Origin of the sequence: Arthrobacter sp. GCM10027362, assembly GCF_042679445.1 — a bacterium.
In the GTDB taxonomy this organism is placed as follows: Bacteria; Actinomycetota; Actinomycetes; order Actinomycetales; family Micrococcaceae; genus Crystallibacter.
This window is the reverse complement of record NZ_JBHTML010000011.1, coordinates 1-52,474: the sequence shown is the minus strand read 5'-3', so window position 1 is coordinate 52,474 and position 52,474 is coordinate 1. Positions and strand designations below refer to the sequence as shown.

The following is a 52,474-nucleotide window of genomic DNA, read 5'->3' as shown; positions in this document are numbered from 1 at the left end:
GGCCGCCGGCGGTAACCGGGCGGCGCGTCAGCGGGCCGGCGGCGCCGGTGCCCGGGCCTGCCGCTGGTCGCGCTGGAACAGGGCATAGAGCCACCACAGGGACGGAATGACGAGCAGGCCCGCAATCACGACCACGATCAGGTTCGCGGCGAGGACGCTCCGGGTGGCGGCGGCCTCCTGCAGGGTGAGTCCGGGCAGCAGCTGCGGGTACTGGGCCACGCCCCACCCCCACAGCAGCGCGGTCACGGCCAGGGCGGCCGACAGCCGTACGGCAAGGAACAGCCCGCGCAGCAGCAGGATCATCGACGCGACGCCGGCACCGACGGAGACGACCAGGAAGGGCAGGGCACTGCCGGCTACCAGTTCGCGGAACAATCCGGGTGCATCGGAGCTGAGGACTGCCAGTTCCGCCGCCGCCAGCAGGCCCATTACGGCGCCCGCCCACAGGGCGCGCCGGCGGAAGGCCGCGGCCAGCGCGGCGTCGTTGTGCCGGCGCGCGTCCTGCGTCAGGTAGACCGCGGCCAGGTAGGCGGTGGTTCCCACGGCCAGCAGGCCGCTGGCCAGGGAGGTGGGATTGAGCCAGCTGGTCAGGGGATTTCCGGCCGCAATGCCGGGCGGGACCCGGCCCGAAGCCAGGGCGCCGGCCACCGTCCCGAGGAAAAAGGGGGTGAGCACCGAGGACAGGGCGAATGCCGCCCCGAAGAGGCGCTGCTGCCACAGCTCCGTGCTGACCTTGCGGAAGGCGAAGGCCGATCCCCGGGCGATGATCCCCAGGGCCGCGAGGGTCAGGGGGATGTACAGGGTGGAGGAGACCGCGGCGAAGACCGGCGGGATGCCCGTCCAGGTGAGGATGATGACGAAGATCAGCCAGACATGGTTGGCTTCCCAGATGGGTCCGATGGAGTGCTCGATGAGGGCACGCTGCGGACGCCCTGCGGCGCTGCGTCCGGCTAGCAGGTCCCAGAATCCGCCGCCGAAGTCCGCACCGGCGAAGAGGGCGTAGGCCGTCAGGCAGATCCACATGGCGGCCAGCAGGATTTCGGCGAGAGGCATGGCTCCCCTAGATGATTTTGTAGCCGGTGACGTCCGATTCCTGCGGGGCCAGGGGCACCGGCTTGTCCCGGGCAAGCCGGTGCAGCACATAGGCCGTGGCGACGGTGAGGACGAGGTAGACCACGCAGACGGCAATGAACCCGAAGACGAGGCCGGGGGCCGGATTGACGGCATCGGCGGTGCGCAGGACGCCGAAAACAATCCACGGCTGGCGGCCCACCTCGGTCACCACCCAGCCCGCCTCCAGCGCCAGTACGGCCAGCGGGCCGGATAGCAGGGCGGCCCGCAGGAACCATGGGGTGTGCGGCAGTCCGCGGTGCCGCCACCAGGCCAACCCCAGCCAGGCCGCCAGGGCGAGCAGGGCGAAGCCGGAGCCGACCATCAGCTGGAAGGCGAGGTGCACGACGTTGACCGGCGGCCGGTCTGCGGCGGGCACCTCATCCAGGCCCATGATTTCCGCGTTTGGATCGAAGTGCGCCAGCAGGGACAACCCGTTGGGGATTTCCAGTGCATAGCGCATCTGGCCGCCCACGGCGATGCCGCCCAGATGCAGCGGAGCCCCGCGCTGGGTTTGGAAGATGCCTTCCATCGCCGCGAGCTTGACCGGCTGGTTGTCGGCCACGAAGTGCGCCGCCCAGTCCCCGACGCCGATCTGCACGGGCGTGATCACCGCCGCGACGGCGAACGGGACCAGGAAACCGAGCCGGTGGTACCTGTCCCGGCGCCCGCGCAGCATGGCGTAGGCGTAGATGCCGGCCATGCCGAAGCCGGAGACCATGAACGCGGCCAGGATCATGTGCACCGTCTGCGGGGGTGTGGCGGGGTTGAACATGGCGGCGACCGGGTCCACCGCCACGATCCGGCCGTTGGCCTCGTCGAATCCCGTGGGCTGCTGCATCCAGGCGTTGGCCGTGACGACGAAAAACGCGCTGGCGACCCCGGACACGAGCACCGGGATGGCCGTGAGCAGGTGAACCCGCGGCGGCAGCCGGTCCCAGGCATAGAGGTAGATGCCCAGGAAAATGGCCTCGATGAAGAACGCGATCCCCTCGAGGGTGAACGGCAGGCCGATGACCTGGCCGTAGACGCCCATCAGCCCCGGCCAGAGCAGCCCCATTTCGAAGGACAGGATGGTTCCCGACACCGCGCCGACGGCGAAGAGCACGCCCATCACCCGGGCCCACCGGCGGGCCAGCAGGCGGTAATTGGTGTCCCCGGTGCGGTGCCCGCGCCATTCGGCCAACACGGTGATGGCCGGCAACCCCACCCCGAAGCAGGCAATGATGATGTGCCAGCCGAGCGAGAGGGCCATCTGCAGGCGGGCGGCCGCCAGATCCACGGTGCTGATTTCCGCGGCTAGCTCAAGGGGCATCGGCGGGACCTTCCACTAAGCCTTCAGGCAACGGGAGGCAGCGGGGCTCGAGTGAACAGGCTGTGACTGTCACGGTACGCCGTTCGCGAGGTCTTTTGAAGGGCCCGATCCGCGGCGGCTCAGCCGGCATGGGTGAGCCGGATGGCCTCGGCCACTGCCTGGCTGAGGTTCCCGGTTCCGCCGGCGGCAGCGCGCTGCTGGGCGGCTCCGGTTCCCCGGGTACCGAGCCCGGCCAGCAGGGATTCGACGGCCGCTTCGTCCCCGTGGGCCTGCAGGGACCGGCGCACATGCTCCAGCAGCATGGCCACTGCCTCGGCGGCCGGGACGGGCCGGTTCGAGTCCGGACCGAGCAGGTTTCCCTCCAGCCCGGCCCGGCTGGCCTGCCACATTGCCAAGCGCAAGGTGGCGGTGGGCGTCGGGGCCGGCGGGAGGCCGGCCTGCCAGCGGCCGGCGGCGGTGTCGACCAGGGCCCTGGCGAGGGCGGCGATAAGCACCGCGTCGGAGGCGCACAGGCAGACGTCGCTGACGCGGATTTCCACGGTTGGGTGGTTCCGCGACAGCCGGGCGTCGAAGTAGAGCATGGCCTCGTCGAGCGGGACCTGCGTGTCCAGCAGTTGGGCCACCAGCCGGCGGTAGGCGTCGGCGGAGCCGAGCAGGTCCAGCGGCCCGGTGCAGGGCCACCTGCCCCACAGCTGCGTCCGGTAGCCGGCGTAGCCGGTGTCGGCGCCGTTCCAGAACGGCGAGTTGACGGCCAGGGCGGCCAGGACCGGCAGCCAGTTCCGGATCCGGTCCAGCACGCCCACGCCCTCGGCCGCGGAGGCAATTCCGACGTGGACGTGGAATCCGCACGTCAGCTGCTCGGCGGCGGTCAGCGCGAAGCGGGTCCGCAGGGCCTCGCAGCGCTCCGCGGGCACGATGCGGGACGTGCCGGCCAGCGGCGGGGTGCCGAGCAGGACGGCCATGCAGCCGATGTTCGTTGCCGCAGAGAATGCGCCGGTGGCCGCCGGGGCCTGCCGCCACGGCACGTCGCGGCTGATGATCACCGGCACCACTATGTTGCCCAGCGTTATCGCCGTGCCGATCAGCACCGTACCGGCCAGCACGACGGCAGTCGGTCCCACCGAGCGCAGGACCGTGCCGGCGAGCACGCCGGCCAGGCACAGGATCACGGTGGCCTCCGGGCCGAAGCGGCGGATGGTCCAGGTGGCCAGCGGAGTCGCCAGCGCAAAGAGCAGTACGGGGATCCCGGTGAGCAGGCCGACGCCGGCCGCGGACAGCCCGGTGCCGGCCTGGATGTCGCCGACCACCGCGGTGGGCGCGATGATCGGGGCGCGCAGGCTCAGGGCCAGGACCACGATCCCGGCGAACACCCACGGCAGCGCCGGGTACGGGGCAGGCGGGCGGTGCGTGGCAGCCTCCTTCATATCGGCGCGGCGGACGAGGCGCGAGCCCATCAGCCTAGGTCCTGCGGTTGCACCACGGTGCTGCCTCCCTGAATCCGGCTGGACGGAAATAAGGGGAGACGCCCTCGGCCGGTGGTAGCCGCTCCATGTTCCACCTGCGGAGGTGGCGAACTTCAGCCGTTCTCCGATTCCCGTGGGTACTCCGCTTCGAGCGGGCTGAAATTTCCCTGCGACACCAGCTCAGAATACGCCGACGAGAGGTTCGTGTTGTGTTTGCCCGGCTGGTCCATGGGATGGGCAAAGCCCTGCCGTCCAACCACTACCCATAGTGCAATGCAGTCTTCACTGTAGGGATTGCTGAGGCGGTGGGGGGTACTGGAATCGAAGTTTACGCTGTCACCGGGCTCTATTGTGCCGCCGTTGAATCCAACCTGGACGTCCAGCCGTCCCGATAGTACGTGCAGGTACTCCCAACCGGAGTGGCGCATCATCTGTTCCGGACTGCACGATTCGCTGCCCGACGTGTAGATGACTCGGAGGAATTCCACGAGCGGATCGTCTTGTACCGTAAGCCGTTCCCAGCGGACTCCGTGCATGTTGATTTCAGGCCGGTCCTCTGCGCGCTGCAGCCCGGGTATGTGTCCCTGCAGACGGGCCGGCTTCACGTCGCCGGCTGCTGGCATCGGAGGACGGGCCCCATCCTCGTTCATCAGGGAATCCATGGATAACCCCAGTTCGGAGACAATGGCATAGAGGGTGCCGATCGAGGGCGCCGCCCGGCCCAGTTCTACCTGGGAAATGAAACTTGCGGAAACACCAACCCGGCGTCCGAGTTCCCGAAGCGAAATCCTGCTCCTGCTTCGAGCGTCCCTGAGCTGTGCACCGAGGGCGGCGCGACCAAGTGCGTTGGCGATCGAGTTGCCTGCGACGCTCATCGTGTCACTCCTAATGTTGGCTCCCGCATGAGGCCGGCACCTTCTTCCCATACTTCGATCCTGTGACAGCTGTAAACCAGATTGCACAGTTCCAGCACCAGGTTCAGGGATAGTGTAAACCTTTACTGTATAGGAGGATCGGCCGGGTCTGCAAAAACGCATAGAACCGGCGGTGTTTAGAGAAGCCTTCGTCAGCGCTGTGAAGCTGTAAATCACGCTCTGTAATCTAACAATTGACAGTGTGGTAGACGTCACTTTACGCTTGTCGCATCATGCAGCGCCCGCGGTCGAACATTGCTCCGCGGCAGGACTTTTGAAAGGCACGAAATGGAACTGGGCCTCTCGGGAAGAACAGCACCCATGACCGGAGCCGGCACCGGCATTGGCCAGGCCATCGCGCTGCAGCTGGCAACTGATGGATGCACGGTTGCGGCGTCGGGGGCGTCGACGGCAGCGACCGCAGCCTGACGTGACCCAAGCTTCCCCACCAAGCCTGGAGGCTCCTTATGACCGATTACGCAACGACAACAGCCCATGAGCTTGAGGCCTTGGAAGACGAGCGTTACCAGGCCGTCCTGAACGAGGATTTCGATTCATTCGCGAAACTGTGCCACGAAAAACTCCTCTATTCGCATTCGAACGGTGACCGCGACACCCTGGCCTCATACCTGGCGAAGTGCGCGCAGGGAACCTACCGCTACCACCGGATCGACCACCCTGTCACCGAGATCATCGTGGTAGGGGACGTGGCTCTCGTCATCGGCGAAATGCACGCCGAACTGGATATCCGCGACCGCCCGGCCACCCTGGACAACACCTCCCTGGCCGTGTGGGTCCGCGAGGGAGAGAGCTGGAAATTTCTGGCCTACCAAGCCACACCCAAACAGCAGAAGTAGCAAGCACCCTTTACCGATCAGGAGCATTTCATGAACCAGGAACGCAAGGACGCATCCGCATTCAAGAAGTATGTCCGCATCTCCAGCACCGCCGGGCTGGCCGCTGCCGCCTTGTTTCTCTCCGCCTGTGGCAGCAGCGCAGGCGGAGATTCCGGCGAACCTACCGTCGGGTTCTCCGCCGGGGTGCTGGACAACCCCTTCACCGCCGGGCTCGTCAAGTCTGTTGTCGACCAGGCCAACGCCGGTGGCCTGAACATGCTGCCGGCATCCAACGCCGAAGGCGACCCTGCCAAGCAGGTCACCGACTTCAATACGCTCATCACCCAGGGCGTCAAAGGCCTCGTCACCATTCCGCGCGACAGCGACGCCATTGTTCCCGCCATTGAGGCGGCCAACCAGGCAAACATCCCGGTCGTGACCGTGGACACCGCTGCCAACGGCGGCAAGGTCTACATGAACATCCGCGCCGATAACGTGGCGATGGGAACCAGTGTCTGCGAGCAGATCGGAAAACTCATCGACGGCAAGGGGACCGTACTCGAACTGCACGGCGCCCTGTCGACCACCTCCGGTTTCGACCGCAACAAGGGCTTCAACGACTGCATGAAGTCCAAATACCCGGACGTCAAGATCATCGCCAAGGACACCAACTGGGAATCCGCCAAGGCCGTCGAACAGGCACAGACCGTGCTGAGCACCGCCGATGTGGACGCCGTGTTCCTGGCCAGCGATTCCGTCATGCTCTCCGGCGTCCAGACCGTTCTGCAGGACCAGGGCAAATGGGTCCCGGCCGGCAAGCCCGGACATCTGCCGCTGGTCACCATTGACGGCTCCTCCGGGGCGCTGCAGGGTATTCGCGACGGTTACGTCGACGCGGTCGTTTCCCAGCCGGTGGACCTTTACGGGAAGTACGGCGTGTCCTACCTGAAGGACGCCATCGCAGGCAAGGAATACAAGGTCGGACCGACGGACCACAACAGCAAGATCGTCGAGTACAAGGGCAACCTGGCGGATATGCTCCCCTCGCCTGTCGTCACCAAGAGCAACGTCGACGACAAGTCCCTGTGGGGCAACCAGAAGTAAACCGGGAAGGGTCCGCGTCCCCGTCCAAGTGCTGTCCCATCCAGAAAGGACGACCACGGTGGTCACCTCAGAGCCAACTCACGCAATTGAAATCCGCGGACTTATGAAGGCCTTCGGTTCCACGCAAGCCCTTGCCGGTGCCGATCTCGTAGTCCGTCCCGGGGAATCCCGGGCCCTGCTGGGCCGAAACGGCGCGGGCAAGTCCACACTGATTGCCATGCTCACCGGCCTGGTGAAACCGGACGCCGGCATTATCCGGATCCAGGGAACCGACGGTCAGGTCAATGACGGCGCAGGCGCCGATTCGATTGCCTGCGTCTACCAGAAAAGTACCCTGGTCAACGACCTGACGGTTGCCGAAAACATCAGCCTCGGGGCCTATCCGCGCAAGAGATGGGGTGCCGTTGACTGGCAGGCGATCCGGTCCGCGGCCGTCGACCAGCTCATGGAGTGGGGTTACGGTCACATTGCCGACCGGACGGTCGCCGACCTTGAACCGCTCGAAAAGAAGATCGTAGAAATTTGCCGGGCTCTCTCACGAGGCCCCAGGATCCTGCTGCTCGACGAGCCAACGGCCGGCTTGGACGAGGGCGGCTCGCACGAGCTGTTCGCCCAGATCAACAACCTGCGTGAGCGCGGCGTCACCGTCATATACGTTTCGCACCACCTGGAGGAAATCTTCAAGGTCTGCGATTCGGTCACGATCCTGCGCGACGGCAAGGACGTACTGACAACGCCGACATCGGCGCTGACGGTGGAGAAGATCGTCAATGTCATGGCCGGCGTCACCGACGAAGAGGCCTCCGCCAAAAGCCGGCTGAAGGACGAACAGGCACGCCTGGTGCAGCACCGGGAACCCGGGGACACGGTCCTCGAGGTGTCCGGGGCCACCGTCGGCCACCGGGTGCGCGGCGTCGACCTCGTCCTCCGCGCCGGCGAATGCGTCGGAATCACCGGACTGGACGGGGCGGGACACATCCAGCTGGCCCAGGCCATCGCCGGACAGCTGAGGCTTGACGGAGGCACCATGACCCACAAGGGCAAGTCCCTGGGCGCAGGCAACGAAATCGATGCGATCAACGCCGGCGTGGGTTTCGTGCCGGAGGACCGGCACGTCAATGGCTACGTGCCCGAAATGTCGGTAGAAGAAAATGCGACCCTTTCGATCGTGGACCGGCTGCGCAGCCCGAGCAGCCTCATCAACGCCAAGAAACGCCGCCGCCTGTTCAACGAGCTCTCCGGCACCTGGGCGATCAAATGCGACGGACCGACCCAGGCCGTCGAAGAACTCAGCGGCGGCAACCAGCAGAAGGTCGTCCTGGCCAGGGCCCTGGCCTCGAGGCCGGACACCCTCGTCCTGGTCCATCCGACAGCCGGTGTCGACATGACAGCCAAGGAGTCCATCTACGAATCGCTGCAATCCCTCAGGGACAGCGGCAAGTCCCTGCTGATCGTCTCGGCCGACGACGACGATCTGGCCATCTGCGACCGTGTGGTCGTGATGTACAAGGGCACCGTCCATGCCGAGCTGGCGGCCGGCTACCAGGAATGGGAACTCGTCGGCGCCGTCCAGGGAGCCGAAGAGGCAGTGGCATGACCATCACAGGCAGCCGTCGGCGACATACGCAGGAAACACAAGGAGAACTCACCATGACCACGCAGACCCCCACCCTTGCGGACGCTCCGCAGAAGGGGCGTGCCGCACGGGTCGGCAGCTTCATCCGCTCATCGAACTGGACCCGCGAGCTGGCACTGGTGCCCGCCATCGCACTCGCCATGATTGTCGGGGCCGTCCTGTCCCCGCAGTTCCTCACGGCTACCAACATCCTGAACAACATCCTCGTGACCTCGGCCGTTCTGGGTATCGTGGTCGTGGCCGAGAGCATCATTCTGATTTCCGGCTATTTCGACCTGTCCCTCGAATCGGTGGTCGGGCTGGCGCCGATGCTGGCCGTCTGGCTCGTGCTGCCGGCCGCCGCCGGGGGATCGGGCTGGGGCGTCCCCATCTGGGTCGCCATAGCCGCCATGTTCGCGCTGAGCATTGTCGTGGGCCTGATCAACGGCACCTTGGTGGCCAAGCTGAAGCTCAATGCCTTCATGGTTACCCTGGCCATGCTGATTCTGCTGCGCGGCCTGACCATGGGCCTGTCCGGCGGGCAGACCCTGTCCGGCCTGCCTAAGGAGTTCCTGGTTCTTGGCAGCGCCAAGTGGTTCGGGATCTCGATCCAGATCTGGCTGTTCGCCCTGATCCTGACCGCTGCCGCCATCTTCATGCGCAGCCATCCGGTGGGCCGCAAGCTGTACGCCATGGGCGGCAACAACGCCGCCGCCGCGGCGGCCGGCATCAAGACCAACCGGCTGACCATCGGGGTCTTCGTCGCCGGCGCCATCATTGCCGCCTTTGCCGGCCTCATGCTCACCGGCCGCATTGCCTCGGTCACGGCCAACCAGGGCGACGGCATGATCTTCACGGTCTTCGCCGCGGCAGTTATCGGCGGCATCAGCCTCAACGGGGGCAAGGGAAGCATGATCGGTGCGCTCTGCGGCGTCCTGCTGCTGGGCATCATCCAGAACATCCTTGTGCTCTCCCAGGTGCCCTCGTTCTGGATCAAAGCCATCTACGGCCTGATCATCCTCGGCGCGCTGATCTTCAACTACCTCGCCGGTTCCAAGCGCACGCGCCGGGTCGTATAGAAGGCGCCGGCACCAGCAACACCCCTGCGGAATAAACCAAGGAGCTCAACCATGAATTCAGGACAGCGGTTATACGGCAAGGTCGCCATCGTCACCGGCGCCGCCAGCGGCATCGGCTACGCCACCGCCACGCGTCTGGCGGCCGAGGGCGCGGCCGTCTACGGTGCGGACATCGCGAAACCGGAATCCGACAATGCCGGCGACATCCAGTGGCGCAACCTCGACGTCGCCGACGAAGACGGGTGGAAGGCGTTGGTGGACGAAATCCTGCAGGCCCACGACCGCATCGACATCCTCGTGGACAACGCGGGCCTGGTGGGCTCATACGAGTCCATCGCGGACATCGACATCGCGGACTGGCACCGGATCATCGGGGTCAACCAGACTGGGGTGTTCCTGGGAATGCGCTCCGTGGCGCCCGCAATGCTCAGGCAGGGAGGCGGCGCGATCGTGAACGTTTCATCAATCTGGGGCCTGGTCGGTGCCCCGGGCGTCGCCGCCTACCAGGCGTCCAAGGGCGCGGTCACACTGATGACCAAGAACGCCTCCGCGACCTGGGCGGCCCAGGGCATCAGGGTCAACTCGGTCCACCCCGGGTTGATCACCACCCCGCTGACCGACAGCCAGGACCAGGCCATTTCCGATGAACTGATTGCCAAGACCCCCATGGGACGGCCGGGCCGGGCCGAGGAGGTTGCCGACGCCATCGCCTACCTGGCCTCCGACGGCGCCTCGTACATCACCGGTGCCCAACTGGTGGTCGACGGCGGCTTCACCAACGTCTGACCACCGCACCACTTGGCGAATGCCACCGCAAGCTTCCGCTGGCAACGGCCCTGACCTGCGCCCGCGGAGCAGCACTCAGGTGCCTTAATGACGCCGGGCAGCTCCTCGCGCAGGAACAGGAACCGGCCGTCTAGAACACAGCCATCCACTCTGCGCCACCGGTGCCGGCCTGATGCCGGGTCGGCACCGGTCACGAACACCGCCCCATAGTCAGGTGCGGCGCTGATCTACCGCTGTTTGCCAATTCACAGTTAGACGCTGCCCAAATGCGGCGGATGAGGACGAAGGAGTCCCAGTTGTCACGAAACGAAACACCGAAAACACAGGTCATCCATCGGGTCCGGATCTCCGTTGCCGTGACGGCGATCGCTGTCGCCGGCCTGGCGCTGGCCGGCTGCGGCTCCGCCCCTGCGACCGGAGGCCAGGCCGCTGTCCAAACCATCGGGATGTCAGGGGCATTCCTGACGGATCCGTTCCAAGTAGTGCTGGTCAAGCAGGTGGAACAGAACGCCAAAGGCCAGGGGCTGAACTTCCTGCCGGCTACCAACGCCGAGGCAGACCCGGGAAAACAGGTCACGGATATTTCGACATTGCTGACGCAGAATATCTCGGGCCTGGTGGTGGCGCCTGTCGACAGCAGTGCCGTTGTACCGGGCCTGGACCAGGCCAAGGCCGCAGGCGTCCCGGTAGTGACCGTTGACGTTCCTCCTGCCGGCGGTGAGGCCTATATGGTGGTCCGTTCCGACAGCTATGGCATGGGGCAGAAGGCCTGTGAAAGCCTGGGCAGGGACATTGGAAGTACGGGCACCGTCCTGAACCTCCAAGGTGACCTGGCATCGGCGGCCGGCCTGGAACGATCCAACGGATTCACCGACTGCATGGCCAAGAACTATCCGGGCATCAAGGTCATTTCCCGGCCCACCGACTGGGTTGCCTCCAAAGCAGCGGACACAGCCCAGACAGTGGTCGGCACAACCAAACTCGACGGAATCTTTTTGGCCAGTGATTCCGTCATGGCTGACAGTGTCTCAAATGTCCTGAAGAACCAGGACAAGTGGGCAAAGACCGGCGAACCCGGGCATATCCATGTGGCCACCATCGATGGAACCCCCAAGGCCCTCGGCCTGGTAAAGGACGGCTACTTTGATACCGTCATTTCCCAGCCGGTGGACCTCTACGCAAAATATTCCGTTGCCTACCTCAAGGACGCCATCGCCGGCAAGAAGCACGCCCCCGGGCCTACCGATCACGGCAGCGAAATCATTGAGAAGGACGGCCAGCTCACCGATGTGCTGCCCTCGCCGGTCGTGACCAGCAAGAACGTCGGCGATCCGGCCCTCTGGGGCAACAACCTGTAAGGCCTTCCCAGCATCCGGCCGCAGCGTCAGGCCGCCCTCTGCAGCTGTGGCCGGATGCCCCGATCCCACCTCCAAAAGGAGCAGTTCAATGCCAAGCTGGCCCACGGGAACAATGCCCGCGCTCGTGTTCACCGGACCACAGGAAGCGCAGTGGCAATCAATCGACATCCCCCGCAGCGAAGCGGGGCGCGTCCTGATCCGTATCCAAAAACTCGGCATCTGCGGCACCGACGTCCACCTCTTCACCGGCCACAGTTCCTATATGCGCGTCGGACTGACCACCTTTCCCCTGGTGCCCGGCCATGAATGGTGCGGGGAGGTCGTGGCCGTGGGCGCCGGCGTCGAAGGGGTGCAGATCGGCGACAGGGTGGTGGGGGAGCCGTTCCTTCCCTGCGGGTCCTGCGGAGTGTGTCGTGCAGGCCGGCTGAACCTGTGTCCGAATCGGGCCGAACTCGGCGTCCGGGGCAATGTCCCCGGGGCCGCCGCCAAATATCTGAGCATTCCGGCAGCCAACATCGCCGTCGTACCGGAAAATGTTCCATCCGCACACGCGGTCCTGGCCGAGCCGTCGGTGACGGTTCTGCACTCCCTCTCGGTCACAAACCTCCAGGCCGGTGAACGGGTGGCCGTGATTGGCACCGGCACGCTCGGACTGATCGCGGTCCAAGTGGCCAGCAAGCAGGGCTGCGCCGTGGACGCCATCGGAATCGACAGCGAGGGCCTTCTGCTGGCCAAGCAGTGCGGCGCCGGCAACACCTTTGGGCCCGAGGAAGCTCCGAGCGACAACTACGACGTCGTCATCGAAGCCTCCGGCGCCGCCGCGGCCCTTTTGCTGTGCTCCCGGATCGCCGGCCTGGGCGGCCGCATCGCCCAAGCCGGCATCACGGCAGCGCCGAGCGTTGAAGTGAATTCGGAAGCGGTTGTCAGCAAGGGACTGTCCATCCACGGCGTGCTCGGCGGCATCCCGCACCTGCGGCGGGCGCTGCAGTTGATCTCGACCGGCACCATCGATCCCGCACTGCTCATCGATGCCGAACAGGGCTGGGGGCAGGCCGGCACTGCCATCGCCGCCCTGTTAGACGGGAACCGGCCCCGGCCCAAGCTGATCATCGACATGACCGGACTCGAGTAGGAACAGGAGCACTCCGATGCCCAATCAGCTATTGCAGGTCATTATTGCCAGCACCAGGCCCGGACGTTCCGGGCCAGCCGTGGCGGGGTGGATCACCCGCTGTGCACAGGACCATGCCGGGTTCGATGTGGAGGTCGTGGACCTGGCAGAGGTCGATCTGCCCATGCTCAACGAACCGAACCATCCCCGCCTGCAGCAGTATGTCCACACGCATACAAAGGACTGGAGCCGAACGGTCGCCCGGGCGGACGCGTACGTATTCGTGCATCCCGAGTACAACCACGGCATGAACGGTGCCCTGAAGAACGCCATCGACTACCTGTTCATCGAATGGCAGCACAAGCCGGTCAGCTTCATCAGTTACGGGGGTGTGTCCGGCGGGCTGCGCGCCGTGCAGATGCTCAAGCAGGTCGTCACGGCGCTAAAAATGGTCCCGGTCCAGGAAGCGGTCACCATTCCGTTCATTGCCCAGCACATAAACGACGGGTGTTTCATTCCGTCGCCCGCCCATGAGGCGTCGGCCAAGGCCATGCTGGATGAACTGGCACTGCTCGGCAACGCGCTGCGGCCGCTTCGAAAGAACGCCTCCAGTGACACCTAACCGGCACCCGGTGCCGGCCAGAGGGCAGCAGGACGGACGCGCCCGGAAGACCCTGATTGAGGGTGTGACGCTGGTTTCCATGGACCGAAATATCGGCGTTGTCCGCGGCGCTAGCGTGCTGGTCGAAGGTGACTTAATCGGTGCCGTTGGGCCATCGCCGCTACTACGTCCCGACGATACGGTGGACGAGGTCGTGGATGGCCGCGGATTCATTCTTTTTCCCGGCCTGGTCAATGCTCACATGCACACCTGGCAGACGGCGCTGCGCGGGATCGCCAGCAACTGGACACTGTTGGAATACTTCCGCCACACCCATGCCGGCCTCGCCACATTCTTCACGGCCGAGGACATTTACGTGGGCACATTTGCCGGAGCCCTGAACCAGTTGAACTGCGGCACCACCACGCTGGTGGACTGGTGCCACAACAACCCCACGCCGGAGCACACCGACGCCGCGGTAACGGCCCTCGAGCACAGCGGTATTCGCGCGGCCTTCCTCCATGGCAGCCCCAAGCCCGAGCCGCGGCCGGGACAGCGCCCATACTGGGAAGTTCCGCAGCCACGGCCCGAAATCGAACGTCTGGCCGCCCAGCCGCGCTTTGGCGCGAACCGGCTGCTGAGCCTCGGCTTGGCAGCCCTTGGACCCCACTATTCGACGCTGGAGGTCGCCCTGGCCGATTTCCGCCTGGCGCAGGACATGGGCTTGAGTATTTCGGTCCACCAGGGCGGCGGAGCCGCCCACGTGCCGGAAGGCTGGACCCACCTCGAAAAGGCCGGACTGCTAGGGCCTCACGCCAATATCGTGCACGGCAACGACCTGAGCGATGAGCAGTTGGCCGCATTTGTCGACTTGGGCGTGAGCTTCTCGCTGACACCCGAAAACGAGATGACCCAGGGCCATGGCCATCCCATCACCGGGCGGCTGCGCAACTTCGGAGCATCGCCCTCAATCGGCATCGACCTGGAATCGGGCCTGTCCGGCGAGCTGCTCTTCGCCGCCCGTATCGCCTTGGTGCACCAGCGCGCACTGGACAACGCAGCTTTCCGGGCCGCGGCGCTGTCCAAACCGCATATTCCTGAAACCTCGACCCTCACCACCCTGGATGCACTCCGATGGATCACCGTGGAAGGGGCCCGCATGCTGGGCCAGGAGGAACGCATCGGCTCCATCAGCCCCGGAAAACAAGCCGACCTGCTCCTGATTGACGCCCGACAGCCCAACATGCAGCCGGTCCATGACCCGGTCAACGCCATTCTCATGCAGGCGAGCCTGGCCAACATCCACTCGGTCATGGTCGCCGGAACATGGAGGAAGAGAGCCGGGGCACTGGTGGACGATGGCGGCCGGCCATTGGACACCACCGCCTGGCTGGATCCGCTGCGTAAATCAGGAGAGCGGCTGGCCGCAGCGGTCCAAAGGAGCTGAATCCGTCGGAAGGGACGGCCTCGCGAGGCGTTCCCGGCGGTGCCCTCCACGACACCACGATGACGGCACCGGTACCGGAGAGCCTCTGGGTCTCGTGCCGGGGCCTGCTATACACCCGGACCTCCAGGAGAGGGTCCCGGCCCCCAAGGGCTGCTCGTCGATGGCGAGCCGGGCGCGCGGATCTGCGCCGCCGCCCGTGCGCATGCCGGACTGCTCCTCTGGAGCAATGCCGGCTGGGCAACGGACCTTGGTGTGCTCCTCCACAGAGCTGTCAGTTCCGTTGTCAACTCTGGTTTCAATTTTCATGTTGACTTGAATCACATTCACTGATTTAGTAAGTATTAATTCACACTCGTGAATCAATACTGGACATAGATTGACTGTTCTGGTCTATCGTCCTCGACAAAATGTGCTTCACCATTCTTTGAAATCCGACGGCTCTCTACCCGAAGGCGGAAAAATGAAATTCAGAAGCTTTGTCCCCACAGCCATGGCTGTCGCGCTGCTGGCGCTGAGCGGTTGCGCGAGTGGATCAGAAACTGCCGCCGGTGATTCCGGTACCGCGGAGGTCTCTTTCGTCAAGAAGGATCCGTTGAAGATCGGGTACTCCGTGATGGACCTGCAAGACCCGTACTTCCAGTCCTATGTCGCGGGGATCAAGGCCGAGGCGGGCAAGCTCGGAGCCCAGGTCATTGTGGCTGACCAGAAGAGTTCGCAGCAGGAACAAGTTTCCGGAAGTGCCAGCCTCATCAGCCAGGGGATCTCGGCCCTGATCGTATCTCCCGTGCAGCCCTCGGCACTTCCCGCCACCATCAACGCCGCGCACAGTGCTCAGATTCCCGTAGTCATTGGAGATGTCGGAGCCGAAGGGAACTACGACGCGTACATCCTGTCCGATAACCAGGACGGAGGGAAGCAGGCCGCCGACTACTTCCGGAAGGCATTTGAAGGCAAATCCGGAAAGCACAAGATCGGCATTATCGAAACGGCACCCGGCGTCGTAGTCGGAGCTGAGCGTGCCCAAGGCTTCAAAGATGCACTCAGCGGGGATCCAAATATTGAGATCGTGGCCAGCCTGACGGGGCAGACGGTTGACACAGCGTACAAGGCTGCTCAGGATATGCTCTCGGCCCACCCGGATCTGGAGGGGATCTACGCGGCCAACAGCAACAACGCCCAGGGGGCCGCGCGGGCCGTGGAGACGGCCGGCAAGCAGGACGGGTTCGTGCTCATCGGGTTCAATGGTGACCCCATCGAGCTTGAGATGGTGAAGGCTGGCAAGGAGACTGCGACCGTTGCGCAGGACCCATACGGTCAGGGCCAACTCGCTGTAAAGACTGCGATGGAGCTTCTCGAGGGGAAAGCCCCGAAGTATACCGACAGCGAAAAGCGGATTCTTCGATTCCCCGTCCAGATCGTGGATTCCGTGAATTTGGAGAAGTATGCGGCCGGACTCGCGGCTCGGAAGTGACTCGTGGATCCGCTGAAGCAGGAACGAACCATGCGTATTTCCAAGCCGATCCTCACGGCCGAAGCGATTACGAAAAATTATCCCGGTGTGCAGGCCCTCAAAAGGGTCGACCTCACTTTGCGGGCGGGCGAGGTCACGGCCCTGATGGGTGAAAACGGTGCCGGCAAGAGTACATTGATCCGGATCATCGCCGGCCTCGAACAGCCGACCAGCGGCACGCTCCGCATCCACGGCCAGGAACAAGTCCTGAAGAATGCGACAGAATCACAGGCCGCCGGAGTCAGCGTCGTGAGCCAGGAGTTCAGACTGGTACCCCAAATGACCGTGGCCGAGAACATCTTTCTGGGAAATGAAATCACTAAGGGCGGCCTGATTTCCCGGCGCCGATCGACAAGGATGGCACGGAAGCTCTTCGAGGAACTCGAGCTCTCGCTGAACCCGAACCGGATTGTCGGTTCCCTCAGCGTCGGGGATCAGCAGATGGTCGAAATAACTCGGGCGCTGTCCAGGGATTTCGATGTATTGGTGATGGATGAACCGACCGCTGCGCTGAACGGCGAGGAGGTGGCGAGGCTTCTCGCGCTCGTTGAACGGCTCAAGGACCGGGGAAAGGCCATCCTGTATGTGTCCCACAGGCTCGACGAAGTTTTCGCCGTCTCGGAACGGATTGCGGTATTCCGTGACGGCGCCAGCGTCGCAGATCTGGTTACAGCCGAGACGACTGAATCCCAATTGGTGGAACTAATGCTCGGCCGTGAACTGAAGCAGTTCGAGGCCCAGCCGGCGAATTTGGCGGAGCATCTGGGCAAGGACGTGCGGCTCCGGGTCGACAACCTCTCCTGCCTTCGGATCCAGGAGCCGGTTTCATTTGACGTGCGCTCCGGGGAAATCCTTGGGGTCGCCGGCCTGGTCGGCTCTGGAAGAACAGAGATCATGCAGAGCTTGTTCGGAATGATCCCAAGCAACGGCAACGTGTCTGTCGACGGCCGTCACATCAAGCTGGCCTCCCCGGCGGCTGCCATCGGGGCGGGGCTCTTCATGCTCAGCGAAAACCGGAAGTCAGAGGGCATACTTCCGCATCTGAATGTGCTTGAGAACCTGGTCATCTCAGCCAAGCCTCAACAGGTGCGTCGGTCCGAGCGATGGGTGACAGGCAAGAAACAGGAAGTCCGGACGTATGAACGCCTAAAGCAGGAACTGCGCATCCGCGTTGACAGGGCACAACAGCTGATTGGGAACCTGAGCGGAGGCAACCAGCAGAAGGTCCTGTTCGGCCGTGCCGTCCTGGCGAACTGCGGGGTGCTCCTGCTGAACGAACCGACACGGGGTGTCGACGTCGGTGCCAAGATCGAGATCTATGAACTGATCCGCAAACTCGCCGAGTCCGGTGTTGCCATCGTGGTCAGTTCCTCCGATACCTCAGAACTGGTGACATTGGCCCACCGGTGCCTCGTCATTCAACACGGGCGTATCCGGGCAGATCTTAGAGACGACGAAATCAACGAGGACCAGATCCTGGCAGCCTCGGTGGGAACCGGGAACACGGAGGCGCGGCATGGTTGAGCAACTCACGGAGTCCGAAGTCGAAGTCGCCGGTGGGCGCGGATTGCCGAAACCGCCGTGGACCGCCCGACTACGGGACAGTCGTGCCTTCCTGGGGCGCAACGGGGTCTTCTTCCCCTTCGTCCTCGTAACATTGGCATGCATCGGGTTTGTGCCCAGCTTCGTGTCCGAGAGCAACCTGGTGAACGTCCTAATCAACGCGTCGATCATGGCGATCATCGGATACGGCATGACGATGGTCATCGCACTCCGCGGACTTGACCTGTCGGTAGGGTCCGTCCAAGGGCTGGTGGCTTGCGTAGCCGCTTCGCTCATCGGGGCAGGGGGCCTGGGCATGGGGGTCATTGGCGGGATCCTCGTTGGTGCCCTTATCGGGATCATCAACGGAGTGCTGATTGCCTATCTGAAGATCCCATCCTTCGTCGCAACGCTGGGGGCGATGGGTATCGTGCGCGGCATCGCGCTTCTGGTTGCCGGAGGAGGCGTGATCGACGGCAGCGACCCGATCTTGGGACAGCTGACCTCTGGGCGGATCCTGGGGATCCCTGTGCCGCTCCTCGTGGCACTCGTGCTGCTCGCGATCTCCCATACCGTCCTCCAGTACACAGCGTACGGGCGGCACGTCTGCGCAGTCGGTGGTAGTCCTGAGGCTGCTGGCGACAGCGGCATCAATGTCCGTCTAGTGACCCTAGTGACGTTTGCGGTCTCCGGACTCTACGCCGGCATCGGCGGCATTCTTCTGACCAGCCAGCTCGGAACCGTTAATGGCAGCTTGGGGACGGGCCTGGAACTGCAGATCATCGCAATTGCCGTCCTGGGAGGGACCAGCCTCGCAGGCGGCAGCGGAAACCTCGTCGGGACGTTTATCGCCAGCGCCCTGCTGGCCATGATCGCATCAGGGCTCAATCTAATGAACGTTCCCTCGTTCTATCAGTACCTGACTGTCGGACTCCTTCTCATTATGGCCCTGTCCCTAGACAGCGCAGGCCGGAGAATTCAAAAGAAGAGATTGCTGAAGGTTTCGAGCCAATGAGTCTAAATCAAGAAACTATGACCGCTTCGCACCCGCGTCTGGACCCACCAGCGAAAAAGAAGTCGGCGCATGTCGGCCCGCTCGGTGCAGCCTCGAGGTATTACCTGCAGATCATCGTCGTCGTGCTGGCCGGCATCTTGTCCCTGGTGATTCCTACGTTTTCCACGGGATACAACATCCAGAACATCCTGACCCAGGCTTCGTTCAGCGGCTTGATTGCATGCGGGATGACGCTGCTGATCGCGGGCGGACTTTTTGATCTGTCGGTCGCGGGCATGCTTGCCGTCGTCGCCGTGGTGACCGCGAACGTACTTCCGCACTCCACGATAGGTCTGGCCATCGTCACGGCCTTGGTGACGGGAACCGTCCTCGGCGTCATCAACGGCTTGGTAGTCACCAAGGCGGGCATATCGCCGTTCATCGCGACCCTGGGAATGTTCAACGTGTATCTGGCGCTGGCCTTCATACTCTCGGGTGGACAGGTCGTCCCTATTCCGTCGGTCCATTTTCAGCAGCTAGGCACCATGAAGGTAGCCGGCATTCCGCTGGTATTCCTGGTCTTTGCCTTTGTCTGCCTCGGTTCCCACTTCCTGCTGCACCTCACCCACTTCGGCCGCAGGTTGCGGGCCGTCGGCAGCAGCGAGACGGCTGCCCGCATGGCCGGCATCCGGGTGGATCGGGTGAAGATTACGGCCTTTGCGGTCACCGGCCTCTTCACGGCAGTTGCTGCCGTCGGTCTTTCGGGACTGCTCTCCTCGGCCAACGCCACCATGGCATCGGGCATGGAACTCAGCGCCATTGCCATCGCCGTCGTGGGCGGAACCGCTCTACGAGGAGGTCAGGGCACTCTCCTGGGAACGTTTACAGCTGCGCTGTTCATGACGATGATCAGCACCGCCCTGAACCTTCTGCAGGTCAGTTCCTACTGGCAGTACATCGCCACCGGCATCATCCTCATCGTTTCCCTGATTCTCGGAAGCCTGCGGCGCGGGGACGTCGTCCGCGGGGCGTCGTAATCCTGTATCGAAAGCACCAGAACCCCAGCGATTGAAAGTGAGATCACTTATGTCCATCAATAGGCACGCAGCGGGCAAGACGGCCGTAGTCACGGGGGCCTCGGGGGGCATCGGCATCGAGACCAGCCGCCGGTTGGCCCAGGAGGGATACCGGCTCGCTCTAATTGATTATTCCGACGAAGCCGTCGCCAAGGCGGTGGAAACGGTGCGCGAAGAATTCCCGGAAACCGACTTGCTCGGCATTCCCTGCGACGTCACCAGCGAGGAATCGGTTGCCCTCGCATCGGAACGGCTGCGCACCTGGACCGAGGAAGTCCAGGTGGCAGCATTGGTCGCCGGAGTCCTGCAGGAAGCAGCCCCCGTGGCCGAGCTGACGGCCAAGGAATTTGACCGAGTCATGGCCACTAATCTGCGCGGGGTGTTTCTGGCATCCCGCGCGCTCATCCCGTTCCTGCCCCAGAATTCCGGGGCCTCACTGGTCACCATCGCGTCGTGGTCCGGCCAGTTGGCCAGTGCTTTCTTTTCCGCCTACTGCGCTTCCAAGGCTGGAGTGATCGTTTTTACGCAAGCCTTGGCGGCCGAACTCGCCCCGAAAGGAATCCGGGCCAATTCGATCTCGCCCGGAAACATTGCCACGGGCATGCACACAACGGCTCTCCAGATCGAAGCGGAACAGCGGGGGATCAGCTTTGAAGAGATGAAGTCCATCGAATGGGCCAAGATTCCGCTCGGTTACGCCGGGTCGCCAAAGTGCATTGCCGACGCGGTGGCGTTCCTGGCCTCCAGCGACGCCTCGTACATCACGGGGACATCGCTCGATGTCAATGGCGGCGTCCATTTCAGATAAATATTCACAACCCTTTAGGAGCAGCATGGATATTCGCAGGAATGACGGCCCTCTGGTCGTCGAACACAACGGCACCGCCACAACGCGTTTCTTGGTGGAGAAGGAAGAGCTTCGCCAGGAGACGATGGGAGGATACCTCGAACTGGTCTCGCGTTTTACGCTGGCACCGGGCAGCAAACTGGAACCGCACTCGCATGATTCCGACGAGTTGTACTACCTGCTGGAAGGCCAGGCCAAGATGCGGGTTGACGACGAGATTTCCACACTCAACCCTGGCGATCTGGTGCGTATTCCCCCGAACGCCATCCATTCGATCTGGCCGGCCAACGATGGCGAACCGATCACCGCCCTGGCCATGGGATTCAGCTACATGCCGGCTGACAGGGTCGGCTACACGGCATACCCGGATAACGGCGAGCCCCGGTGGGTTCCCCACGGGGAGGACTAAGCCGGTGGAACAACGAGCAGAAGCCCCGCGCCGGGTCGCGGTCGTCACAGGCGGTGGCCAGGGTATCGGATTGGCCATCGGCGAGCAGTTGGCGGCTGAAGGGGCCCACGTCGTCGTCGCTGATCTCAATGCTGAGAACGGTATGCGGGCGGCGGACCATTTGGGCGGATCGTATGTCGCAATGGATGTCACCGACATTTCGAGCATCGCCCGTGCAGCTTCCGAGGTGTTCAGATCACTGGGGCGGGTGGACATCTTGGTGAACAACGCCGGCATTGCCCATGAGGATGCCTCCCTGGACCTGTCCATGGAGACATGGAACCGGGTCATGGCAATCAACCTGACGGGACCGTTCGCGGTCACTCGGGAATTCGGCCGGATCATGACGGAACAGGGATCGGGAGCCGTCGTCAATATCTCCTCCATTTCGGCGTTTGTCGGTACCAGCCCGGAATTTCACCTCGCGTATGACGTTTCGAAAGCGGGGGTATCCCAGATGGCCCGCACCCTTGCGGTCGAATGGGCACCATTGGGGGTACGTGTTAACGCCGTGGCCCCGGGCAGGACTCGGACACCGATTCTGGAAGGTGTGGGAGACAGCGATCCGGGGCGCATGGAACAGTGGCTGGCCCAAGTGCCGCAACGACGCATTTTCGAACCGGCCGAGGTAGCGGCGGCAGTGTGTTTTCTGGCTTCGGAGGCCGCCAGCGGGATAACAGGGCACACGATGGTGGTGGACGGAGGCCAGACGGTGTCGTAGACACACGAACCTTGAAATCCGAAGGATGAACAGCCACCATCGGGTCGCCGACCGGAGACCAGTTCCCTCATCCCGTCCAAGGAACGGGATGACGGAACTGGTTTTTGCCGCGCCCGAGCACATCGAAGAAGTGCTGGGCACGGCACTCGTTCGGACCCGAGCGCGGAACTTCCAATCCGAGCTCTGCCAGACCAAAAATCGGTGCCTCCTCCCGCATCCTCGGCGGGGTCTATGGGGTATATCGGCTGTGCCGCGATCCTGAACACCGGGTTTCTGGAAGAGGAATCCCTCGAATCCTGGCGGAAGACCTGGGAGGTTAACGTCCTAGGAAACGTTATGGCGCTCAAAACCCTGATGCCGGTATTCGCCAGCGCCGAGTCGGCCTCGGTCGTATCGGTGAGCAGCATCGACGCAGACTTCGGAGAACAGCAGTTCGCCTGGTACGCATCGTCGAGGGCTGCGCTTAGCGGGGCGATCCGTTCAATCGCGCTCGACTACGGCCGGTCCGGGGTGAACATCAACATCCTGGCGCCGGGACCGATGCGGCGGGGCTGTTCAACCGCCACCTGGCCTCGGCTGACGATCCGGAACGGTTCCTGGCCACCCGCGAGGCCCGCCAGCCGAAGGGCCGGACCACCGGCGCCGACGGGGTCGCCAACGTGGCGCTGTTTCTCGCGTCTAAGCAGGCATCAGCCGTGTTCGGGAGCACCGTCGTCGCCGATGGCGGACTGACCGCTGGATTTGATTTCCTCACTGGCGAAGAAGGCGCGGCGGTAACAGCAAAGAAGTAAAGAAGCCAGGACGAGGAACCCAGGTCTGATTGAGGCAGGCGCGAAGGCACCGCGGCAGAGTCGGCCGTTCAGCAGGAAAGCTGACTCATGGACAGGAGTCGGATACCCGAGTCATATGCTCCCAGTACGTGCGACCTCGCGGCGATGGAAGCTTCGAGAGCTGCCACTATAAGACCCAGCCGACATTCTTGCTGGATGGTGGACGGCTTCACGGTAGGCTCCCATTGATGGGAGGTGAGCGTTTCAACCCCTTGCAGGTGCCCGTACCCTCGGAATGCGGCCCCGTGAGCTGGGTTCCCTCGTTCTACGGCGGCACCATAGACGGGATCAGCGTTGATGTGCCGGGAGCCATCGGTACAGGGTCGGTACGGACACACCCAGGTTTGAAGCGACTTCCTTGGCCGGCATGCCTTGGGCCAGGAGTTTTCTGGCTGCAGTCACCTTGCTGGCATCCATCAGCCTTTTGCGGCCCCCGAAACGGCCCTGTTCTCGGGCTGCCACCAGCCCGGCCTGAGTGCGTTCGATCATGAGTTCGCGTTCCATTTGGGCGAGGGATGCCATGACGTGGAAGAAGAACCGCCCGGATGCGGTGGTAGTGTCGATAGATTCGGTTAGGCTGACGAATCCGATGCCTCTGCTGCTGAGTTCGCCGACGAAGCCGATAAGATCCTTGACACTGCGTCCGAGGCGGTCGAGCTTCCAGACGACGAGAGTGTCGCCTTCGCGCAGGTTATCGAGGGCCCGGGAGAGTTGTTCGCGCTGACTTTTGGCTCCACTCGCCGTGTCTTCAAAAATCCGATCGCATTCCGCATCCCGTAGCGCCCGGCGCTGCAGGTCCAGCTTCTGGTCCCGGCCAGAGACCCTGGCATAGCCGATACGGTGTGCGCGCATGGTGTTGACCGCCCCTTCTCAAAACCCGTAAAGATAGCCTCCACTAATCGTAGAGTTTCGAGAACATTTTTTGAGAAGGTGTCGAGGTGGTTTTCCGCTCATATTTTTCTCAGTTGCCCTGGTTCTCGATTTCCATCGTTTTCAAGAAGCGATGGCTCTGACAAGCCCAGAACCCTCGTCAGAGCCAGCATCGTGTTCGTCTGTCAACCACGCACCCCCTGTTCACCCGCGCGCACACGCCGTCAGTTGCCGGTATTCAACTTGCACCGGAGCGGCCACTTAGGGCGGCGACGCCTGTCCTGGCCCCTTACGGTCGGGCAGGGGGCATTACGCATAAGTTGGCATTAAAGTATCGACTGTGCGGATTGGACTGCGTCACACTGAAGTACATGGGTGTAGTTCACGATGACGGGGCGGCCCGGGACGTGTCTGCTCTGAACCTCCCTGACGTTGGAAAGGTTGTTCAGCCCAGCAACGGCATCCCGCCCTGGGACTTGGTGCTGCCGGATTCGGAAGCTACTTCCGCCTGTCGCTCGTTCCTAAGGGATGTCCACTCGCGCCTTGCGGATCTTACGGTTCGCTCCTACGCCCTCGACCTCCAGCGGTGGTTCCGTTTCCTGTTCGCTATTCGGGTGGAGTGGGATAAGGCTACTCCGCTCGAAGTGACCGATTTTTTCATCTGGATGAAGCATGCAAAGAAGAGCAACGGGAATCAGAATAAAAGGAAGCGGGATCCACGAATATCTCGAAATGCCATTACGGGCAAGCGCTACTTGGATGATTCATTTTCGCAATCGACGATAAGCCGTAATGAAACCGTCCTGTTCCTATTCTATGAATTCCAGCGTAGAAATGGGGCGGTCCTTAACAATCCGGTGAATCGGGGCCGTAGCGATGGCGGTCGGGCGAACGCTCATCGCAACCCGTTGCAAGGCCGTAAGCGCAAAAGCAGTAATCGACATGGCAACGGGACAAAGCGTCTGCCTCGTAGCATGCCTGATGATCTGTTTGACGAGTTCTTCCAGGCCCTTGGCAATGACCGCGACCGAGCTCTTGTGGCAATGTACGTGAGTAGCGGCGCCCGCCCCGCCGAGATTTTGGGCCTCGACGTGGGTGACATCGACCTGCCAAAGGGGATAGTAACCGTCACTCGCAAGGGCGGGAATGGGCAAGACCTCCCCATATCTTGGGATGCGGTCGCTTGGTACCGGATCTACCAAGGGTCGGCGAGCTCCTTCGCCCCGAGTGACCCGGCGTGGAAGACCGTTCGCGGTGAACCCCGTCGGCTGACATACGAAGCGCTCCGGGCGATGTTCCGAAGGGCCAACAAGAAAAACGGGACCAACTGGACCGCACACGATCTGAGGCATACCACTGCGACGCGCATGCTTGCTCAAGGTACTCCGGAGCGAACCGTCCAAGAGGTTCTTGGACACGCAACGCTGGAAACCCTGAAGGTTTACACAGTCCCTCATTTCGACGACATGGTCGCCGCAGTTCGGTCTACGCGAGGCGATGCCAGCGCGCCGATAGAACCCCCTAGCGCACTCCCATACGACCCAGATGACCTGGACATCCTCTTCGGTAGGTGATGCGTAGTGACTGAGACCTCTGTCGTTACCCGATACAGGACCCGGAGCGGCCCCGCCGCGACAGTTCGCAGGACCAGCAGTCAGATCAATTACGACGACCTGTTGCGAAGCCACCATTCTGATGAATCGTGGCCGGCCGCCACTGCGAGTATTGCTCAACTCGAAGAGCAGTCCCAGCAACTCTCGCTGGGACAGTACAACCAGTCATGGCGTAGTTTCAGTTTTCGCCGTCTGCTGGATCACCTCTCCGAGTTCCCCGGTGATACGTGGCAGGACCGTTGGGTCGCCGCCAATCACGAGGCCGACTACAAACAGTGGAAGGGCATTCCAGGTAATAAACAGAGAACTATGTACGGTCTGCACATGCTGCTAGTGACTGGGGCCGTTCGCCCGAGCTACGGATGGCTGAAAGCAAACCAATTCAAGACCTGGGGCCTCATATTGTCACTCCGAGACGCAGCCGGCTATGAACGGCTGGAGGCGGCGTTTGGGCAGATCGGCAAGAGCTTGTACGAAAACCGTGCTGCCGTGGTCGTCCTCGCGCACATAGCTTGTCGTACCGGGAAAGGTCCGCTCGACATCACCGGCGAAGATCTGTTGGTATATCAACGCGCGATGCATGTAATGCGAGAGTTGGGCACCAGGGTCAGCGTCAGTGGGGTCCACCACGCATGGGACTGCCTGCGTGTCATGGGTACTCTCAATCATCCCGCCGAAACCCTAAGACTTGCAAAGTTGCAAGGGCAATTCACCGTCACCGAATTGGTTGACCGCCACAACATTGCGTCCAGACAGGTTAAGGAATGCCTAATCCGTTATCTGCGGGCTCGAGAGGCCAAGATGGACCATTCTTCCTTGCGGGGCCTCTCCCATGTTTTGTGTGGCCTTTTCTGGAAGGATATTGAGCAGCACCACCCCGGCATCGAATCCCTGGCTCTCAGCGAGGAGGCCGCGGCGGCATGGAGGCAGCGCGTGGCCGTCAAAGCCGACGGCACTGAACGCCGGGGGCGGTTTAATGTCATGCTGCAGGTCCGCGCGATGTATCTAGACATTGCGAACTGGTCGCAGTCCGATACCTATTGGGTACGATGGGTTGCGCCCTCGCCCGTCACAGAGAACGACGTAGCCGGGTACGGGAAGCAACAACGGGAAAATAAGGCTCGTTCGCACCAGCGGACGCGCGAACGTGCGCCTGAAGTCGATCGCCTGCTGCTGGCAACAGAGGTACAACTCCGACAAGTCGAAGGATGGCTGGCCGAAATTGCGCCACTACCAGTCGGCAGTGTCGTGGAGTTCCAAGGAGTAAAGTGCAAGCGCATCGGCACGAGCAAGGTCATGCTTCGGCCGCTTCGCGCGACGAGCCAACGCGATGACATCAACCTCACGACGCGTGAAGAAGATGCCTTCTGGGCCTGGGCCATTGTTAACCTTCTCCATCAGACCGGCCTACGCATCGAGGAACTGCTCGAACTTGACCAGTTCTCGATCCAAAGGTTCAAGCATCCTAAGACGGGCGAGGTAATTCCGCTGCTGCATGTCTACCCGTCAAAGAACGGCACAGAGCGACTTCTGGTCGCGTCGCCCGAACTCGTCCACGTGTTAGCGCGTATCGTGCATCGACTCCGGCAGGCAGACGGGACAATACCGCTGACGGTCCGTTACGACACCCAGGAGAAGGAGGCCCTCCCACCCGCTCCGCTACTGTTTCAGCGCTACCGCAGCAGGTGGATCGCATTCTCATACCAATATGTCTACGCCCTCATGGACAAGGCAGGAGAATGGGCTGAAATCACACACGCCAACGGCAGGCCACTAAAATTCCGGCCGCATGATCTACGCCGTATTTTCGCCACGGAGGCGCAAAGCAGTGGGGTGCCCATTCACGTTATTGCAGCTCTTCTTGGGCATGAGTCCATTGAAACCACTTCAATATACGCGGCAGCCTATCCGGAGCAAATTATCAGTGCGCACAGTCATTTCATTGCTCAGCGGCGCGCCTTAAATCCGCAGGCCGACCAGCGTGATATTACCGAGAAAGAATGGGAGGAGTTTCAGCAGTATTTTGTTGAAAGGAAGCTCAGCCTCGGTTCCTGTGGGCGTGCCTGGGGCACATCGTGCGAACATGAGCACGCCTGCGTTCGTTGTGGCCTGCTCCGACCGGATCCGGAAGCGCTCGACCGGTTCATCGATATTCGGAACAACCTTCGGGACCGCATCATTGAGGCCAAGGAGAATGGCTGGTTTGGTGAGGTGGAAGGGCTGGAGGTCTCGCTGCTGGCAGCCGAGGATAAGATTCGACGACTGCGGGGACTTACGGACCGGCCTGATGAGCCCACCTTTCTAGGGCTCCCTTCTGTTCGTCCGACAGGGCCCCAGCCGTAGAGAAGGTCCGGAGAAGGCAAGGAACTGGCCGAGCGGCACATCGAGATCGCCAAGGGCCTGCCCCACAACAAGGGCATCGTGGACCGGGACCTGGCGGTGTTCCTGGCCGGCACCCCTCAGATGGACGCCTACCGGCGCGACCTGTGGTGGGCCCAGGACTTCGCCGCCCGGTCCCGGTCGGTCATGATGGCCCTGTTCAAGGAGCAAATTGCCCGGCACTTCGCCCCGGTGAAGGTCACGTTCGGCGAGGAGATCAACGTCTACCACAACTATGTGGCCGAAGAGGTCATCGACGGCGAGACCATGCTGGTCACCCGCAAGGGCGCGATCCGAGCGGGCAGGGGCGACCTGGCCCTGATCCCGGGCTCGATGGGCACCGGCTCCTACGTGGTCCGCGGCCGCGGCAGCGACGCCTCCTTCCAATCGGCCTCGCACGGGGCTGGACGGAAGATGTCCCGCAACGCGGCCAAGAAGGCGTTCACGGTCAACGACCTGGTCGCCCAGACCGCCGGTGTCGAGTCGCGCAAGGACCAGGCGATCGTGGATGAAATCCCGGGCGCGTACAAGGACCTGCATTCGGTCATCGACGCGCAGCAGGACCTGGTCGAGGTCGTCCAGCACCTGCGGACCGTTCTCTGCGTCAAGGGCTGAGCAGGCGCTTCGCCGGCAGGACCTCCAGCCGCCGCCCGGTCCACGGCCCGCAGCGTGCGCGGCACGGACCGGGCGGCATCGGCCGGAGCACCGACCGGACCCCCTCACGCTCCCAGATACGCGTCCCGCAGCAGCATCTCGTCCGCCAGCAGGTCGCCCGGGTCGCCCTGGAAGGTCACGGCGCCGTTGGCCACCACGAGCGCCTCGTCCGCGATCTCCAGGGCCAGGTGGGCGAACTGCTCCACGAGCACCACGCCCACGCCGCCGTCGGCAATCTGCCGGATGACCGGCAGCAGGCGGCGGAAGACCACCGGCGCCAGCCCCAGTGACATCTCATCGATCAGCAGGTACTTGGGTGCGGCCAGGATGGACCGCGCCAGTACCACCATCTGCTGTTCCCCGCCGGAGAGCAGCGCGGTGGGGGAGTCGAGGCGCTTGTGCAGCTCCGGGAAGAGCTCCACCGTGCGGTCAATGTCCGCGGCATCCCGGGAGACGAGCCGCAGGGTCTCGCGCACGGTCAGCGAGGGAAAAATCGTCCTGCCCTGCTCAACGTGCTGGATACCGTTCCGCGCCCTGGTCCGCGGCGAGGCCGACCGCAGGTCGGTCCCGTCGCAGATGATCAGGCCGTCGTAGGTGCCGAGCACGCCCGAAACGGCTTCCAGCAGGCTGGTCTTGCCGGCGCCGTTGGGGCCCACCAGGGTCAGGACCTGGCCGGGGCCCACCTCGAAGGAAATGTCATGGACAACCGGGCCGATGCCGCGGCGGACGGCCACGTTTTCCAGCTTGAGGGTCATTGGGTTTCCACCTCTCCCATGTATGCGGCCAGGACCTCCGGGTTGGTGAAGACCTCGTTGGAGGATCCGGCGGCGATGACCTCGCCGAAATTCAGGACGGTGATCTCCGTGCAAACGCTGCGGACCAGGTCCAGGTCGTGTTCGATCACCAGCAGGGTGACGCCGAACCGCCCGGGAATTTCGCGCAGCCGTTCGGCGAAGCGCAGGTGCTCTTCGTGGGAGAGCCCGGCGGCCGGCTCGTCCAGCAGCAGCAGCTTGGGCCGCGCGGCCAGGGCCGCCGCCACCTCGATCAGGCGCCGCGTTCCGACGTCGACCATCTGCAGGGGAGCGTCCGGCGCGGGGCAGCCGAGGAACTCCAGGGCCTCCGCGGCCTCCTGCTGCCCGGCCGAAGCGCCCCCGACGAACCGGACGTAGGTACCGACCGACATGGTCGGCGGGACGCGGTCCTGCTGGAAGGTCCGCCGCAGGCCCAGGTGCGCCCGCCGGTGCGGCGGCACGGCCTGGACCGGCTCGCCGGCCAGCAGGATCCGGCCCTCGTGCTGCGGCAGGAAGCCGGTGAGCGCGTCGATGGTGGTTGACTTCCCGGCGCCGTTTGGCCCGATCAGGCCCATGATGGAACCCTCGCGCACATGGAAGCTGACGTCGCTGAGCGCCTTCAGGGCGCCGAACTGTACGGTCAGGTTCCGCACGTCGAGCAGGACCTTGCCCGAGCCCTGGGGCAGTTCGCCCGGGAGCGGTTCGAGGCCGGCCAGCCGCGAGTCGGTGTGCAGCAGGCCGCGGCCGCGGCGCCGTTTCACCAGTTTGTTCCGCAGGTCGGCGCCCAGGCTGGAATTCATGGTCAGCGCCTGGACCCCGAGGAGGGCGAACGCGACGTTGGACCAGTCCAGCGGCACGCCGACGCGCTTGAGCAGTTCCGGGAGCAGGACGAACACCACCGCGCCCAGGAAGGCCATCTCCAGGAAGTGCGCCCCGACGACGATGCTCAGCACGTACAGCCCGAGGGAACCGATGGTCTGGAAGGTGGTGAAATTGACCTGGGCGATCTGCCCCACGGTCAGCCCGCCGGCGATGCCGCCCGCGAAGGCCGAGACGGCGAAGGCGGTGAGCTTGGCGCGGGTGACGCTTTGGCCGACGGCGGCGGCACCGCGCTCGGAGAACGCGACGGCGCGCCAGGCGGCACCCCAGCGGCCGCGCTGCAGCCGGCCCACGGCCAGCACCACCAGCAGGGCAACGACGGCGGTGAAGAGGAAGTACCCGCGGTCCCCGGCGTTGGAAAAGGCGATGCCGAAGGGCCGTTCGATCCGCTCCACCGAGGAGGCGTCCGGGAAGGCGGTCCGCTGGAAGGTCAGGTCCACGGCCGCGGCGATTCCCAGGGTGACGACGGCGAGGTTGACCCCGCGCAGCCGCAGCGCCGGCAGGCCGACGACGACGCCGACCAGCGCCGCGGCAACACCGGCGGCCAGCAGCGCCAGCGGGAAGGCGAACAGCCCGAGCGAGGCGGACAGCTTCTGCTCCAGGAGCAGGTATTCCAGCACCCAGGCCCCGATGGCGGCGAAGGACAGCTGGCACAGCGCCATCATGCCGGCGGTGCCGGTGACCACGCCCAGGCCGATAAGGGAGATCCAGGCGATGAGCACGGAGGTTCCCACGAAGACCCAGTAGGCCGGCAGCGTGACGCCGAGCGCCAACGCCAGGACCAGTGCGGCGCCGCACGCCGCGAGCGTTCCGCCCTTGCCGGAGAGCACCTGTTCAGCGCGCAGCATCCCACTTCTCCTTTCGCTGGTTCCAGAGCAGGAAAACGATGACCGCCAGGATCGGGACCCAGTCCTTGAGGTTCACCAGCTGCGGGAAGGCGGTGAAGAGCCCCTGGAGCCCGCCGATGAGCAGGCCGCCGGCAATGGCCAGTTCCGCGCTCCGGAAGGCGCCGACCAGCGCGGCCGCCGCGGCCGGCACCATCAGGTTCGCCATGGAGGAGGCGCTGGAGACCTGGGTGCTGCCCAGCATGAAGACTGCCAGTCCGGAGACGGCGCCTGAGAACGCCCAGACGGCGACCTGCCAGCCGGTCACGTTGACCTTCAGCAGGGCTGCGGCCCGGGGATGGTCGGAGATGGCCCGCAGCCGGATGCCCACCGAGGTGTAGCTGAGCAGCAGCCGCGCCGCACCGGCAATGGCCACCGCCAGCACGAGCATGGCCACCCCGGCCTTGGTGACGACGATCGGTCCGCTGCTGAAGGCCGGGCCGACGAACAGCGGTGCCAGCGGCTGCGGACGGGTGCCGAAGAGGATGGAGGACAGCGACAGCAGCCCCATCAGGACGGCGACCGTGACCGCGGACCGGGCGGTCGCGGAGGCCTGGGCCAGCCAGCGGCTGACCACCCAGCCGACGACGACGGAGATCGCCGCGGCGGCCGCGATGGACAGCGCAGCCCGCCCCAGCGGGGACCCGTGGGCCCCGACCAGGCTCAGGGACAGGTAGGCGGCAAAGACCCCGACGGCGACCTGGGCGAAGTTGATCACCCGGGTGAGCATGGCCATCAGGGTCAGCAGGACCCCGAAGGTGGCGTAGATGGCGCCGGCGCCCAGGCCGACGATGAAAGACGGGAAGACATCCACGGAAAGCTCAGTTCTTGACGGCCTTGGTGGCCACCCAGCCGCGCTTGCCGCCGTCGAGCACCGGCCCGAGCGGGGTCCACGCGGTCTGGCCGGCAGCGAGCTTGACCGGGTACACGGTCTCGTTCGGGTGGTGGGCGTCGGCCTTGCCGAAGATCCACTCGTCCTGGGCCATCGGCTCGTTCACGCTCTGCTTCATCGATTCGGCCGCCTTGGTGAACGCCTCGCGCGTCGGCTCGCCCTTGATGGACTCGAGGATGTTGATGAAGTACTTCGCGGCCAGGTAGCCGCCCTGGGCGAAGGAGGTCTTCTCCACCTTGTGCTCGTCCATCACCTTCGACCAGTCGGCGCTGGCGTCGTCGGAACCGCCGTAGGGGGCGAACTCGGCGGGCACGTAGATGTCGCCCTGGTAGTTGGCGGTGGCGGCGAACTGGTCCGAGTACACCGCGGTGGTGGCCAGCACCGGCAGGTTCATCCCCTGGTTCGCGGCTTCGCCGAGGAAGCCGACGACGGCGTCGGCGACGTCGTTGATGAACACGGCGTCGCAGTCCTGCGAGCGCAGCTTGGAGATGTTGGCCGCGTAGCTGGACTGGCCGCGGGTCAGGCTGTCATCCAGGTACGCCAGATCCTTGCCGGTGGCCTTTTTCCAGGCATCGATGGACTGCATGACCGCGGGCTTGGCCGAGGCCGGCTCGGTGGTGATGACGGCGCAGATCTTGTTGAACTTCAGGTCCTCGGAGCCGTAGCTGAGGCTCATGAAGGAATCCAGGAAGGGGCCGGCATTCACCGGCGAGAAGTTCGGCGTCGTGAAGCACTCGGGCGCGGAGCCGACGGCGGGGATGCTCACGATGCCGGCGTCCTCGTAGGCGCGGTGGTTGACCGCGCAGTCGACGAGCGAGGCCGAACCCACCATGGCGATCGCGCCGGCGCCGAGCGCTTCCTTGGCGGCGGTGGCCGCGGTGCCCGGGTCGGTCTTGTCGTCGATCACGTTGAACTGGACCGGGCGGCCGTTGAGGCCTCCGGCCGCGTTGTAGTCCTCGAAGACGGCCTGCGCGGCTTTGGACGCCTCCGGGAAGAAGGAGAGCCCGCTGAGTGCGGACACGACGATGGGTTCGCCGGTGGCCGCGTTTTCCGAGCCGGAGGACGAACCGGCCGAGCAGCCGGCAGTCAGGAGCAGGGTGGCGGCGGCCGTGGCGGCTGCCGCGGTCCGAAGTCGGCGTGAGGTCATGTTGTTGCCTTTCAGCGTGTGAGGTAGCGCCGCGGTCACAGGAGGAGATCCCCGGGCGGCGGAGCGGGCCAAGCCCTTTCGAGAAGCCTAAGGAGCGCAAATTGTGGCGTGGGGCACAACACTTACGATTCCGCGCACTAAGAAAACTGGTCGCTATCAGCGCTGCTTTTGGAAAATGTGGTCAACCGACAGCATCCCGGGACCCGTCAAAACGGGTCCCGGGATGCTGGTCCCGGCCGCTCAAGAGCGGCAGCCTGCGTGCGCCGAGGCAGGTGGGGATATGGTCAAAGCCGCTTGACGCCGATGGTGTGGGCGGTGGTGAACTCCTCGATGGCCCATTCGCCGTTGAAGCGGCCCAGGCCGGAGTTGCGTTCGCCGCCGAAGGCCACGTGGGCCTCGTCCTGGACGGTCATCTCGTTGATGAAGGTCATGCCGGCCTTGACCCGCTGGGCGAACCGCACACCCCGGTCCAGATCCTGGGTGAACACCGCGCTGGACAGTCCGTACACGTGGTCGTTGGCCAGGGCCAGGGCGTGCTCCTCGTCGTCGGCCTTCAGGATCGCGACCATCGGCCCGAAGATCTCCTCGCGGGCGATCTCCATGTCCGCGGTGACGTCGGCGAACACGTGCGGGGGCACCACGCGGCCCTCGACCTGCCCGTCAAGCACCGTGCGGGCACCGGCGGCCCGGGCGCCGTCGATCTTGGCTTTCAGGCCCGCCAGCTGGGAGTCGTTGACCACCGGGCCCACCAGGGTGCCTTCCGCCGAGGGATCGCCGAACGGCACGGCCCGGGCGGTGGCGGTGAACTTCTCCACGAACTCGTCGTAGACCGGGGCGGCGACGATGATCCGGTTGACGGACATGCAGATCTGGCCCGAGTGCAGGAAGGTGCCGGGCACGGCCTGCCCGACGGCGGCCTCCAGGTCGGCGTCGTCCAGCACCACGAGCGGGGCGTTGCCGCCGAGCTCCAGGGAGACCTTCTTCAGGTGCTCCCCGCCGCTGGCGACCCTGCCGACATTCCGGCCCACCGGCGTCGAACCGGTGAAGGAGATCAGCCGCGGCACCGGGTGCGCGACGAACTCATCGCCGATCTCCGAGCCGGCGCCGGCCACCACGGACAGCACGCCGGCCGGCAGGCCGGCCTCCTCGAAGATCCGGGCGATCAGCAGGCCGCCGGTCACCGGGGTGTCGCTGGCCGGCTTGAGGACGACGGCGTTGCCCAGGGCCAGCGCCGGGGCCACCGAGCGCTGGGACAGGTGCAGCGGGAAGTTCCACGGGCTGATCACCCCCACCACGCCGACCGGCTTGCGGTAGACCCGCAGTTCCCGGTCCGGGGTGTTCGAGGGGTGGATGGTGCCGTGCACGCGGGTCGGGAACGAGGCGGACTCCTGCGTGATGCCCACGGCCAGGGAGACCTCGATGTTGGCCTTGAGCACGGTGGAGCCGGACTCCTTCACCAGCCACGACACGATTTCTTCGCGGCGTTCCTCGAGGAGTTCCGCTGCGCGGCGGATAATGCGGGCCCGCTCGGACGGTGCGGTGGCGGCCCAGCCGGCCCGGGCAGCCTCGGCGGCGCGGTAGGCCTCGTCCAGGTCCTCGCTCGAAGCCTGGCGGATTTCGGCCACCACCGAGTCATCGAACGGGTTTCTGTCCGTGTTCACCTTCTCCGAACGGCCCGCGCGCCACTCGCCGGCGATGAACTGGATGTCCACAGGCCGCCCGGCGAACGTGGCGGTCATAGTCTCTGCAGTCACAGTCATGTCTTACTCCTTTATGGGGTTCGCTACCGCCCTGCCGATGGCTGGCGGCGGATCGTGTGGTGGTCGTACCGATTTGAGATGTCCGGGGTTGTAGTGGCGCCGCGGCGATGGCTGACCCGGTCCTATCGTGCAGGCCTCAGCGCTGCCCTCTGGACCGGCCAGTACCCACGTTGATGACGTCGAGGTCCTGACCGACGATGAGGCGACCGCTGAACCCCTTCTGGGCGTTCCGCCATTCGCGCTCGGGCCGGTGCGGGGGGACGAAGTGGTGCAGCACAAGTTTCTTCGCCCCCGCCCGCTCCGCTACGGGGCCCACGTCCTCGATGGAGGTGTGCGCGGACAGCAGGTGCTGGACCAGCCCTTCCTGCTGGGGAGTACGCGGTTTGGGAAAACCTTCCTCCACGGCGGCCACGGACATGACCTCGTGCAGCAGGACGTCTGCGCCGTCCGCGAGCCTGATCAGGTTGTCCGAAGGGCTGGTGTCACCCGAGAAGACGACGGAGCCGTCCTCCGTATCAAACCGGAACGCAAATGCCGGGAAGATCGGCGCATGCTGCACCAGGATGCCGGTGACCTTGACCCGGTCGTCCTCATAGACATCGATGGGATTCATGGCCGGATGCGGAGTGCCGTTGGGATCGGCCGCCAGCTCGGACGGCAGGACGATGTCGTGTGCCTCCACCAGATTGTGCGGAGAGGGCTTCCCATTGTCGCGGGACCTGTCGTTATAGTCGGTCGCGAAAGCCCTGATCAGGTGGTGCCACATAGCGGTGGTCCCGGGAGTCGGTTCCTCGGGCGCGACGATTGCAGGCTCTGGGACGCCCCCGAACACCGGAGGCAACACTCCTCTGTCGCCCGGGCCGATGAGCTGGACCGGAGGGTCCGCCCGGTCGAGGCCGGCGAACAGTCCCGAGGTGAAGAGGGTGGCCAGGTCGGAGACGTGATCGGAATGCAGGTGAGTCAGGAAGACCGCCCGCAGTCCGTCCAGCGGCTCGGCAGGAAGCTTGTTCCAGTTGCCCAGCCTTGCTTTCAGGAGCTGGTGGTAGATGCCGTGGCCGGCATCGACCAAGTAGTACCGGTCCCCCACGACGACTGCCGATGAGATGCCGTGACGGTCCGAGCCCTGCAGCAGGGACGGCCCTCCGGCTGTCCCGAGCAGCACCACGTGGGTATTCGATCGAGGGGTGCGATGGCCGGATGCGGCGGCCGGTGCCGCGGCTGTGGTGGCGAGGGCGGCAGTGGCCGCCCCGGCTCCGAGCAGGGCACGTCGCGTGACGGCACGTGCGGACGATTCGTTCATGAGTGGTGTCCTTTCAGGTGCTCCGGACGCGCCCCGTCGGGCCAGGCTCCGCGACGGAACCTGGCCCGAACAACAGGACGCTCGCCGGTGCCGGGATCAGGGGAAGACGACGACGGGCTTGAGGGTGGTGCCCTTGGCTGAGTCCTCGAATGCCTCGTTGATCTGCCCGAACGGGTAGGTCTTGACCAGCCGGTCGAAGGGGAACAGGCCGGCACGGTGCAGTTCCATCAGCCGCGGGATAAACACCGACGGGATCGACTCGCCCTCGACGATCATCTTGATCGTGAGGCCCATGGGCAGCGACGACCCAATGTCGAAGGTGGCGCTGGTCCCCAGTGCCGCCGCGCCGACCACACCGGCCGTCCCGCGCGGGGCGAGGGACTCGATCATCCCGGTGAAGACGGCCGGCACCCCGGTGGTCTCCAGCGCGTATTGCACGCCCTGCCCGGTGATCTTCCTGATCTCTTCGGCGGGGCTGCCGCCGTCCACCAGCACAGTGTGGGTCGCGCCGAGCTCCCGGGCCAGTTCGAGCCGCTCCGCGTTCCGGTCGACGGCGATGACCACGGAGCAGTGCGCCACCTTGGCGGCCATGACCGCCGACAACCCGACAGCTCCGGCGCCGAAGACGGCCACGGCGGAACCTGGCTCGGGGTCCAGTACGTTGAGGATTGCCCCGGCGCCCGTCTGGATGCCGCAGCCCAGCGGGGCGAGGATCTCCAGCGGTGCGTCGCGGTCGACCTTCACGGCGCAGCGGACGGGGACGTTCGCCAGGGCGGCGAAGGAGCTCTGGCCGAAGAAGTGGGAGGAGACCTGCTGTCCGTCCAGTGAGTAGGAGGTGCTGCCGTCGGTGCGGCGGCCGCCGAAGTTCCGGTCGAACATGTCCTCGCAGTAGGACAGTTCCCCGGACAGGCACCGCCGGCAGGTTCCGCAGGAGCTGAAGCTCAGCAGCACGCGGTCACCGGCCTCGAACCCGCTGACGCCCTGCCCGAACGCTTCGACGATGCCGGCTCCCTCGTGCCCCAGGACCGCGGGCAGGGGCGTCGGATACCACTGGTCGCGGACGATCGCGTCGGTGTGGCAGACCCCGCTGGCCACCATCCTCACCTGCAGCTCTCCCGGAGCCGGTCCGCCGACCTCCACCTCGGTGATGGTCAGCGGTGTCTCCGGGGCCGTGGCCACGGCTGCCATGGTCTTCATGCTGCTTCTCCTTCCATGGTGACGAGCACCTTGATGACATCCGACGCGCCCTGGGCGAGCCGTTCGTAGGTTGCGGGCACATCGCCCAGGGGGACGGTGTCGGTGAACATGGGTGTCGGGTCGAGCCTGCCCGCGGCCACCAGTTCCATCAGCGTGTCCATCTGCGTCAGGTCGCCCAGGCCCGTCCACACGGTGACGTTCTTCATGAGCAGGGATCCGAAGTCCATCGACAGCGGCTGGGCGGCGATGCCCAGCAGCGCGATCCGTCCGCCGACCGCGGCCAGGTCGCAGGCCATGTCCATGGTCGCCTGCACTCCGGCCGCGTCGACGATCGCCTCGGTCCCTCGCCCGCCGGTCAGCCCGGCGACGGCGTCGGCGGTATCCGGCCCGGGCCTCAGGACGACGTCGGCGCCCAGGCGCCGGGCCATCTCACCGCGCGACTCCACCGGGTCGATCGCGATCACGCGGGTGGCGGCGGTCAGCCGTCGTCCGGTGTGGACTGCCGAGAGGCCTACCGGTCCGCAGCCGATCACCACGAGGGTGTCGCCCGGGGCGGGGGCCGCCTGCAGCACGCCGGACCAGCCGGTGGTGAGCACGTCGCCCACGGCGATCGCGGCGGCGTCGCTGACGTTCCGGGGCACGTGGACCAGCGTCTGGTCGGCCCAGGGCACCCGCAGCACTTCGGACTGCGCGCCGCCCAGGCCGCCCATGGCCGGCCCGGAGCCGAGGATGCCGCCGCGCAGGCATCGCTGGTGCTGGCCCCGGGTGCACATCTCGCAGGAGCGGCAGTAGGGTGCCGCGGGTCCGGTGACGCGGTCGCCGATGCCGAAGCGCGTCACGGCCGGGCCGACGGCGACGATCTCACCGACGTACTCGTGGCCGAGCGGGAAGCCGGTCTCCGGGGTGATGTGCCCGGCCACGATGTGCAGGTCGGAACCGCAGATCGCCGCTGCGTGCACCCTGACGAGCGCGTCGGTGGGCTGCACCAGCTCGGGGGACGGCACGTCCGCCAGGCTCACCTGCCCCAACTCGGGGAAGAGGACCGACCTCACTGCCCGCTCACCACCTGGCGCGTGCAGGCCATCAGCGTCAGCGCCGCGTCGGAGCCGCCCACGGTGGCCGCGGTGTGGGTGGAGGTGTAGGCGAACACCAGTCCGGTGTCCGGGTCCACGGCCACCACGGACCCGCCGGCGCCCTGGTGGCCGAAGGACCGGCCGCCGAAGTACGGGAAGAACCCGTGGGCCAGTTCCACGCCCGAGCCGTAGCGGCTGACGTGCGCCAGCGTGCGGTCCATGCCGTGCCGCTGCTCGGCGATCATGCCCTCCAGCTGGTCCGGGGACAGCAGGGCCTCACCCTGCCCGAAGCCCAGGACCGCGTTGGCGACGGCGGCCAGGTCCCGCGCCGTGCTGACGCCGGACATGGCCGGCCAGTCGGCCTGGATGACCCGCGGATCGGAGAAGAACCCGGGCGAGTCCTGCAGGATCGGCACCATGGACCCGTCGGGCAGGGCCCGGCCGGAGGCCAGGTCCGCGGCCTGGGCCTCGGTGAGCACCGGAGCCTCGAAGGTCAGCGGGGCCACCCGGGGCAGCACGTCGTCGGGCGCGCCGAACCAGAAGTTGGCACCGGACGGTCCCGTAATGTGTTCGGCCACGTAGTCCTGCACCGTGGTGCCCGCCCCGTGGCGGAAGACCCCGGACATCAGCGCGCCGTAGGTGAACGGCTGGTATCCATGGTCCGTGCCCGGCTCCCAGCGCGGGTCCTGCTGCTCCACGGCCTCATCCAGCGCACCGGCCACCAGCTCGTCCGTGGTCAGCGGACGGTCGATGCCGTTGATCCCCGAGGAGTGGTTGAGCACCATGCGGGCGGTGACGGTGCGGGTGGCGTCCCGGTCGAACGCCGGCCAGGTCTCGGCCAGGGGACGGTTCAGGTCCAGCACGCCGTGCCCGTGGGCGTGGGCGGCGGCGAAGGCCACCAGCAGCTTGGAGACGGAGTACACCTGCACCGGGGTGTCCTGGTCCATGGAGCCCCCGGCCACATCGACCAGGGTCTGGCCGTTCCGGGTGACGACCAGCTGCGCGCCGCCGGCCGAGCGGGCCAGCGTGCGGGAGAAGGCCTCGCGGATCTCGGCTCCGGCTCCGGCGTGGGTGCCGGCGACCTCGGCGACGGGCGGCAGTACGGGGGTGGACGGCTGTGTCATGCTGCGGCCTCCTGTGCAGTGGCGTTCTGGAGCCGGACGGAATCGTAGAACCCCGGGGTTTCCCGGCGCGGGATGGCGATCCCGAACTTCTGCTCCAGATCGGTAATCAATTGGTCCAGGACTGCGATATCCACCTGGTTGACGTTGCGGCGCACGTCCAGGAAGGGGAAATCGCCCTTGAGGTTCGGCCGGAATTCCTCCCGGATATAGCGCAGCGCCTCGGCGTTCTCGCCCGTGAGGGTGGCCTTGATGTCCGCCACTACCAGCTGGGACAGCTGGTCGAAGGTGGCCCACGCGTCCGCGCGGCTCGGGTGCAGGACGCCGATCCCGTAGAGGTTGGGAACGTTCAGGGCCAGGGCGCCGAGGTGGAAGTGCGGATGCCCGGCCTCGTAGTCCAGGGCGCCCTCGGGCAGCCACGGGATGTCAATGTCGTAGCCGGTGGCGAACACCACCAGGTCGATCTGTTCGCGGCTGCCGTCCTCGAATTCCACTTCGGTGGCGTGGAAGCGCTTGATGTTGGGGCGGTGCTTCAGCGTGCCGTGCGAGAAGCAGTGCAGGGCCAGGTCGCTGACGATCGGCTGGGTCGAGCCCAGGATCACCCCTTCGGGCTTGGGCAGGCCGTACTGGCCCAGGTCGCCCACCGTGGACAGGGCGAGGTGGATGATATCGATCAGTTCCAGCTCGCCGGTGACGCCGGGAACCGGCGGCAGCGCGACCTTGCCGTTGAGCAGGTCCGGAGTGGGGACCCCGAAGACCTGCTTGGGCAGGAAGTGGTAGGCCCGGCGCGTGGAGAGGAACGCGGCGTCGGCGTGCTCGGCGGCGTCGACGGCGATGTCGACGCCGGAGTTTCCGGCCCCGACGATCAACACGCGCTTGCCGTCGAATTCCTCGGGGTCCCGGTAGAGGTTGCCGGTGATGATGGTGCCCTGGAACCCGTCCTCGCCCTCGAAGGACGGCTTGAACGGGTCCCACTGCTGGCCGCCGGCGTAGACGACGCCGCGGTAGAGCTTTTCGCTGCCGTCGCTGAACCGGACCGTCCAGGCGTCCGTGCCGGCGACGACCGTGGGCCTGGCCTCGGTGACCGCGAGCCCGAAGCGCGTCCGCTCGGTCAGGCCGTAGGCGTCGGACATCTTGCGGATGTACTCCAGCACCAGGCGCCAGGACGGGTACATCGGGTAGTCTTCGGGCATCGGGAAGTCCAGGAACCCGCCGAGCCATTTGCTGGTGATGAAATGGCAGGTCTCGTACATGGGCGAGCCGGGGTTGTCGATGTCCCAGATCCCGCCGGACGCCGAGTGGCGTTCCACGATGTCGATCTCGACGTCTGCCTTGAGCAGGGCGCGGGCCGCGATCAGCCCGCTGGGTCCGGCCCCGACCACCAGGTAGTTCTCCGGGGCGGCTTCGATGCTTGCATTCATGTCTTAGGTCCTTCCACCAAAACGCACTAGTCGGTGGCGTTTCCCTCGACGTTACTTGCGCCACATTCCGCTTTCTTTAAGCAGGGCGCAGCGGTCTGTTAGATCAGCGCGGGGACTGGTTCGCGAAGCATTGCTGGCGATAGGCACGCGGCGTCACGCCCACCTCGGCGCGGAACAGCGTGGAGAAATGTGCCGCGTGGACCAGGCCCCACCGTGCGCCGATGGCGGCGATGCCCAGGCTCTTCAGGGCCGGATTCGCCAGGTCGGACCGGCACCTTTCCAGGCGGCGGTGGCGGATCCAGGCCGCAACGCTGGTGCCTGCTTCGCGCGCCAGGTTATGCAGCGAGCGCACCGACATGAAATGGGCGTCCGCAATCATCACCGGGTCAAGGTCCGGATCGCCCAGGTGGTCTTCGATCCAGGCCACCACCGCGTTCCACTGCTCGAGCCTCGGGTCACCGGCAATCGCGCCCAGGGACGTTCCGATGTAAGTGCACAGGGTCTCGAACAGGTTGACAATGTTCTGTCCCAGGCGGTGCTGGACAAAGGCAGGCAGCAGGGCAAAACGCTTTTCCACGCCGACGATGGCTTCCAGCACGACGGACACCACGGGGTCCGTCCCGGACATGCGCAGGGCGAGCAGGGCCTCGGTCTGCTCGGGCTTAACGCCGACAAGTTCGGCGGGAATGACGACCCCCAGACCCTCGAAGGGCCCGTCCTGCTCGATCGTGTAGGGCTTCGAGGTGTCATAGATGGTGACGTCGCCGGGCCCTAATTGCGCTATCCGGCCGTTTTGGACCACCGCCCCGTGTCCGGCAAGGTGGAGGCACAAAACATAGTGCTGCCGGTTTCCCCCGCGCAGGTGCTGGGGCGTCCGCTCCAGCACGTGCGTGGAGGCGCTGACCCGGGACAGCCGGACGCCATCCCGCTCGAACGTCCGCATCGATGCTTGGAAGGCCTCGTCCGCTGCTGCGATTTTCGCCGGAGCAAAGGCGGATGCGACCCGTTCGCCCCATCCGTCGACATTGTCGAACTCGCTCGCGCTCTCGTGCGCCCCCGTTGAGTAATGCATGCTGCCTGCCTGTGCGTTCCGGAATCCAAGGGTTGGCAAGTGCCGGCGTGCCCGCTCCGGAGGGCGCAGGCACGCCATCCCAGTTTAGATCGGACAGTGACGTGAACCACTCTGGAGCGTGATCCAGCGCAGTTCGGGGAATTCCTCCACCGCGGCCCGGGACCCGAAGCGGCCCCGGCCGCTGGCCCCGACGCCGCCGAACTGGCCAAACGGTTCGAGGACTACGAACCCAGGTGCGAGGACTAGATGATTGAGTCCGTTTGGGTTCAGTGGTCACAGGCGGTCAGTGACCGTTTGCGGGGTGCTCCTGTGTGCCGTTGTGCCAGATCCGTGCGGCCAGGGCGAAGAGCCGGGCCGCGATCCGGGCGTAGACGCCGGCAGGGGTGCGTCCGCCGTGCTGCTCGAGGGTGAGCTGGCCCTTGAGTGTATCCCGGGCCAAGGCGGTGATGGCCTCGTGGACGCGCTCCTCTCGGCCACGGCCGCCCAGGCCCCGGCCTCGAAGCCATAGCTGCGCTCCACCGAAGACAGCTGCCCGTGCGGCAGCTCTGTTTGCCGTATCCGCTGCCGGGCCGGGGGACGGCGCGTAAAGTGGGCTTTGTTCCACGCCTGTCCGAGCGAGGAGGCGGCCATGAACGGCACACCCGGTATCGATGTTTCGGTTCCGCCAAGCGGAACCGGCTGCGTTGAATGCGAAGCCGGCGGCGGCTGGTGGCTGCACCTGCGGCGGTGTGCCCAGTGCGGCCACATCGGCTGCTGCGACAATTCTCCCGCGCAGCATGCCACCGCCCATGCCCGGTCAACCGGGCACCCGGTGATCCGCAGCTTCGAACCGGGCGAGGACTGGTTCTGGGACTACCGCAGCTCCGCTTATTTCCGCGGGCCGGACCTGGCGCCCCCGGCACACCGCCCGCTGGACCAGACGGCTCCGGGCCCGGCCTCGCGCGTGCCCGCCGACTGGGAGGAACAGCTGCACTGACGCGGCCCTGGGTCTGGACAGGGCTCCCGGGCGGGGCCACACTGGTCAGATCCCCAAGGAGGTGGGGTATGGCTTTTGAGTCCCGTGGATTCACCGGGCGCCGCCGGTCGGCCCCGCCAGGCCGGTTGCCGCCGGGACAATACGACGTCGGCAGCGGGTTCCCGGTGCTCTCCGCCGGTCCCACGCCCAGGGTTCCGCTGGAGAGCTGGGACTTCACCGTGCAGGGGGTTGTTGACCAGGTCCGCCGCTGGACCTGGGCGGAGTTCCAGGAACTGCCCCGTGAACCCGTCACGGCAGACATCCACTGCGTGACCAGCTGGTCGAAGTTCGATACCCGGTGGGAGGGCGTCGCCGTCGACACCCTGCTCGCCGGCGTGGCCACGGATGCCGGGTATGTCGTCGCCTTCTGCGACGGCGGGTACACGACGAACCTGCCGCTCGCCGACGTCGTCGGCGGCAAGGCCTGGGTGGTGGACACCTTCGACGGCGAGCCCCTCGCGGCTGAGCACGGCGGGCCGGCCCGGCTGCTCGTGCCGCATCTGTACTTCTGGAAGTCGGCGAAGTGGGTGCGCGGCCTCACGCTCACCTCGCTGGATGAACCGGGCTTCTGGGAGACCTTCGGCTACCACAACCGCGGTGACCCATGGCTGCAGCAGCGCTACGCCGGCGACTGACCTGGCAGCGCGCGGAGGTGCTCGCCGTCCGGCGCGAGACACCCCGTGCGTACCGGCTCACGCTCGCCCCACCGGATTGGCCCGGACACGTGCCGGGCCAGCACCTCGATGTGCGCCTGACCGCATCCGACGGCTACACGGCGCAGCGCAGCTACTCGATCGCCTCTGCTCCACAGCGCGCGGAGCTGGAGATCGTCGTCGAGCGGGTGGACGACGGCGAGGTTTCCCCCTACCTTACCGACGTGCTGCGCTCCGGGGACCTGCTTGAGCTACGCGGGCCGATCGGGGGCTACTTCGTCTGGCCGGACGGTTCGGATGACGCCGTCCAGCTCATCGCCGGCGGGTCCGGCGTCGCGCCGTTCCTCGCCATGCTCGCCCACCACCGCGCCGCCGCCAGCCCCGTGCCGGTCCGGCTCCTCTATTCCGCGCGCACCGCCGGGGACATCATCGGACGCGAGGACCTCGAGCACCCGCCGCCTGGCGTGACCGTCCAGGTCACCCTGACCCGCGGCACCCCGGAAGGGTGGACCGGGCTGACCGGGCGGATCGATGCCGCAGTGCTCGCCGCGCACACCGTCCCCGCGGCCCAGCGCCCGCACGTGCTGGTGTGCGGGCCAACCAGCTTCGTGGAAACTGTCGCCAGGGATCTTGTGGCCCTGGGACACGACAGCGGACAGATCAAGACCGAACGGTTCGGGGCGACAGGAGGCCAATGATGCATACCGAAGACCGGCCACCTTCCCGGCACCTGGACGGGAACGCCGCCGCCGGACCGCTCGCGGAACTGTTCACCGTCGACCTCAGCGTCGCGATAATGACCTGCGCCCACTGCGGACACTCCGCCCCACTCGCCACCTGCACCGCCTATGCGGATGCCCCCGCCCTCGTGCTGCGTTGCCCCGGCTGCACCGGCGTGATCCTGCGCTACTCATCCGACCGCGGGACGATCCGGCTCGACCTCACCGGCGCCCGGTTGCTCGCCGCCCCGCTCCCTGCCGAACAACAGCCGTAACCAGTGCTTTCCGTACCGAACGCTGCACAATCGCAGCGTCAGCAACCAGGCGGAAAGCCATGACCGATCCCTACCTGGGCAGCAACCAGCCGCCGGACCGCTTCTACAGGGCGGCGAAAAAATACGTGCGTTCCGCGGCACCGCAACGCCCGGAGACCGGGTACCGGAGGACCGGACTGCGTCCACGACGACGCTGTTCGGCGAGGCGGGGGATGTCAACGCGCCCCTCTCGCCGTAGGACGTCTTGATGGCCAATCTGCTAAGCCTCAAGTTGGAACGGCGGGACGTAAATCCGCTCGTCGCCGAAGGCGACGGGCCGGAGCAGCGGCTTCGCCGGACCCTGGATGATGCCCTTATGCGTCTTCGGGATGCGAAGCCCTTTGAATCCTATGCATCGTCCGAAGCTCGAGGAGGCCGGGGCCAGCGTGACTGCCGCGAACAAAGCCGCTGAAGACGTGACGAAATCGGACGCCGCTAACGTGCCCCTGTGTTCTTTTGTTCCTTGTCAAGCGGCCATGGGTGTCTTGGCCTCGGAGAGGGTGCAGTTGCCGAGCATGGCGAAGAGGACGTCGCAGCGGCGTCGGGCGAGGGTGATGATTGCCTGGCTTTGGCGTTTGCCCTGACCCGTTTGCGGTCGTAACAGGCCCGGGACAATGAATCCTTCAGGGCCGCGAACGCGGAGGGGAACAGGGCCCGTCAGGGACCTTGTTTCCGCGTCGCCGCCCAAGGGCGACGTCGAAAACAGTGCAGAAGTAGAACCGTAAGGACACGGCAGGGACTCATCACAGGTGTCGGCGCCAATGTGGCGTTTGCGTGGCCGAAACCAGCTGCTAAGATCGGCACGCTTTATCGGTTAAGCGCACTGCTTTTGCTGTTGGGGGAAACATGCCAGCTGATCCGCCGTTCCGTCCTGCCCAAATCCGGCAGGGAAAGCGGGCCGCCCCGATTTGGGCAACAGCCGCCGTCCTGCTCGTATCCGGGCTTGCCGGCTGCGGCCAGGAGGCAGCGAGTTCTACCGTTCCGGACTCCCGGCCGTCTCAGGCATCGTCACCCTTCACGGCCGGGCAGGCGGCGTCGACTCCGGACGCTTCCAACGCGTCCGCATCCGAAACGGCCAAGCCGACGCCCACGGCAACCCGGACCAAGACCGCAAAGGCAGAGCCGGAGAAGGCATCTGCCGGGACAGCGCTGGCCCAGCTGGAGACGATCGAGATCAAGGGCCGGGCCCCGAGGACCGGTTATGACCGGGACCTGTTCGGCAGCGGCTGGCTGGATCCGGACCGCAACGGGTGCGATGCCCGCAACGACATCCTCGCCCGGGACCTGACGAAGGAGACGTTCAGGCCGGGCACGCACAACTGCGTGGTCACCTCCGGGACGCTGGCCGATCCATACACCGCCACGACCATCGACTTCGTCCGCGGCAACGCCACCAGCATCCTGGTCCAGATCGACCACGTCGTCCCGCTCAGCGACGCCTGGCAGAAGGGCGCCCGGCAGCTGGCCCCGAACCAGCGCGAGGCCTTCGCCAACGACCCCCTGAACCTGCTGGCCGTGGACGGGCCCACCAACATGGCCAAGTCCGATTCCGACGCCGCCACCTGGCTGCCGCCAAACAGGGCATTCCGCTGCGAGTACGTGGCACTGCAGACCGCTGTCAAGGCCAAGCACGGGCTCTGGATGACGCAGGCCGAGCACGACGCGATCGAGCGGATCCTCACCAGTTCCTGCCCGGAGCAGCCGGTCCCGGATGATGACGGCGGCGTCACCGTGCCGGCGGCCGTGAAGCAGTCCGCCCCGGCACCCAAGGCGGTACCTGAGCCGAAGGTCCCCGACGTACAGGAGCCTGCCACCGGGTCCGTCTTTTACCAGAACTGCACCGCGGTGAGGGCGGCCGGTGCCGCGCCCATCCGGGCCGGCGACCCCGGCTGGGAAATGAAGTTCGACCGCGACGGCGACGGGGTAGGCTGCGAGCCGTAGCCCATTAAACTGCCTGTCCGGACTTTAGCTCGCGGAGTGCGGCGCGTCTGCGCTGTTCACGCAATCCGTTCAGCCTCGCCGGTTACGAGAAGTCCTACTTGCTTGAGGCAGGGGGACACGCCGTTGCGGGCTTGTGGACTGGGTGCGCCGTATGTGCATTTGAGCCTAATTCTGCGGGAGGCATACTGAACAGGGAGGGGGAGGCCTCCCCTCTTCGACCCCGGGATCAGATGCGGCGCCAGAATTGGATTCTGATCCGCGATATGGCCGTTCGGTAATGGCGGCGTGCTAGCCTAGCCCCGGCGCAAGCGCGCCAACTCGCATTTGTTTCTGGGGGAATAATGAAATACACGGGGTCTCGCCGTGCTCAAACTACCGGGCGGTGGCGCCCGACGGTCTCTTTTTGGATTACCGCTGCTGTCCTTCTTCTGCTGCTGGTCTCGGCGGCGGCCACCAGCGGGTTTGCCGGAATCCTGATGATGCTCGGGACCTTCGCTCTGTTCACGGGGCTGTACGGCTTCATCTTCAAGCGGAGGTCGTGGGCCGGTTTTCCAAGCCGCAAGGTGGCTGGCCTCGCGGGTGCTGGCGGTTTGATCGTTGTCATGATCGGTGGCGGTATCGCAGGACCGTCGGCGACGACGGCCGATGCCAGGAACGTTGCTGCTCTCGCCGAGGTCGCGACGTCGACGCCGACGGCCACCGAGACGAGCCCCGCTCTTACGGCCTGCACTGACGAGGATGCGACCAGGCAGTTTCAGGACGAGGTTTTCGTCTGCACAGTGAACCGTGCAGACAAGCTCGTCTGGTTGGGCAAGGCTGCCTCGGACAAGCTGGTTGCCGACCGTGCGGCGGAGAAGGCCGCTGCTGAGAAGGAAGCAGCCGAGGCAGCGGCCGCGGAGAAGGCAGCAGCCAAGAAAGCAGCGGCAGAGAAAAAGGCCGCCGAGGAGAAAGCAGCGGCCGAGCGGGCCGCAGCGGAAGAAGCGGCAGCCGAGCAGGAAGCGGCCGAGCAAGCCGCAGCCGAGCAAGCCGCAGCCGAGCAAGCCGCGGCCGAGCAAGCCGCAGCCGAGCAGGCGCAGCAGGCACCGGTGTATGTCCATCCGGGCGCGTTCTGTAGCGGAGGAGTAGGCGTTAGCAAGACCGGCAAACCGATGGTCTGTGCTCCCGGCTCCGACGGCCGCAACCGTTGGCAGTCGCAGTAGGGAAGAGAGGCAAATGATAAGAGCCCCGGCTAATGCGCCGGGGCTCTTATCATTTCATCGGTCGCTAACGCCGGGGCGCGTACCGGCGTTAGGAGCGGGTGATTCCAAGCAAGTTCCTGAAACTGGTCGGAGGGACAAGGTAGCTTGGCGTTGTCGGGCCACCGGACGGCGCAGAATCGAGCCGCAGGTCCCACGCCTCGTCCAGGGAGGAAATAGGGAGGAAAAATGAGCGAAACACGGCAGGGCGTGGAAGCCCGCGTCGAGACTGAGCGCGCCCGGCTGATCCAGGTGCTCGAAGGGCTGGACGAACAGCAGTGGGCGGCCCCCAGCCTGTGTGCCGGTTGGTCCGTGCGGGACCTCGTGGTGCACCTGCTGATGCCCTATGAGGTCACGGTGCCCCGGTTCCTGGTCATGATGCTCCGGGCAAAGTTCGACTTCGACCGGGCCGCCGACCGCTGGGCGAGGTCGGACAAGCGTTCGCCGTCGGAGGTGCTCGCCGGCTTGCGGGACACCCGCCGCCGCAGGTTTTCGGCGCCCGGAGCGCCGGCCGAGGCGCCCCTGAGCCACCTGGTTATTCACGCCCAGGATGTCTACCGGCCCCTTGGACTGCCGTCTCCAACCGATCCGGAGAACGCCGACGTCGTGCTGGGACAGTTGACCGGCCCGCGTGCCCGAGGCTTGGTTCCGCCGGGAATCCTTGAGGGGATTGCATATTCGGCCACCGACACAAACTGGAGTTACGGCGATGGACCACGGGTTTCCGGGCCGGCCGTGTCGCTGCTGATGACGCTGTCCGGGCGCACCGCGGCGCTGTCCGATCTCACCGGGGAAGGTGTGGCCAACGTACGTACGCGTCTGGAAGCCGCCGATTCCGGCACCGCCGGCGGAGAGAAGTGGGGGCCCGGCAGTTGACCTTGCTGCCGGGCCCGCACTTCCATAAAGAACGTCAGGCAACTACGGCCGGTTCAACGTCTTTCTGTACCGTGTGCACCGTCGGTGTCTTGGCCGGCGTCGAGTCCGCGGCCTCGAACCGCCGGCCCCAGCCGAAGACGATCGATGCGATCATCACCAGCGTGAGCATGAGGGGATAGAGGGTCCCGGTGAAAAGGGCACCGGCGGAGATTTCGGGGATGTCGTAGCCCGACACCAGTGTTGCTCCGATGAACAGGAATGCGCTGAGGAACGGGACAATGCAGCTGACGCCCATGGCGAAGCAGTCCATGATGTTCGACCGGCGGTAGGGGTGCAGCCCCGCCCGGGCTCCAATCTCGTCGGCCACGGGGCCGAAGGTGATCATGGAAGCGGAGTTGACCCCGCCGAAGAGGACGGTGAACGCGCTGATGCCCAGGGCGATGGATGTTTCGGCGCCGGCAGGTGTCCTGCCCAGCCGGCCGCGGATCAGGGTGGACGAGACCTTGGTGAGCACGCCGGCTTCCAGGAGGATGCCCATGATGCCGAACACTCCGATCACGAGCGCTACGGTTCCCACGATTCCCTGGATTCCGGTCACGAGGTAGCCGCCGGGGGCCCCGTCTGTCACGGACAGGACGTCGGTCCAGGTGATGAGCCCGGTGATCAGGGCTGTCCCGGTACCGAGGACGAGGCCGGCGGTGATGGCCTTGAAGATGTCCCGGGTGGTGATGGCGACGGCCAGCATGAGGGCGACCGGGATCAGCATCCAGAGTGCTGCCGGGTTGGAGTGTTCGGCCAGGATGTTGGTTGCCGACGCCGTTGAGCTGCCGCCGAAGACTGCGAACAGCAGGATGCTTGCGCCGGCGGCGGGCAGCGCGTAGCGCAGCCGGGACTTGACCACTCCGCCGATGTCCGCCGTTCCGTTCTTGTAGCGGAAGCGCTGGGTCGAGGCGGAGATGATGGTTGTATCGGAAACCGGGGCCAGGTTGTCGCCGAAGATGCCTCCCGAGACGATGGCGCCGGCCAGCATGGCGGGATTGGCGCCGAGGGTGAGGCCGGCGGCAAAGAAAATCGGAAAGGCCGTGAACATGGTTCCGATCGAGGACCCGGTCGACATCGAGATCGCGCAGACTGCGATGAACGTGAACACCGTGAAGGCGGCCCCGCCGGCGCCGATGGTGTCGGCGAGCCAGACGAAACCGTCGGAGAGCTGGGAGACCTTAATGAGTTGCGAGTACATCCCGATGACGAACAGGATGGCCACGATCGTCATCGATGCCGGGCTGGCGAAGCCCCGCAGGGCCGCGTCCCAAAAGCCCTTGTAATCGCGGGCGAACAGGGCGCCGGCGAGCAGGCCGATGAAGGCTCCCATGGCCAGGGCGGTCATGTCAAAAGCCTTGAAAACGACGAAGTAGGCGACGCAGGTCGCGAGGAAGACCAGGAGCGGGATGAAGCTGACACCCCAGCCTCCCCGGAAGCGTAGAGTTGGGGAGGCGCTCGAAGACTCGGTCATGGGAATCCTTAGGAAAGGTGCGGTTCGAGTATTGCCGCACAAGCTGGGTTTGATGAGATCATTTGTGTAGTAGCAATGCAATAGAATTGGCGAAATTTAACAAGGCTGTAAATTTCGAAGCGAGGACGGACCGGTGCTGCCAGAAAAACTTCGCGCCTTGCGCAAGGAGCGGGGCATGACGCTCCGCGATGTCGCGGACGCGGCCTCCGTGTCACCGGGGCTGATCAGCCAGATCGAACTGGGGCGGACCGATCCAAGCCTGGCGACCATCCGCAGGATCGCTGCGGTTTTCGACGCCGACCTGGCCACGCTTTTCGCCGAGTCGTCGCCGGCCGCGGTGCACATCAGCAAGCCGGGGAGCAGGCCGGGCCTGGCGACGGCCGAAAGCCATCTGCTCTACGAGCGGCTGACTCCCGGGCGGTCGGACCTGGAGGTCCTCCTCGGACGCCTTGAACCGGGTGAAGCAACATCGCCCGAGGGCTGGTCGCATGCATCGACCGAATGCACGTATGTGATCGAGGGCGATGTTGTCGTGCACGTCGGGGATGAGGAATACCGGGTTGGTACGGGGGAGAGCATCACCTTCGATGCCGCGGTGCGGCACCGGTACCGTAACGAAGGCCCGCTCCCGTGCCGCTTCCTGGTGGCTGTCACCCCGCCCTTCCCGTAAACCGTCCTCGACGGCGTGGGGCACGCCCCCAGGTGGCCAGGGCGACCGCCTCGACGTCGGCAAGGTCGGCCAGCAGCACCGTTGTTTTCACCACGTCCTCCAGACGAAGACCAAATTTCCGGCTGCCACGGCTTGGGAATAGGGGTCGATGGCGGCGGGAGCCTTGTCGCTGGCAATCGCCCGCGCTGCGTTGATGGTGTTTTTACATGATGCTTCGATCGATGACGTCCAGGTACCACTAGGCGGGGAGCAGCTGCCTGTCCCGGGCAAGCAGATGCAGGGCAGCTCCGATGCGGGCATAGGCGGCTTGGGCACGGTCTTCGTCCAGGAAGCACCCGTGGACGATCCGCAAGTGTCCGGCCCCCTCCGAGCCGTACGGTTCCCCTTCATTCACCAGCACGCGGGCGTGCTTCAGGATGTGGGCCGATACTTCGGCTGCCGTTCCCAGCGCACGGACGTCGAGCCAGGAGAGCATGCCGCTTTCGGGCATCTGCATCCGGACGCCGGAGACGGCGGAAAATGTTGCGTGGGCGAGCTGCCGCCTCCTGTCCAGGATTTGGAAATACGCGGGCAGGATCGTTTCGTCCTCGAACGCCGCGACGGCCCCGATCTGGGACAGGGTGTTGGTGGCGCCCAGCACGTTGACCGCGCCGCCATACAGGGCGTCCATAATCCGGTCGTCGGCTGCGAGGTAGCCGACCCGGAACCCGCTCAGGCCCAGGCCCTTGGAGATCGAGAACACGGTGACGGTCCGCTCCCACATGCCCGGAAGGGCTGCCGGGCTGACCATTTCGACGTCGTCGAACACGTGGTCCTCGAAGGCCTGATCGCAGACGAGGATGAGGTCGTTGCCGACGATGAACCGGGCAAGCGCTTCGAGTGTTTCGCGCCGGAAGACGGTGCTGGTCGGGTTGTTCGGATGCGAGAGCAGGACCATCTTCGTGCGGGGAGTCAGCGCCGTTTCCAGGGCGGCTATATCCAGCTGGTAGCCGTCCTCGGCGCGCAGCGGCACGGAAACGGGGACGGCTCCCAGCAGCCGGCAGTTCATGAAGTTCGACGGGTAGCTCGGGTCGGGGATCAGCACCTCGTCGCCCTGTTCCAGGAAAGGCATCATGGCGTAGAGCAGGCCCGAATCCGAACCCGGCGTGACCAGGACATTGCGCGACGGGTCTGCGGCAATTCCGTTGCGGGCCGCGAGTTTTTTGGCGATGGCGCGGCGCAGATCCAGGCTGCCGATGGGCATCGTGTAGTGGGAGGGCAGGCCTGAGGCCAGGGCTTCCGCCATCGCAGCCTGGACGCTCGGGGGGATGGACGGATCCGGGAAGAAGGGGTCCGCCCAGGCCATGACATCGACCCCCGCCTTGATCAGGTCGCCCACTCCTTCCCCGACATCTGCCTTGGAGACGGCTGAGAAGAGCCCGCCCTGCAGCGGGCGGAAACGCGGTGTCATCAGGTGGCGCATGCGGTGCACTTCCTTGTTGGTGGAATGGAGCGCCGGACCGCCATTGCGGTGGTTTCGACGCGGGCTGTTGTTGCCAAACCCTACGTCGGGTTTTACTGGTGTTACAAGAGTTTTAGTGTTACTAATTTTTCACCGCCTGTTGTGGTAGCCCGCACACCCCGGCAGGGCGGCAGGAGTTAGCCCGGTGGGCCCGAGTCGGGAAAATCGACGGAGGAGACATAATGGAAATTCAGCAGGACCAGGAAATCGTGCTCGGCGCGCTGCCGAAGGGCATCACCCCCGCCGGCGAGGCGATGGGCAGCAAGACCTGGAACGT

45 protein-coding genes and 4 pseudogenes are annotated in these 52,474 nt (G+C 65.3%); 29 read left to right on the top strand and 20 right to left on the bottom strand.

Annotated features, from left to right (window positions below; genetic code table 11):
* Nucleotides 1-27 precede the first annotated feature (27 nt).
* From ACFQ36_RS03875 to ACFQ36_RS03860, 4 genes are all read right to left on the bottom strand, one after another.
* On the bottom strand, nt 28-1,053 hold the full coding sequence (locus ACFQ36_RS03875; protein ID WP_377010822.1) for a cytochrome d ubiquinol oxidase subunit II: 1,026 nt from the start codon (nt 1,051-1,053) through the stop codon (nt 28-30).
* 7 nt (nt 1,054-1,060) lie between these two features.
* Nucleotides 1,061-2,425 (bottom strand): cytochrome ubiquinol oxidase subunit I, encoded by a 1,365-nt coding sequence (locus ACFQ36_RS03870; protein WP_377010820.1) that lies wholly within the window; start codon nt 2,423-2,425, stop codon nt 1,061-1,063.
* A gap of 119 nt (nt 2,426-2,544) precedes the next feature.
* On the bottom strand, nt 2,545-3,879 hold the full coding sequence (locus tag ACFQ36_RS03865) for a glutamate--cysteine ligase (RefSeq protein ID WP_377010819.1): 1,335 nt from the start codon (nt 3,877-3,879) through the stop codon (nt 2,545-2,547).
* 122 nt (nt 3,880-4,001) lie between these two features.
* Nucleotides 4,002-4,763 carry a helix-turn-helix domain-containing protein gene (locus ACFQ36_RS03860; protein WP_377010817.1) on the bottom strand — a complete coding sequence of 254 codons (762 nt, stop codon included), beginning with the start codon at nt 4,761-4,763 and terminating at the stop codon, nt 4,002-4,004.
* A gap of 506 nt (nt 4,764-5,269) precedes the next feature.
* On the opposite strand from ACFQ36_RS03860, the gene ACFQ36_RS03855 reads away from it, so the two are divergent.
* From ACFQ36_RS03855 to ACFQ36_RS03770, 18 genes and pseudogenes are all read left to right on the top strand, one after another.
* Nucleotides 5,270-5,659 carry a nuclear transport factor 2 family protein gene (locus tag ACFQ36_RS03855; protein WP_377010815.1) on the top strand — a complete coding sequence of 130 codons (390 nt, stop codon included), beginning with the start codon at nt 5,270-5,272 and terminating at the stop codon, nt 5,657-5,659.
* Between the two features lie 30 nt (nt 5,660-5,689).
* Entirely contained in the window at nt 5,690-6,742 is a 1,053-nt protein-coding gene (locus ACFQ36_RS03850; RefSeq protein ID WP_377010813.1) for a sugar ABC transporter substrate-binding protein, read from the top strand.
* Nucleotides 6,743-6,845: 103 nt separating this feature from the next.
* Nucleotides 6,846-8,339 carry a sugar ABC transporter ATP-binding protein gene (locus ACFQ36_RS03845; protein WP_377010810.1) on the top strand — a complete coding sequence of 498 codons (1,494 nt, stop codon included), beginning with the start codon at nt 6,846-6,848 and terminating at the stop codon, nt 8,337-8,339.
* Between the two features lie 53 nt (nt 8,340-8,392).
* The gene (locus ACFQ36_RS03840; RefSeq protein ID WP_377010808.1) at nt 8,393-9,436 is read left to right on the top strand and encodes an ABC transporter permease; all 1,044 of its coding nucleotides are present in this window, start codon (nt 8,393-8,395) and stop codon (nt 9,434-9,436) included.
* Between the two features lie 51 nt (nt 9,437-9,487).
* Nucleotides 9,488-10,222, top strand: coding sequence for an SDR family NAD(P)-dependent oxidoreductase (locus ACFQ36_RS03835; protein WP_377010806.1), 735 nt, complete (start codon nt 9,488-9,490; stop codon nt 10,220-10,222).
* A gap of 296 nt (nt 10,223-10,518) precedes the next feature.
* Nucleotides 10,519-11,580, top strand: a complete 1,062-nt coding sequence (locus tag ACFQ36_RS03830) for a sugar ABC transporter substrate-binding protein (RefSeq protein WP_377010804.1) — start codon at nt 10,519-10,521, stop codon at nt 11,578-11,580.
* An 88-nt stretch (nt 11,581-11,668) separates the two neighbouring features.
* The gene (locus tag ACFQ36_RS03825) at nt 11,669-12,712 is read left to right on the top strand and encodes a zinc-binding dehydrogenase (RefSeq protein ID WP_377010802.1); all 1,044 of its coding nucleotides are present in this window, start codon (nt 11,669-11,671) and stop codon (nt 12,710-12,712) included.
* Between the two features lie 16 nt (nt 12,713-12,728).
* On the top strand, nt 12,729-13,313 hold the full coding sequence (locus ACFQ36_RS03820) for an NADPH-dependent FMN reductase (RefSeq protein WP_377010799.1): 585 nt from the start codon (nt 12,729-12,731) through the stop codon (nt 13,311-13,313).
* Nucleotides 13,222-14,739: an amidohydrolase family protein gene (locus tag ACFQ36_RS03815; RefSeq protein WP_377010796.1), complete on the top strand. Its 1,518-nt coding sequence runs from the start codon at nt 13,222-13,224 to the stop codon at nt 14,737-14,739. The genes ACFQ36_RS03820 and ACFQ36_RS03815 overlap by 92 nt, the downstream gene beginning before the upstream one ends.
* A 460-nt stretch (nt 14,740-15,199) precedes the next feature.
* Complete coding sequence (locus tag ACFQ36_RS03810; RefSeq protein WP_377010794.1) at nt 15,200-16,210, top strand: substrate-binding domain-containing protein; 1,011 nt, start codon at nt 15,200-15,202, stop codon at nt 16,208-16,210.
* 30 nt (nt 16,211-16,240) lie between these two features.
* A complete protein-coding gene (locus tag ACFQ36_RS03805) occupies nt 16,241-17,773 on the top strand; it encodes a sugar ABC transporter ATP-binding protein (RefSeq protein ID WP_377010792.1) in 1,533 nt (510 codons plus the stop codon).
* The gene (locus tag ACFQ36_RS03800; RefSeq protein WP_377010788.1) at nt 17,766-18,806 is read left to right on the top strand and encodes an ABC transporter permease; all 1,041 of its coding nucleotides are present in this window, start codon (nt 17,766-17,768) and stop codon (nt 18,804-18,806) included. Before ACFQ36_RS03805 ends, ACFQ36_RS03800 begins: the two co-directional genes overlap by 8 nt.
* A 17-nt stretch (nt 18,807-18,823) precedes the next feature.
* On the top strand, nt 18,824-19,822 hold the full coding sequence (locus ACFQ36_RS03795; protein ID WP_377010786.1) for an ABC transporter permease: 999 nt from the start codon (nt 18,824-18,826) through the stop codon (nt 19,820-19,822).
* 49 nt (nt 19,823-19,871) lie between these two features.
* Nucleotides 19,872-20,669 carry an SDR family NAD(P)-dependent oxidoreductase gene (locus ACFQ36_RS03790; protein WP_377010784.1) on the top strand — a complete coding sequence of 266 codons (798 nt, stop codon included), beginning with the start codon at nt 19,872-19,874 and terminating at the stop codon, nt 20,667-20,669.
* Nucleotides 20,670-20,694: 25 nt separating this feature from the next.
* Nucleotides 20,695-21,117 carry a cupin domain-containing protein gene (locus ACFQ36_RS03785; RefSeq protein ID WP_377010781.1) on the top strand — a complete coding sequence of 141 codons (423 nt, stop codon included), beginning with the start codon at nt 20,695-20,697 and terminating at the stop codon, nt 21,115-21,117.
* A 4-nt stretch (nt 21,118-21,121) separates the two neighbouring features.
* Nucleotides 21,122-21,877, top strand: a complete 756-nt coding sequence (locus ACFQ36_RS03780) for an SDR family NAD(P)-dependent oxidoreductase (protein WP_377010779.1) — start codon at nt 21,122-21,124, stop codon at nt 21,875-21,877.
* Nucleotides 21,878-22,108: 231 nt separating this feature from the next.
* A pseudogene (locus ACFQ36_RS03775) lies at nt 22,109-22,423 on the top strand (SDR family oxidoreductase); the annotation flags it as partial.
* 5 nt (nt 22,424-22,428) lie between these two features.
* Entirely contained in the window at nt 22,429-22,668 is a 240-nt protein-coding gene (locus tag ACFQ36_RS03770; protein ID WP_377010824.1) for an SDR family oxidoreductase, read from the top strand.
* A 327-nt stretch (nt 22,669-22,995) separates the two neighbouring features.
* On the opposite strand, the gene ACFQ36_RS03765 is transcribed toward ACFQ36_RS03770, so the two are convergent.
* On the bottom strand, nt 22,996-23,559 hold the full coding sequence (locus ACFQ36_RS03765) for a recombinase family protein (RefSeq protein ID WP_377010776.1): 564 nt from the start codon (nt 23,557-23,559) through the stop codon (nt 22,996-22,998).
* Between the two features lie 425 nt (nt 23,560-23,984).
* On the opposite strand from ACFQ36_RS03765, the gene ACFQ36_RS03760 reads away from it, so the two are divergent.
* The 3 genes and pseudogenes from ACFQ36_RS03760 to ACFQ36_RS03750 form a co-directional block, all read left to right on the top strand.
* On the top strand, nt 23,985-25,151 hold the full coding sequence (locus ACFQ36_RS03760) for a tyrosine-type recombinase/integrase (protein WP_377010774.1): 1,167 nt from the start codon (nt 23,985-23,987) through the stop codon (nt 25,149-25,151).
* 6 nt (nt 25,152-25,157) lie between these two features.
* Complete coding sequence (locus tag ACFQ36_RS03755; protein ID WP_377010772.1) at nt 25,158-27,533, top strand: tyrosine-type recombinase/integrase; 2,376 nt, start codon at nt 25,158-25,160, stop codon at nt 27,531-27,533.
* Between the two features lie 15 nt (nt 27,534-27,548).
* Nucleotides 27,549-28,184 (top strand): annotated as a pseudogene (locus ACFQ36_RS03750) (RtcB family protein); the annotation flags it as partial.
* Nucleotides 28,185-28,288: 104 nt separating this feature from the next.
* Here the strand turns inward: ACFQ36_RS03750 and ACFQ36_RS03745 are convergent.
* The 12 genes and pseudogenes from ACFQ36_RS03745 to ACFQ36_RS03690 form a co-directional block, all read right to left on the bottom strand.
* Complete coding sequence (locus ACFQ36_RS03745; RefSeq protein ID WP_377010770.1) at nt 28,289-28,978, bottom strand: ABC transporter ATP-binding protein; 690 nt, start codon at nt 28,976-28,978, stop codon at nt 28,289-28,291.
* Nucleotides 28,975-30,741: an ATP-binding cassette domain-containing protein gene (locus ACFQ36_RS03740; protein WP_377010768.1), complete on the bottom strand. Its 1,767-nt coding sequence runs from the start codon at nt 30,739-30,741 to the stop codon at nt 28,975-28,977. The genes ACFQ36_RS03745 and ACFQ36_RS03740 overlap by 4 nt, the downstream gene beginning before the upstream one ends.
* Complete coding sequence (locus tag ACFQ36_RS03735; protein WP_377010765.1) at nt 30,728-31,591, bottom strand: branched-chain amino acid ABC transporter permease; 864 nt, start codon at nt 31,589-31,591, stop codon at nt 30,728-30,730. The genes ACFQ36_RS03740 and ACFQ36_RS03735 overlap by 14 nt, the downstream gene beginning before the upstream one ends.
* Before the next feature lie 7 nt (nt 31,592-31,598).
* Nucleotides 31,599-32,816, bottom strand: coding sequence for an ABC transporter substrate-binding protein (locus tag ACFQ36_RS03730; protein ID WP_377010762.1), 1,218 nt, complete (start codon nt 32,814-32,816; stop codon nt 31,599-31,601).
* A 284-nt stretch (nt 32,817-33,100) separates the two neighbouring features.
* Complete coding sequence (locus ACFQ36_RS03725; RefSeq protein WP_377010760.1) at nt 33,101-34,576, bottom strand: aldehyde dehydrogenase family protein; 1,476 nt, start codon at nt 34,574-34,576, stop codon at nt 33,101-33,103.
* 136 nt (nt 34,577-34,712) lie between these two features.
* Nucleotides 34,713-35,876 (bottom strand): MBL fold metallo-hydrolase, encoded by a 1,164-nt coding sequence (locus ACFQ36_RS03720; protein WP_377010758.1) that lies wholly within the window; start codon nt 35,874-35,876, stop codon nt 34,713-34,715.
* Between the two features lie 96 nt (nt 35,877-35,972).
* A complete protein-coding gene (locus ACFQ36_RS03715; protein ID WP_377010756.1) occupies nt 35,973-37,073 on the bottom strand; it encodes an NAD(P)-dependent alcohol dehydrogenase in 1,101 nt (366 codons plus the stop codon).
* Nucleotides 37,070-38,125, bottom strand: a complete 1,056-nt coding sequence (locus ACFQ36_RS03710) for a zinc-binding dehydrogenase (RefSeq protein ID WP_377010753.1) — start codon at nt 38,123-38,125, stop codon at nt 37,070-37,072. Before ACFQ36_RS03710 ends, ACFQ36_RS03715 begins: the two co-directional genes overlap by 4 nt.
* The gene (locus ACFQ36_RS03705) at nt 38,122-39,270 is read right to left on the bottom strand and encodes a serine hydrolase domain-containing protein (RefSeq protein ID WP_377010751.1); all 1,149 of its coding nucleotides are present in this window, start codon (nt 39,268-39,270) and stop codon (nt 38,122-38,124) included. The genes ACFQ36_RS03710 and ACFQ36_RS03705 overlap by 4 nt, the downstream gene beginning before the upstream one ends.
* A complete protein-coding gene (locus ACFQ36_RS03700; RefSeq protein ID WP_377010749.1) occupies nt 39,267-40,688 on the bottom strand; it encodes a flavin-containing monooxygenase in 1,422 nt (473 codons plus the stop codon). The genes ACFQ36_RS03705 and ACFQ36_RS03700 overlap by 4 nt, the downstream gene beginning before the upstream one ends.
* A gap of 103 nt (nt 40,689-40,791) precedes the next feature.
* Nucleotides 40,792-41,760 (bottom strand): helix-turn-helix domain-containing protein, encoded by a 969-nt coding sequence (locus ACFQ36_RS03695; protein WP_377010747.1) that lies wholly within the window; start codon nt 41,758-41,760, stop codon nt 40,792-40,794.
* 266 nt (nt 41,761-42,026) lie between these two features.
* Nucleotides 42,027-42,190 (bottom strand): annotated as a pseudogene (locus tag ACFQ36_RS03690) (IS982 family transposase); the annotation flags it as partial.
* 198 nt (nt 42,191-42,388) lie between these two features.
* Here ACFQ36_RS03690 and ACFQ36_RS03685 point away from each other — a divergent pair.
* The 4 genes from ACFQ36_RS03685 to ACFQ36_RS03670 all read left to right on the top strand — a co-directional run bounded on the left by ACFQ36_RS03685 (nt 42,389) and on the right by ACFQ36_RS03670 (nt 44,422).
* Nucleotides 42,389-42,736: a UBP-type zinc finger domain-containing protein gene (locus ACFQ36_RS03685; protein WP_377010746.1), complete on the top strand. Its 348-nt coding sequence runs from the start codon at nt 42,389-42,391 to the stop codon at nt 42,734-42,736.
* Nucleotides 42,737-42,804: 68 nt separating this feature from the next.
* Complete coding sequence (locus ACFQ36_RS03680; protein WP_377010743.1) at nt 42,805-43,410, top strand: sulfite oxidase-like oxidoreductase; 606 nt, start codon at nt 42,805-42,807, stop codon at nt 43,408-43,410.
* Nucleotides 43,380-44,126, top strand: coding sequence for a ferredoxin reductase (locus tag ACFQ36_RS03675; protein WP_377010741.1), 747 nt, complete (start codon nt 43,380-43,382; stop codon nt 44,124-44,126). Before ACFQ36_RS03680 ends, ACFQ36_RS03675 begins: the two co-directional genes overlap by 31 nt.
* Nucleotides 44,123-44,422 (top strand): DUF6510 family protein, encoded by a 300-nt coding sequence (locus ACFQ36_RS03670; protein WP_377010739.1) that lies wholly within the window; start codon nt 44,123-44,125, stop codon nt 44,420-44,422. The genes ACFQ36_RS03675 and ACFQ36_RS03670 overlap by 4 nt, the downstream gene beginning before the upstream one ends.
* Nucleotides 44,423-44,927: 505 nt before the next feature.
* On the opposite strand, the pseudogene ACFQ36_RS03665 reads toward ACFQ36_RS03670, so the two are convergent.
* Nucleotides 44,928-45,141, bottom strand: a pseudogene (locus ACFQ36_RS03665) (IS110 family transposase); the annotation flags it as partial.
* A 166-nt stretch (nt 45,142-45,307) separates the two neighbouring features.
* Between ACFQ36_RS03665 and ACFQ36_RS03660 the strand changes: the two are divergent.
* From ACFQ36_RS03660 to ACFQ36_RS03650, 3 genes are all read left to right on the top strand, one after another.
* Nucleotides 45,308-46,402 (top strand): DUF1524 domain-containing protein, encoded by a 1,095-nt coding sequence (locus ACFQ36_RS03660; protein ID WP_377010737.1) that lies wholly within the window; start codon nt 45,308-45,310, stop codon nt 46,400-46,402.
* Between the two features lie 476 nt (nt 46,403-46,878).
* Nucleotides 46,879-47,601 (top strand): hypothetical protein, encoded by a 723-nt coding sequence (locus ACFQ36_RS03655; protein WP_377010735.1) that lies wholly within the window; start codon nt 46,879-46,881, stop codon nt 47,599-47,601.
* 225 nt (nt 47,602-47,826) lie between these two features.
* A complete protein-coding gene (locus tag ACFQ36_RS03650) occupies nt 47,827-48,513 on the top strand; it encodes a maleylpyruvate isomerase family mycothiol-dependent enzyme (protein ID WP_377010732.1) in 687 nt (228 codons plus the stop codon).
* Between the two features lie 34 nt (nt 48,514-48,547).
* Here ACFQ36_RS03650 and ACFQ36_RS03645 read toward each other — a convergent pair whose 3' ends face one another.
* Nucleotides 48,548-50,026, bottom strand: a complete 1,479-nt coding sequence (locus ACFQ36_RS03645; RefSeq protein ID WP_377010730.1) for a Na+/H+ antiporter NhaC family protein — start codon at nt 50,024-50,026, stop codon at nt 48,548-48,550.
* Between the two features lie 133 nt (nt 50,027-50,159).
* On the opposite strand from ACFQ36_RS03645, the gene ACFQ36_RS03640 reads away from it, so the two are divergent.
* On the top strand, nt 50,160-50,696 hold the full coding sequence (locus ACFQ36_RS03640) for a helix-turn-helix domain-containing protein (RefSeq protein WP_377010728.1): 537 nt from the start codon (nt 50,160-50,162) through the stop codon (nt 50,694-50,696).
* Nucleotides 50,697-50,934: 238 nt separating this feature from the next.
* On the opposite strand, the gene ACFQ36_RS03635 is transcribed toward ACFQ36_RS03640, so the two are convergent.
* Nucleotides 50,935-52,158, bottom strand: coding sequence for a pyridoxal phosphate-dependent aminotransferase (locus ACFQ36_RS03635; RefSeq protein ID WP_377010726.1), 1,224 nt, complete (start codon nt 52,156-52,158; stop codon nt 50,935-50,937).
* Between the last annotated feature and the right edge of the window lie 316 nt (nt 52,159-52,474).

Excerpts from the sequence above, each read along its gene's own strand:
- ACFQ36_RS03815 (WP_377010796.1), top strand. The coding sequence starts at position 13,222 with ATGAGGCGTCGGCCAAGGCCATGCTGGATGAACTGGCACTGCTCGGCA.
- ACFQ36_RS03730 (WP_377010762.1), bottom strand. The coding sequence starts at position 32,816 with ATGACCTCACGCCGACTTCGGACCGCGGCAGCCGCCACGGCCGCCGCC.
- ACFQ36_RS03725 (WP_377010760.1), bottom strand. The coding sequence starts at position 34,576 with ATGACTGTGACTGCAGAGACTATGACCGCCACGTTCGCCGGGCGGCCT.
- ACFQ36_RS03635 (WP_377010726.1), bottom strand. The coding sequence starts at position 52,158 with ATGCGCCACCTGATGACACCGCGTTTCCGCCCGCTGCAGGGCGGGCTC.
- ACFQ36_RS03800 (WP_377010788.1), top strand. The coding sequence starts at position 17,766 with ATGGTTGAGCAACTCACGGAGTCCGAAGTCGAAGTCGCCGGTGGGCGC.
- ACFQ36_RS03650 (WP_377010732.1), top strand. The coding sequence starts at position 47,827 with ATGAGCGAAACACGGCAGGGCGTGGAAGCCCGCGTCGAGACTGAGCGC.
- ACFQ36_RS03785 (WP_377010781.1), top strand. The coding sequence starts at position 20,695 with ATGGATATTCGCAGGAATGACGGCCCTCTGGTCGTCGAACACAACGGC.
- ACFQ36_RS03840 (WP_377010808.1), top strand. The coding sequence starts at position 8,393 with ATGACCACGCAGACCCCCACCCTTGCGGACGCTCCGCAGAAGGGGCGT.
- ACFQ36_RS03860 (WP_377010817.1), bottom strand. The coding sequence starts at position 4,763 with ATGAGCGTCGCAGGCAACTCGATCGCCAACGCACTTGGTCGCGCCGCC.
- ACFQ36_RS03790 (WP_377010784.1), top strand. The coding sequence starts at position 19,872 with ATGTCCATCAATAGGCACGCAGCGGGCAAGACGGCCGTAGTCACGGGG.
- ACFQ36_RS03805 (WP_377010792.1), top strand. The coding sequence starts at position 16,241 with ATGCGTATTTCCAAGCCGATCCTCACGGCCGAAGCGATTACGAAAAAT.
- ACFQ36_RS03870 (WP_377010820.1), bottom strand. The coding sequence starts at position 2,425 with ATGCCCCTTGAGCTAGCCGCGGAAATCAGCACCGTGGATCTGGCGGCC.
- ACFQ36_RS03660 (WP_377010737.1), top strand. The coding sequence starts at position 45,308 with ATGCCAGCTGATCCGCCGTTCCGTCCTGCCCAAATCCGGCAGGGAAAG.
- ACFQ36_RS03820 (WP_377010799.1), top strand. The coding sequence starts at position 12,729 with ATGCCCAATCAGCTATTGCAGGTCATTATTGCCAGCACCAGGCCCGGA.
- ACFQ36_RS03700 (WP_377010749.1), bottom strand. The coding sequence starts at position 40,688 with ATGAATGCAAGCATCGAAGCCGCCCCGGAGAACTACCTGGTGGTCGGG.
- ACFQ36_RS03680 (WP_377010743.1), top strand. The coding sequence starts at position 42,805 with ATGGCTTTTGAGTCCCGTGGATTCACCGGGCGCCGCCGGTCGGCCCCG.
- ACFQ36_RS03675 (WP_377010741.1), top strand. The coding sequence starts at position 43,380 with ATGGCTGCAGCAGCGCTACGCCGGCGACTGACCTGGCAGCGCGCGGAG.
- ACFQ36_RS03845 (WP_377010810.1), top strand. The coding sequence starts at position 6,846 with ATGAAGGCCTTCGGTTCCACGCAAGCCCTTGCCGGTGCCGATCTCGTA.
- ACFQ36_RS03720 (WP_377010758.1), bottom strand. The coding sequence starts at position 35,876 with ATGAACGAATCGTCCGCACGTGCCGTCACGCGACGTGCCCTGCTCGGA.
- ACFQ36_RS03705 (WP_377010751.1), bottom strand. The coding sequence starts at position 39,270 with ATGACACAGCCGTCCACCCCCGTACTGCCGCCCGTCGCCGAGGTCGCC.
- ACFQ36_RS03645 (WP_377010730.1), bottom strand. The coding sequence starts at position 50,026 with ATGACCGAGTCTTCGAGCGCCTCCCCAACTCTACGCTTCCGGGGAGGC.
- ACFQ36_RS03850 (WP_377010813.1), top strand. The coding sequence starts at position 5,690 with ATGAACCAGGAACGCAAGGACGCATCCGCATTCAAGAAGTATGTCCGC.
- ACFQ36_RS03695 (WP_377010747.1), bottom strand. The coding sequence starts at position 41,760 with ATGCATTACTCAACGGGGGCGCACGAGAGCGCGAGCGAGTTCGACAAT.
- ACFQ36_RS03835 (WP_377010806.1), top strand. The coding sequence starts at position 9,488 with ATGAATTCAGGACAGCGGTTATACGGCAAGGTCGCCATCGTCACCGGC.
- ACFQ36_RS03765 (WP_377010776.1), bottom strand. The coding sequence starts at position 23,559 with ATGCGCGCACACCGTATCGGCTATGCCAGGGTCTCTGGCCGGGACCAG.
- ACFQ36_RS03715 (WP_377010756.1), bottom strand. The coding sequence starts at position 37,073 with ATGAAGACCATGGCAGCCGTGGCCACGGCCCCGGAGACACCGCTGACC.
- ACFQ36_RS03670 (WP_377010739.1), top strand. The coding sequence starts at position 44,123 with ATGATGCATACCGAAGACCGGCCACCTTCCCGGCACCTGGACGGGAAC.
- ACFQ36_RS03825 (WP_377010802.1), top strand. The coding sequence starts at position 11,669 with ATGCCAAGCTGGCCCACGGGAACAATGCCCGCGCTCGTGTTCACCGGA.
- ACFQ36_RS03810 (WP_377010794.1), top strand. The coding sequence starts at position 15,200 with ATGAAATTCAGAAGCTTTGTCCCCACAGCCATGGCTGTCGCGCTGCTG.
- ACFQ36_RS03795 (WP_377010786.1), top strand. The coding sequence starts at position 18,824 with ATGACCGCTTCGCACCCGCGTCTGGACCCACCAGCGAAAAAGAAGTCG.
- ACFQ36_RS03855 (WP_377010815.1), top strand. The coding sequence starts at position 5,270 with ATGACCGATTACGCAACGACAACAGCCCATGAGCTTGAGGCCTTGGAA.
- ACFQ36_RS03875 (WP_377010822.1), bottom strand. The coding sequence starts at position 1,053 with ATGCCTCTCGCCGAAATCCTGCTGGCCGCCATGTGGATCTGCCTGACG.
- ACFQ36_RS03865 (WP_377010819.1), bottom strand. The coding sequence starts at position 3,879 with ATGGGCTCGCGCCTCGTCCGCCGCGCCGATATGAAGGAGGCTGCCACG.
- ACFQ36_RS03685 (WP_377010746.1), top strand. The coding sequence starts at position 42,389 with ATGAACGGCACACCCGGTATCGATGTTTCGGTTCCGCCAAGCGGAACC.
- ACFQ36_RS03655 (WP_377010735.1), top strand. The coding sequence starts at position 46,879 with ATGATGCTCGGGACCTTCGCTCTGTTCACGGGGCTGTACGGCTTCATC.
- ACFQ36_RS03740 (WP_377010768.1), bottom strand. The coding sequence starts at position 30,741 with ATGCTGCGCGCTGAACAGGTGCTCTCCGGCAAGGGCGGAACGCTCGCG.
- ACFQ36_RS03745 (WP_377010770.1), bottom strand. The coding sequence starts at position 28,978 with ATGACCCTCAAGCTGGAAAACGTGGCCGTCCGCCGCGGCATCGGCCCG.